This window comes from Nonomuraea sp. NPDC049269 (genome assembly GCF_043197155.1).
In the GTDB taxonomy this organism is placed as follows: domain Bacteria; phylum Actinomycetota; class Actinomycetes; order Streptosporangiales; family Streptosporangiaceae; genus Nonomuraea.
Map to the genome: position 1 here is coordinate 56382 of NZ_JBICSO010000011.1, position 55457 is coordinate 111838.

The window sequence follows — 55457 nt, forward strand, 5'->3', positions numbered from 1 at the left end:
CCGCCTTCAGTTGAGGCCGGATGCTGACTGGGACAAGGTGATCACCAAGCTGCAGGGCCTCCCCGGTGTCGCGATCGTCATCAACAGCAAGTGCATGACTGAGCGGGTCACGCTTCGGACGCACTATGGCATCTCCCTTCTTAAGGGCAAAGTCTGCGGCCCTCCGACGGAGTAGGGCTCTCACGCTGCGCGTGCCCGCACACGTAATGTGGCATCCGAAGGCCGTACCAACCCCCTAGGCCGTCAGGAGGCGAGCTCTAGCCCATGGGAATGATCATGGCCGTGAGCTTCACCCGCTACGGGCGGCTCTACTACCTCGATCCCGGTGGCCACACCCCCAAGGTGGGCGACAAGGTGCTGGTCCCGACCGACTCGGGTCCTGAGGTGGCGGAGTGCGTGTGGGCGCCGCAATATTCGAGTGAAGACATCGACGGAATGCCGGTGTGTGCGGGCATAGCGGGAGAGGAGCACCTCTCCCGCGACGAGACCAACAAGCGCCGCAGGGCCGAGGCCCGCAGCGTGTCCAAGCGGTTGATCAAACGGCACGAGCTGCCGATGAAGGTGGTGGGCGTCGACTACCTCGATCAGGACAATGTCTACACGGTTTACTTCTCCGCTCCGCATCGGGTCGACTTCCGCGCGCTCGTCCGGGACCTGGCCCGCAACCTGCGGGCCCGGGTGGAGCTGCGCCAGATCGGCCCGCGTGACGAGGCACGTTTGCAGGGCGGCATCGGCCCATGTGGCCGCGACCTGTGCTGCGCCACGTTCCTCAAGGACTTCGAGCCGGTCTCCGTACGCATGGCCAAGGACCAGGACCTACCGGTCAATCCTCTGCGTATCGCCGGGGCGTGTGGGCGGCTGATGTGCTGTCTCAAGTACGAGCATCCGCTCTATGTCGAGACCCGTAGCAGAATGCCGCGCACCGGAAGCCGGGTGAGCACGCCGCAGGGAGAGGGAAGTGTCCTCGGGCATAACGTTCCGGCGGACACGGTGACGGTCCGGCTGGACGACGGTGGAAGGCGCTGTGCGTGTCCGTCCGCCTCGGTCTGCTCGCCACGGCAGCAGCACGACAAGATGTACGGAGAGGACGGCGGCCCGCCGGCTCCCGGCGAGTAGCTCCACGACGGACAACGGGTATCTCTACCAGGGGCAACGGGTGAAAGTTCACGGGCGGTGCTCGTGAACTTTCACGCTCGCGGTTGTGCTCGCGAGTTGGCGAAGGCCGGGGATGGCATGGGGGTGGCAAGGCTTGCCTGGCCCAGATGCCGCGCGGAGCGCCCGTCGGTTTGTTGAGGACCGGGTAGTTGGGGGGCCGGGCAGTTGGGAGGTGGGAAGCGCGTAGGATTGCGGAGCGTGTGGTTCCGAGCACTGATCGCTGTCGCCGCGACTGTGTTGTTCGCCTCCGGCTGTGCCTCGACAGAGGAGCCGGCGAGCGGGCTGCGCTGGTCCGACTGCGGGGACGGGTTCGAGTGCGCGAAGCTCTCGGTGCCGCTCGACTACGGCGCCCCGGACGGGGAGCACATCAAGATCGGTGTGGTCCGGCTGCCGGCCACCGGCGACCGGATCGGCTCCTTGGTCGTCAACCCGGGCGGTCCTGGAAGTTCCGGCGTCCGCTATGCGCGGGCCGCCCGATCGATCATGAGCGAGAAGGTACGCGAACGGTTCGACGTCGTGGGGTTCGATCCACGCGGTGTGGGTGAGTCGGCGCCGATCGAGTGTCTGAGCGACGCGCGGCTCGATGCGTTCATCGCCCTGGACGCCACCCCCGACACACCGCAGGAGCGGGCCGCGCTCGAGCAGGGCTCACGCGAGTTCGCGAAGGGCTGCCAGGCCGGGGCCGGCCGCTTGCTGCCGCATGTGGGCACCGTTGACGCCGCCCGGGACATGGACGCGCTGCGCCAGGCACTCGGCGACCAGAAACTGACCTACCTCGGCAAGTCCTATGGCACCTTCCTGGGCGCGGTATATGCGGATATGTTCCCCGGCAAGGTCCGAGCCCTCGTCCTCGACGGCGCTCTAGACCCGGCCGTCTCCCGCCTGAAGCTCAACGCCGACCAGGCCATGGGTTTCGAGCGCGCCCTCCATGCGTACATAGAGTCCTGCCTGACCGAAGGCAACTGCCCGTTCCGCAGCCGTACCGTCGACGGCGTCTTGGCCGAGATCACCGACCTGCTGCACCGCACGGACGCCAGCCCGCTGCCCGGCGAGGGACGGCAGGCCACCGAGGCGCTGGCCACGCTCGGCGCGTTGACCCCGCTCTACGACCGCGGCTCCTGGCCCGAGCTCACCGAAACGTTCCGTCAAGCCCTGAAAGGCGACGGCAAACTGCTCCTCCGCAACGCCGACCAACTCATCGACAGACACAACAACGGCGTCTACTCCAACCAGACCGAGGCCAACATGGCCATCAACTGCGTAGACAGCCCCTATCCCAAGAACGCCGCCGCCTACGCGACCGCGGCGGCGCAGGCCGAACGCGAGGCGCCCAGGTTCGGCGCCTACCTCATGTGGAGCTCGCTCCCGTGCGCCTTCTGGCCCGCCAAACCGACACTGATAAACCGCCCACTCACCGCCAAAGGCGCCGCCCCGATCCTGGTCATCGGCACCGAACGCGACCCGGCCACCCCGTACGAGTGGGCGCAGGCCCTGGCGGACGAACTCGACTCGGGCGTGTTCCTCGGCTACGACGGCGACGGGCACACGGCGTACTTCAACGGCTCGACCTGCGTGGACGACGCCGTGGACCACTACCTGCTGACGGGCACGCCACCCCAGGACGGGACATTCTGTCCGGGCATCGGCTGATCGAAGGGAGCAAGAACCCCTTGGGCTCCTGTAGACTCATTCACGCTGTACGGCACGCCGCCTTAGCTCAGTCGGCCAGAGCACTTCACTCGTAATGAAGGGGTCTCGGGTTCGAATCCCGAAGGCGGCTCCCAGCTAGAAGGCCCCTCGTGATGATCGCGAGGGGCCTTTTGCAATCAGGGGTACCGTGCCGGACCCTTGTATGTCCTATGAGACCCTCTGCCATGCCCGTTACCAATGAATGGCTGGCTGGTCCGTCACCAACCAAGCGCCTGGACAGAGAACTGCTGGAAGAGCGCATCCTGAACCTGCTCTCATCGCAGAACATGTGTGTCCTGGCGACATCCGGGGCTGACGGGCCGCTGGCGACCCCCGTGCGTTACTTCCACCTGGGCTTCGCGCTCATGTTCACGGCGGTGCCCACGTCTCCCAAGATGCGGAACGTAGCCGCGGACCCCAGGGTCTCGATCGGCATATTCGCCCCGCTGGTGGGACAGGCCAGCAGCCGAGGCGCCCAGGTCTTCGGACGAGCCCGCGTTCTCGGGATGGATGATCCGGAGTTCTCGCACTACTGGCCTGCGTTCAGGTGGCAGTCGGATCATGTGGAGCGTTCGCGCCCGCTCGACGAACCGCCGTCCGGCCCGCTGACCGTTGTCGAAGCTGATCGGATTGTCTATACAGAACACTGGCTTCGACGAAGCGGGTATGCACCGCGTCAGTTCTGGAAGCGGCAGGAAGATTGAGGCTGAACGAGAGGTGTGTCTGGTCCCATGAGATGCCTGCCGTTTCTGTGCCACAACATAGGCGACAGGCGATCTCAGTGGCGACGTGGACGTTCGGAGCCGGCCAAAGCGAATGTGAAACCTGAGGTCAGAGCGCCCCGGGGGGGCCAGGTAGGACGATGCCGAAGAAGTTCTGCGCCTTGTACGTGGCGAGCTTCCTGGCTTTACCGGTCCTTACGTTCACCGCATAGGCGGTCATGGCCAGGGACGGCGGGTCGACCACCGCGGGCTCGTCGTCCGGCACTTCGGATGCCGGTCTGCACCGCACGGACGTGGTGAGAGCGGTTACCTCGTCGGCGCTGAGCCAGGTGCGCAGCGAGATCTGGGAGACGTCCGGGGACAGGCCGCTGATGGCGGTCGTCTTCCGCTTCTTGCCGGTGGACGTGTCCATGAGGGCGAGGTCGCCATGACGGCAGGGCTTCTCGGCGGTGCTGCGGTCCTCGATCACCGCGACGGTCTTCCCGTCGGGGGCGAGCGGGCTGAAGTGGTAGTGCTTCGGCAGGATGACCGATGTGGAGTTGCCCGCCGATGAGGACGGCCACAGGTTCGAGATCGTTCGCAGCTGCGAGTTGGGCGAGTATTCCGCGAGCGTGATGGTGGCGCCGTCCTGTGACAGGCCGATGGGGACCCAGCGGTTCGGCAACTGGCGGACGACTCTGTCGCGCATGTCGATGAGCAGCGCGGGGTCTTTGAAGTCCGGGACCTTGCTGAAAGCCACGAACCGGCCGTCGTCCGACAGCATCAGGTGCGAGATGCTGCCCAGCCAGCTCTTCGGCACCTTGTCGGCGGCCGTCGTACGCCGGCCCGAGGCCAGGTCGCGGACCTGGAAGGTCCCTTCCTTGGCGCTGTAGTAGGCGATCTTCCGGCCGTCCCGGCTGATCGCCAGTGGGCTGTCCCGCAGTCCGCTACGCCCAGGGCTGAGGCTGGGCAGCGCCTCGGTGACGTAGTAGGCCTTCCCGCTCCGCGTGACCACGCGCCAGCCCCCGTCCCGGCAGCCCGACGGCGCTTTTCCCCGGTCCGGCTTGCAGAAGGTCTTGTACGCGTGGCTCAGCGGCCCCACTCCGCGCGCCGGCAGGTCGCCTTGGGAAGCGGCCTCCTGCGATCCGTTCGGCAGTAGCCGGACGGCGGCCGTCACACCAAGAGCGGTGATCACAACCATGGCCGCCGCGAGAGACGACATCACGCTACGCCGCCTGCGATCACGCGTCGCGATCGTGCGTTCGGCCAGGTCCACCTGTGGAGATTCGTCGGCCAGGTCGACGAGCACGTTCCGTAGCCAGGTCATCGGTAGGCCTCCTCGGCTTCCAGGTCGGCGAGTTTCGGCGCCAGTTCGGGCGCCAGTTCGCGTAAACGGGCCAGTGCGTAGTGGGCCTGGCTCTTCACCGTCCCGATCGAGCAGTTCAGCAGCTCAGCTGTCTCACGTTCGGTCCGGTCCTCGTAGTAGCGCAGAACGATCACCGCCCGCTGCCGGGGTGGCAATCGCATGAGAGCCCGGCGCATGACGAGCCGCACGATGGTGGAGTCCTCGCTCGAGTACGGCCGGTCGGGCGGGTCTGCGGTCGGCAGCTCGGTCCTGACCCGGTGCCGCCGCCACGAGATGTACTGGTTCAGCAGCGCCTTGCGCACGTACGCCTCGGGGTGCTCGACGCGCGACAGCCTGGACCAGCGTCGGAGCACCTTGAGCAGGGCGCTCTGCAGCAGGTCCTCGGCCTGGTGGGCATCTCCCGTGAGCAGGTACGCGGTGCGCATCAGCGCCTGCTGATGGCCGGCGACGAACTCGCGGAAGCTGTCATTGCGATCCAAGGCGACTCCTCTCGACCGTTACCGACTCCGGTGACGTGTCGAAAGGTTCGGTCCGCCCGGCCAGAACTTCGTGTCGCGTTCTTGCACACCGCCGGCAGCACCGCCGGCACAGCCCGATACCGCTGCTCGGCAACGGACATATCCCACCGGGACTAATCCCAGCCTCCCGACGCGCGATGCCGCACGAAAGGATGACCGACGACAGCACCCGTCACCGATGTCTTGGGATCAGTAGTCCCGCTCGGGCAGCCGCAGCCAGCTGTCGGCCGGGCCGATGATCGGCCGGGCGTCGGCCGGGCGCAGGTTCGCACCGGCGCAGCAGAACGCTACAGGGTGGTTGCGGTAGAGGTGGGCAGCGAGGATCTTGTCGGCCACGGCGTCAGGGGGGACCATGTAGGCGCTGTCCGGCTCCCAGGCTACGACCACGCCGTGTCGGGCGATGTGCCCGAAGATGCCGCCTTTGGGATTGGCGTACATGCTGTAGCAGACCGTGCCCCGTGAGACGCGCTTGACGACGCCGGGCGTGGACGGGGTGAGACCCCAGGGTTGGGTGATGACGCAGCCGCCGGGCACGTCCGTGATGCCGACGATCCTCTCGGCGTCCGGGACGTTCCACCAGGCCTCGTAAAGAACGTCGATGTCCACGTCGTCGGCAGGTGCGGCTTCCAGGCGCGCTGTTGCCTCGGCTGCGCTGACGTCGGCCACGCAGGCCAGGCTCAGGCCGCCGTAAGAGAAGTCTCCCAGCGCGGGGATCAGACGTCTGGCCTCCGCCGCGGCGGAGGCCTCGGCCTCGGACAGGCCGGTCTCCGGTGAGGGGTCGGGGAAGAGGTCGGGGGTGGGGCCGGCCAGGCTGAGGCGGCCGGGGGACCAGCCGTCCATCATGAGGCGCCACGGGTCCGCTCCAGCGGCGAGGAGAGCTCGGGCGTTGTCCACGCGGCCTTCGAAGACGGCCATCCAGAGCGCGGTACGGCCTCGATGTTCGGCGTCGACGTCGTCGACGCGCCTGGCCAGTTCGGCGACCACTTCAGGCGATCCCTGCTCAGCCGCGATGTGGAGCGGCTTTTCAAAGATGCGCACGCCGGAGTTGGGGTCAGCACCCGCGGCGAGCCGGGCGCGGATCAGGTCGAGGTCTGTCCACCCGTCATAGCCGACGACCCACCATCCGACATCGTCGTCGGTAGCAGCCATGGCACTCCTTCAAGAGCGCAGAGGACACGTGAGCTACTGATCATGGCCTGCTGGGCCGACAATTTTGGTGGTCGAGGGCCTTGCGGGTCTCTGGGCCGGCGATCTGGGGGTAGACGTTCATGGTCATCGAGATCTGCGAGTGTCGCGGGATGCGCCTCGCGACCCGAGGGTGAACGTCCGGGGCGGCGAGCATCGAGGCGCGCCGCTCAAGCGCATCGATCAGTCGTGTAGGTGACGCCGCCTGGCGGGGCCGCTACCTGCCGAGGTCTGCCAGCGTATTTCCACAAGCAGGAGCCTGTTGCCCGACTTTCGGGCGTGCCTTTATGGAGTCCCGGGCAGCGTCATCAGTATGAAGGCTGGAAGACGGATAAAGACCATCATATTCACCGGCTCTGCTCTGCTCGTGGCTGCGGCCTGCGGGAGCGCCGACACTCAGTCCAGTGCCGTCAAGGCGGCGCCCGCAGAGGGCGCCGCCGTCGGCCTTACCTCAACGTCGGCGCCATCGGGTGACCCCGCTCAGGGATCCGGCGGTATGGCGAGTCTCGAGAAGGCGATCGCCGCGGCCATGGACGCCGTCAAGGGCTCCACGGTCCTCTCGGTTCAGTCGGAGAACGGCGGCCAGCTCTGGGAGGTCCAGCTGGCCGGATCCGACGGCACCGAGCGGCTACTGGAGGTAGACGCGGCAGGGAAGGTGGTCTCGGGACCCAGGGTCAAAGACACTGGCAAGGGGGAGAAGGCCAGGGTCATGGGCATCATCAAGGATGCCGAGCTCACCTTCAAGGACGCGGTGGAGAAGGTGTCCTCCTCGGTGCACGGCAAGATCAGTCATATGAGCCTGGACAGGTACAACAACAACGATCTCCTCGTCTGGGATGTCGATGTCGCCACCCCGGACGGCACTTGGCAGGGGGTCAAGGTTGACGCCAAGACCGGCACCCTGACCAAGAACGACTAGAGGGTTGGGGATGGTTTGCAGCGTACGGCCGTAGTCTCGCCGCGCAGGGTGCACCATCCGGCCGCGTACGGGACGAGCAGCGTGTCTCCGGCCTTGACCGGGACCGGCGGGCCCTGTTCGCTCGTGATGGTCCCGTCGCCGGAGGTGACTGTGACGACGGAGTACGCCGGTTCCAGCACGCTGACGGGATCGGGGCGCAGCCTCTCGGCCGCGAAGAACTCGTCGGCGAGCTGGGGGAAGAGGCGGCGGACTCCGGGCCGGTCGTCGCCGGACGAGGGGCGGGCTCGGTGTAGCTCGGTCAGCCGTTCCGCGCCCAAGCCGCTTCTGTCGACACAGCCGAGCGCCTGGTCGTAGCCGAGTCCCAGGTGCCCGTTGGCCGGGCCGTCAATGGCGAAGCCCTCCCATTCGAGCAGTACGGAGAAGTCGGTCGGCTCCTGCACCTCGACCAGGAGGATCCCGGCCCCGATGGCGTGCGGCAGACCGGCGGGGCACACGATGGCGTCGCCGGCCCGCACCTGCACGCGGTTCGTGGCGTCGAGCATCTGGTCGATCCGCTGGTCCGCGACCCAGCGGGACAGTTCGTCCGGCTCGACGTCCCGGGCGAAGCCGAGATGTACCGCCGCCTCCGGTTCGGCCGAGACGACCACCCATGCCTCGGTCTTTCCATAGGGCGAGGCCAGATGGGCGGCGGCGAAGCGCCGATCGGGGTGCACGTGCAGCGGTAGCCGTTCCCCCGCGTCCAGCAGCTTCACCAGGATCGCGGGGTCGGCGCCGTGCTCCGCGACGTGCCGTTCCCCCAGCCACCACACGGGATCGTCGGCGATCGCCTTGGCAAGGGACCGGCCGTCGGGCAGCGTGGTCAGTCCCGCGGGCGCCGCCCCGAACCGGCTGGTGGTCGAGGCGACCCAGTCCTCCGGATAATAGGGATCATCGGCGGATGGGATCCCGCGGAACTGGGCGATGCGTCCGGCACCGCGGTAGAACGATCGTGGGGTGTTCGCGGGTAGGGGATAGATGGTCATGCATGTGCTCCCAGGTCAGCGTGCCAGGTTCGGTACCACTCGGCGGGAAGTTCCTTGACCACCTCGTCGAGCGGCCGGGCCGGCGTGTAGGAGCGACCGTACCGGCGCGTCACGGCGTTGAGCTCTTCGAGCCGTGCCCTGGCCGCCCGGATGGCCTGGTCGCGGGCCTCGGCGTCGTGGGTGGACACGGCGTCGCGCCAGATCGAGCGGCCGGCGAGGTAGCCGGCGGCGCCGGCCTGGCACGCGATCTCGACTTGTGTCTTGAAGTCCGCATATTCCACCCCGGCGGACAGGATCACCCACGGCACGCTCACCATCCCGTCCAGCTCCGCACAGGCGGCGGCGGCCTGCGCGCGTCCTTCCGGCGTGTCGACGTAGCCGGGGAACTCCACCTTGAGCATGTCGACGCCGAGTTTGTTGGCGGCCGCGGCGGAGGCGATGATGCCGCGCACCCGGTGGGCCTTCCACTCGGCTGTGGTCGGGTCCTCGTCCGGCAGCGGGTACCAGATCGGCTCGACCACCAGCGGCAGGCTCAGCTCGGCGCACTCGGCGGCGAGGTCGGTCACGAGCTTCCGCTGCTGCTCGGCGACGACTCGATCACCGTCGGGGCGGTAGAACCACAGCAGCTTGCACATGTCGGCGCCGGCCATCTTGATCCGGGTGGCGCTCCAGTTCTCGCGCAGCCGGGTACGGCGTGGGCCCTCCAGATGCCGATAGTCCTCGTCCTCGATGCTCGACATCAGCCCGACGCTCCCCGGCACCGCGCCGGAGGCCACGAGATGGCCGAGGGCGTACAGCGGATCGAGCAGTACGGCCGAGATCGACGGGGCCAGGGCGCGGACCACCGCGTCCTTGGCGGTGACGACATCGGCGAAGGTGACGGTCGCCGGGTCGGGGGCGAGCAGTTCGGCGAAGTCGGACAGGTGATCGAGGGCGCAGATCAGGAAGAATCCGTCGGCGCTGGTGACGCGCTGCAGGCCACGGACCTTGCCAGGATCTATGAGCGGTTTCATGGAATGTCTCCAGGTGATAGGCGGACATAGGGCTTGGGGGGTACGTCAGGGTTGGCGGGCAGGCAGCCGGCGAGCAGTACCCCGGCGACGAATGTGTCGCCGAGGCCGATCGTGGCGGCGGGGCGCGACAGGTACGGCGTCGGCACGCACTCGGCGTGCCAGCCGTCGCCGAGCGGCCTTCCCTCGGGCCGGTCGTCCGTGAACGTCACGGCCGGGTCGAGGCCGAGGTCGGCTGTGGGTCTTCCGTGGCGGGCGCGGGAGGCGGCGAGCAGGTTGCCGATGCGCAGCGCGCCGGCGGCCGGCTCAGGGTCGCCCCTGTGCACGACCAGCGACCAGGCGTCGGCATGCACGAACACCCGGTCGAACCGGTAGTGCTCGGCCAGCTCGCGCGCCGCGGCGGCGGGATCGCCGGCCGGTCGCATGATCGACAGCTCGGCGAGGCTGAGCCCGAGGGTGTGGGCAATCCCGGTGTACGCGGCGCTGACCTCGGCGAGCGCGCCAGGCCGCGGATACTCGGCGAGCTCGAGATGCACCCATGGGAGCCCGGCCGTCCGCCAGCTCGCGGCCAGGTCGCGCAGCCAGGTCCGGGCGGTGTGATCCGCGTCGGGCACGCCGTTGAGCCCGGAGACGAGTCCCGCACCAGCGGTCTCGGCCAGCGCGGGGCCGAGCGCGGCGAACGCCTCGTCCCGCTCGATTCCGTCTTCGGAGAGCCGGACGATGATCCGGCTGGACCGGCGTACGGTGCCCGCGTGCCAGCGGGTGCCTGCCACGTACTCAAGGATGTAGTGGGGCGGTTTGGCCGGGACGCCATGGGCAGCCGTGCCAGCCACGGGCCGCACCGTACCGTCGTCGCACAGGCCGATGGCGGGGTGCAGTACGGCCAATTGCTCGGCGCTGCGGTCGGCGAGGGCGAGCACGCTGGGCGCGTTCAGGACGGCCAGCACCCAGGCGGCCTGGGCGCCCGTCCCGCCGACCTGGCGCGCCGCCGGCGGGCCGAGCAGTTCGTCGAGCGCCGGCCGCAGTTCGGGCGCGGGTACGAACACCTCGCCGTCGCGGCCGTCCAGGATGCGGCGCAGCACCTCGCCCGAGAGGGCGGCGAGCGGCCCGCGGTCGGCGCGCGCCGCCTCGGTCAGCCGGTCGAGTGCCGGGGGATCGAGCCGGTAGACGTGGTCGACGCAGGTGTTGAAGCCGGCGAGCAGTGGGCGGGCGGCGGGGGCGTCGTCCAGGACGGCGGCGGCGACCTGCTCGTACGTGGCGCGCCAGTCGCGGGTCATCAGCCTCTCACCGCCCCTGCGGTCATGCCTTGTCCGATCCGGCGCCGGAAGATCATCAGGAGCACGACGAGCGGTACGGCGACCACGATCGGTGCCGCGGCGACGAGGTCAGCTCGACGCTGCCGGTGCCGCCGCCTGAAGAGGAGCCACAGGCGGACAACAGCGGCACCGTAACCGCAGGGCTGAGGGTGGCGCGCCGACTGAAAGGTCGGGGATTGCTGGATTTCATCGCTTCTCCTCGGGCGCAGGAGCCTGAACGCAGTGGTTCGGGGGGCGACGTGTTGCGTTTGCCTGCTGTTTGCGCTAGGCATGTTCGCCGATATCTGCGAGAATATGCTTGGTTTAACAATGCGGTCAACGGTAATGTCGCAAAATCCGGGAACTAACCGCAACTAGCCGCATTCCTCAGGAGCGGATCATGCAGGATACGGCACTGCCTGGCAGACGTCGCGCCGAACTCGTGAGGCACGTTCGCGAACGCGGTCACGCCACGGTCGCCGAGCTGGCAGAACGCTTCGCCGTGTCGATGGACACCATCCGTCGCGACCTCGACCACCTCGCGGAGCGGCAGCTGATCGCCCGCACCCACGGTGGCGCGATGCACACCGACGAACTGGCCACGGCCGACTCTCCTTTCGACAGCCGCGCGGCCGTGCACCACCCGGCCAAGCAGGCCATCGGCATCGCCACGGCGAAGCTCATCTCCAACGGCGAGACCCTGATCGTCAACGGCGGCACGACCACGCTCGCGGTGGCCCGGGCCCTCACCGGCAAGCGCGACCTCACCGTGGTGACGAACAACCTCCGCCTGCCCGCCGAGATCCCGCAGGAAGCCGTGCGCGACCTCTATGTCATCGGCGGCACCTGCCGCATCCCGTCCAACGTCACCATCGGGCCGGTGGCGTTCGCCGACACCGACGGCATCAGCGCCGACACCGCTGTGATCGGCGTCGGCGGCATCTCGACCGGCGGCGGACTGTCCACCAGCAACCTGCACGAAGCCCAGATGATCCGCCAGATGATCGACGCCGGCACACGGGTCATCATCGTGGCCGACTCGTCGAAGTTCGGCAGAAGCGCATTCGTCCACATCTGCGGCCTCGACCGAGTATCGGTCCTGGTCACCGAAGCCCTGCCGCCCGATGACCTCGCCGTGGCGTTGAAGGACGCCGGGGTGGAACTGGTCATGGTGGGATGAGGTGTCGCCGGTCAGACCGAAGGCCCCGCCAGAGATCTGGCGGGGCCTTCGGTTGACGAGTGCGTACCGGTGTGCGTGTCGCCTCTCGGCGAAAGGCGCAACGCGGCTCCAGCCGGACGGTATTCCGCGAAGGCAATAGGTGAGGCCCGGGGACACTGGGCACACCGGCCACGAATGATGTAACCGCCGTCAGGCGCCGGATGTTCCCGGGGCCAGCAATTCGATGGAGCGTAGCCAGGCTCTCCGGTCGGGGGCCGCGGAGACGACGATCAGCTCGTCGGCCTGGGCCTGCTTGGCGAAGCGGTCGAGGTAGTCCTGCACCTCGTCGGCGGTTCCGATGGCGGAGTACTTGGCCATCTGCAGGAGTTGCTGACCGGCGGGTGAGGCGAGGACGAGGTCGGCCTCCTCCTCGGTGAACGTCTGGCCGCGGCCGAGGAACCGGCTCACCCTGGTGCGCTTCATGGCCAGGAACTGCGCCTCCGCCTCGTCCGTGGTGTCCGCCGCGATGACGTTGACCCCGGCGATGACGTACGGCTGCTCCAACTGCCTGGACGGTTTGAACTCGCGCCGGTAAAGGGCGACGGCGTCCTCCAGCGCGGCTGGGGCGAAGTGGGAGGCGAAGGCGTACGGGAGACCGAGGGCGGCGGCGAGCTTGGCGCCGAACAGGGACGAGCCGAGGATGTAGAGCGGCACGTCGGTGCCCTTGCCCGGGGTCGCGTCCACGCCCGGGATGCGGGACTGGCCGGTCAGGTAGCCCTGCAGTTCCAGGACGTCCTCAGGGAAGGCGTCGGAGGAGGCGGGGTTGCGGCGCATGGCGCGCATGGTCTGCTGGTCGCTGCCCGGCGCCCGGCCGAGGCCGAGGTCGATGCGCCCCGGATGCAGGGTTTCGAGGGTGCCGAACTGTTCGGCGATGGTCAGCGGGGCGTGGTTGGGCAGCATGATGCCGCCGGCCCCGAGGCGGATCGTTTGGGTCTGTGCGGCCACGTGGGCTATGAGGACACTGGTGGCGGAGGAAGCGATGGAGGGCATGTTGTGGTGCTCCGCGTACCAGATCCGCTGGTAGCCCCACTCCTCCGCACGTTGCGCCAGGGTCACGCTGGCACGGAAGCTGTCGCCCGCCGTCTCCCCTTCTCCGATGTGTGCAAGGTCAAGGATGGAGAGCGGAAGAGCCATGAGACGTGCAACCGCGACGCCGCCCTGGTTATTTCAGAAACCGAACCGAGTTCAAGAAACTTACCTCGGCGGCCAGTAGTCCTGCCCCCAAAGCTAGGCGAGCATGAGTCGGCTGAACACGGGGATCCGTTTAGGGGGATCACGAGTGCGCAAGGATGGTTCATTACCCAGCTACCAGCAGCTCTTCGGTGACCTCGACTTCTGGGAGGGCGACGAGGCCCGGTCGGTCTACTCACCGGCCGCCTATCTGGTAGATCTCCTCCGGCTGCTGGAGGGCGCCTTCCGGGATCCGAGCCTGCTGGCGCGGCGTCCTGATCTGGGGAAGATCCCGCTCGACGCCGAGCACACGTTCACCGAGTCGCCCTACCTCGACATCGTCAACGAGGTGCTGGAGACGGTCGTCGGGAGCGAGCCGTACGAGCGGCTGCGGGCGGCCCGCCACCCGTTCGGGCTGCCGTTCTCGCTGGTGGCCGAGCAGTTCACGATGTACCTGCGCCATCTCAAGGTCGCGCCGGACGAGTTCTACCGGCTGTTCGCGCCGGAAGCGGATCCCGACGTGGTCGCGAGGTTGTCTCTCGGGCTCTCGGCCGAGGACGTCGAGGTCGTGACGGCGCGACGCGGAGGAGCTCGCCCTGCTGCAGAACCGGCAGGAGGGCTCGATGCTCGCCCTGACGCGCGGCGTCAAGGAGGCGCAGATCGACGCCGCCACGGAGAGCCTGGCCGAGGTGGAGGCGAGCAGGGACGGCGCGACCGCGCGGGTGCAGCACTACGAGAAGCTGATCGCCGACGGGATCTCGCAGCTCCAGAAGGACCAGCTCGACCGGATGAAGCGGGGCTCCGACGCGCACTTCGTCGCGGGCGGCCTGAAGATCGGCGCGGCGATCGCGCTGGGCGCGCCGCAGGCGCTGCTCGGCCCGTTCATCTTCGGTACGGAGTGGGGCGGCAGCAGGTCGGAGACGCCCTCGACAAGGTGGCGGACGTCTCCTCGACGCTGGCCGAGGGCTTCAGCACGCTCGGCGAGCTGCTCGGCGTGCGGTCGGAGCAGGAGCGCGCGGCGCAGGAGTGGGGTCTCCAGCTCGCCATGGCCAAGAGCGACGTGACCCAGCTCGGCCACCAGGTGGCCGCCGCCCAGCTCCAGGTGACGATCGCCAAGCGCGAACTCGACGTCGTGACACAGGAGATCGCGAACCAGGAGTCGGTCGTCGCGTTCATGACGGACAAGTTCGCGGGCGCCCAGCTCTACCACTGGATGGCCGGGCGGATGGCCGGGCTGTACTTCCAGACGTACAACCTGGCGTACGAGACGGCGCGCTCCGCCGAACGGGCCTTCCAGTTCGAGCGGGGCGTCACCAACGGCGACGGCGGCTACATCCAGCCGAGGTACTGGGAGAGCCTGCGCAACGGCCTGCTCGCCGGCGACAGCCTCGGCTTCGACCTGGAACGGCTGGGCAAGGCGTACGCCGACACCGACGGCCGCGGGATGGAGATCACCAAGAAGGTGTCGCTGCTGGACCTGGACCCGCTCGCCCTGCTGGCCCTGCGGGGTGCGGGCCGCTGCGAGTTCGCGCTGACGGAGGCGCTGTTCGACCGGGACTTCCCCGGCCACTTCGGGCGCCGGATCCGGACGCTGTCCGTGGCGTTCCAGGGCGCGGACGGGCCGCTCGGCGTCTACGCGACGCTGACGCAGCTCGACAGCAAGACCGTCCTGGAAGCCGACCCGAAGGCGGTGAAGTTCCTGCTCGATCCGAAGGGCGCGCCGCCGGACACGCTGCGCGCGGACTGGCGCTCCGGCCAGCAGATCGCGCTGTCGGACATCGAGGAGTACAAGGAGAACAATGGCCTGTTCGAGCTACGCCTGGACGACGAGCGCTACCTGCCGTTCGAGGGCACGGGCGCGATCTCGCGATGGCGGCTGCAGCTCTCCGGCCCGGCGCCGGCCGACCTGAGCGATGTGGTCGTCACCGTCAAGTACACCGCGGACCAGGGCGGGGACGTCTTCGCGAACGCGGTCAAGGGCATGCTCAAGCCGTATCCGACGGCCCGCTACTTCGACGTGGCGCGTGAGTTCCCCGACGAGTGGGCGCGGTTCCAGGAGAGCGAGGACGACCAGCTCGTCCTGTCGTTCACGCAGGACCGGTTCCCCGGCATGAGCGGGCGCCAGATCACCGGCATCTTCCCCAGGTACGAACTGGCCGGGCGCGATTCGGTGCGCTTCCTGCTCAACGGCGACAGGAGGCTCGCGCTCAACGACGGCAAACTCCTGCGTACCGTGGGGCTCAACGTCGGCGGGAACCCGTGGATCCTCGTCCTGGAGGGCGACAAGACGGCCCTCACCGACCTCGGGCTGGTGCTCACCTACCGGGCGAGCGTCCAATGAGGCACGTCATGGCGGTCCTCGCCCTGCTGCTGATCGCCGCCTGCGGGAACTCCCCGCCGGCCGGCGATCCGGTCAACGCCGAGGACGTGATGTTCGTGCAGATGATGGTCCAGCATCACCGCCAGGGCATCGAGATCGCCGGTGTGGCCGACGGGCGGGCGACCACGCCGGAGGTACGGACGCTGGCGGCGGCGATCGCGAGCACGCAGCAGGACGAGGTGGAGATGATGCTGCGCTGGCTGCATGAGTGGGACCAGCCGCTGACCGCCGCGAAGGGAGCGCACGACCACCACGGCGGGATGCCCGAGACCGACCGCAAACAGATCGCCGCTCTGCGGAGGTCGAAGAGCTTCGAGCGGGACTTTCTCAACCTGCTGATCGCCCACCAGGACGACGCCGTGCAGCTGGCCACCGCCGAGGAGACCGGCGGCGTCAGTCCCAAGGTCAAGACGTGGGCCGGTCAGGTGGAGTCGTCCCGGAGGGGTCAGGTGAAACTGATGCTGGACCTGCTCAAGCGCTGAACCTCATGGCGAAGTCGCGCAGTGCCTTCTCGTATCGGGCCCGGTCGGCGTTCCACGATCCGACGTGGCCGCCGCCCTTGGTCCGTACGAGGGTCACCAGGTCGGGCCGTCGCTCGGCGAACTCCAGCGAGGGCCCGATCGGCACCGAGGCGTCGTCGTCGTCCACGTACAGCAGGATCGGCACCTTGAACGCGGCCGCGTGACGTACCTGATCGAGATCGTCCAGGGAGATGCCGGTGCGGCGCTCGACCACGAACTTGCCGACGGAGGCCAGCCAGAGCGGCACGCCCCGCTGCTCGGCGCCCAGGTCGATGGGGCCGTTCCAGTCCATCACCGGGCTGTCCAGGATCATCCCCTTGATCGGCTCGCCGGGCAGGTTCCGCGCGGCCATGGGGACGATGCCGCCGCCCATCGAGAAGCCGTACAGCAGCACGCCCGTGGCGCCCTGGCCGCGCGCGTAGGTGATGGCGGCGGCCACCTCCTTCCACTCGGTGGCGCCGAGGTGGAACTTGCCGTCGGCGGCGGCCGGCGCGCCCGGGTCGTTGCGGTAGCTGATGCCCAGCACCGGCATCCCCAGCTTGTGGAAGACGGGCACGTAGCGCAGCGACTCCGAGGCGGTGGCGTTGCGGCCGTGCACGGTGATCACCCAGGTCTTCGAGCCGCCCTCGGTGCGCCAGGCGGGGAAGTCGCCCAGCTCGCTGCGGACGCTCACCTTCTGGTACGGCAGGCCGAGCGCGGTACGCGGGTCCTCGTGGCCCCACATCCAGCGGTCGAAATAGACGTGGACCCCGGGACGCAGGTCGCCCTTCCGAACCTCGCGCAGCTCGCGCGTGACGGTGCCGGCGCCGGTCGCGACCACCTCGCCCACCGTGGCGTTGCCTTCGGGCCAGGTCAGGCCGTAGGTTCCAGGGGCGGCCAGATCGCCGCCGCCCTTCAGCGTGACCCGGCCGGCCGCGACCGCGGTCACCTCCAAGGGGTACGAATCGCCTCTGGACGGGTCGATCACCAGCCCGGAGTAGTACCACCCGGCACCACCGACGCCGGCCACGGCCAGCACCAGGATGATCGACGTGACCCACGCCAGAATCCGCTTCATGGCCGGAAAAATACTCTCCTCATCAGACGATGGACGGCAGTCGCAACAAGTGATTAGATGACTTGATATGTCCGAGGTAACGCGGCCCAGCCTTTCCGACGCTCTGACCGAGCGCATGCTGGAGCTCATCCGTACAGGTGGGCACCGGCCGGGCGACAGGCTGCCCTCGACCCGGGAGCTCTCCCAGCGTTTCGCCGTCACCACCCCGACGCTGCGTGAAGCGCTGCGCAGGCTCGAGGCCACCGGGGCCATCGAGATGCGGCACGGCTCCGGCATCTATGTCGGCGCCGACATCGAGCGGCTCGTGCTCCCGAACCCGAACATGCGGGAGATGCGCGGCGCCCAGCTCCTTGAGCTCCTCGGCGCGCGCATCGTCATCGAGCCGCCGCTGGCCGCACTGGCCGCGGGGCGCGCGACCGGCGAGGAACTGGCCGCGCTCCAGCGGGTGCTCGTGGACGCCGCCAGGCATCTGCGCGGCCAGGACGCCGAGCTGCACGACGCCAACATGACCTTCCACCGGGCGACCGCCCGGCTGGCCGGCAACCGCGTGCTGCACGAGGTGGTCGACTCGCTGCTGACCGTCCACGGTCCCGAGCAGCGGGAAATACTGCAGATCTTCGACGACCGGCGCCGTGACTACGACGAGCACCTGGCGATCCTGGAGGCCATCGAGGCGCGCGACGCCGCGGCGGCCGAGGAACGCATGCGCGCTCACCTGGTGGACGTCAAGACCGTAATAGAGCAGAGGCTGCAACACCCCCCCAAGTGAAACAAGGAGGCCGGGGCATGATCCGGTCACGCGTTGCCACGCTCGGCGTGGCAGCCCTCTTTCTCGCCGCCTGTGGCGGCAATACCCAAGCGCCGCAGAAGAAGTCCGAACTGTCGCTGTACAACGACAAGGGCGCGTGGAGCAAGTACTTCGACGAGATGGGCGCTCTGTCGAAGCAGCAGATCAGCTTAGGCATGAAGCCGGTCGGCTACACCGATTCGGCCCAGTACCAGGCGTTCATCAAGGCGTCGTTCCGTACGAACGTCAAACCGGACCTGTTCACCTGGCAGACCGGGGGGATGCTGGAAGAGATCGTCAAGCAGAAGCAGGTGGCCGACACCACCTCCATCTGGCAGGAGGCGATCAAGGCCGGCGACCTGTCGCAGGACCTGGCGCCCTATTACACGGTCGGCGGCAAGCAGTACTGCGTGCCGATGAACGTCGCCTACTGGGGCATGTTCTACAACAAGAAGATCTTCGACAAGTACGGCCTGCAGCCGCCCACCACGTGGGACGAGCTGGTCAAGGTGGCCGAGACCCTGAAGAAGAACGACGTCAAGGCCTTCTACCACACCAGTGTGCTGTTCTCCTTCGTCTGGTTCGAGCAGCTCATGGCCGGCATGGACCCCGACCTGTACGACCGCCTCTCCACGGGCAAGGCCAAGTACACCGACCCCGGCGTGGTCCAGGTGATGGAGAAGTGGAAGCAGCTCATCGACGCCGGATATTTCATCAATCCCGGTGACAAGACCGACCCGGGGGATGTGCTGAAGAACGGCAAGGCGGCGATGGTCTCCTTCGGCACCTGGTTCAACACCAGCATGACCCAGCGCGACCTGAAGGCCGGCACCGACTACGGCTTCTTCGCGATCCCGAACGTGAACGCCTCCCTGCCCAAGACCTCGATGATCTTCGAGAGCGGCCCGCTCTGCTCGCTGACCAAGGCGGCCGACCCCGACGCCAGCCAGAAGTACCTCAAGTGGTGGACCACGCAGCCGGCCCAGGACAAGTGGGCCACGACCCGCGGCGACGTCAGCGCCAACCCCAAGGTGACGATCAAGGACGAGGCGCTCGGCCAGGTCACCAAGGACGCGGGCAGCGGCAAGTACCGCCTGGTCAACCGCTACTTCGAGGCCACGCCGCCACCCATTCTGACGGCCGCGCTCGACGGGTTCAGCAAGTTCGTGACCGAGCCCGGCACCTACAAGGAAGTGCTCGGCACCATCCAGAAGGCGGCCGACGACTACTGGAGTACGCATCAGTGATGCGCGCACCTATGCTCGGCCGTTTCAGGCACGGCTATGTCGCTCCTGCTGCCCTGCTTGTCGCCGGGTTGCTCTACGTGCCGTTCATCTGGACGGCGTACCTGAGCTTCACCAACTATGACGGGCTCGCGCCACCCGAGTGGGTCGGCCTGCGTAACTTCGGCAAGCTGCTCCAGGACCCGGCGCTGATCTCCTCGCTGGGCAACACGCTGCTCTGGGTGGTAGGCACGATGGCGCTGCCGGTCGGGCTCGGCCTGCTGGTGGCGGTGCTGTCGTACGACATCAAGGGCGGCGTCTGGTACCGGGTGCCGTTCATGCTGCCCTACGCGCTCAGCGGCGCCGGGCTGGCCATGGTGTGGAGCCCGATCCTGTCGCACGACGGCATCGCGAACCTGCTGCTCGGCGTCGACACCGCGTTCCTGCAGAAGGCGCCGCACAACACGATCGCCATGCTGCTGGTCTGGACCTGGCAGCAGCTCGGCGTCAACACGCTGCTGTTCGTGGTCGGGCTGCAGTCCATCCCCAAGGCGCCGATCGAGGCCGCCCGGATCGACGGGGCCTCGGGGTGGCAGCTGTTCCGGCACGTCATCTGGCCGCTGATGGCGCCGCTCACCGCGGTCGTGGTGGGGCTGGCGCTGGTGGCGAGCCTGAAGACGTTCGACATCGTCTGGGTACTGACCCAGGGTGGCCCCGGACGCAACTCCGAGACGCTCGCGGTGACCATGTACAAGGACACGTTCGTGGCCAGCCAGTACGGTTACGGCGCCTCGGTGGCGGTCGTGCTCACCGTGGTCACGGGGCTGGCGTCCTACCTCTACCTCAGGAGGCAGGTGCGATGATCCGGCGTGCCGTACTGATCGTGCTCGGCCTGATCTGGCTGGGACCGACGTACCTGCTGCTCGTCAACGCCGCGCGGCCCGCGGCGTCGTACGACCCGGCGAAGGCGTGGCAGCCGTCCGGCAGCTTCGCGCTGTTCGACAACTTCGCCCGGGCCCTGGACAGCGCGAACCTGTCCGACAGCCTGGCCAGCACCGCGCTCTACAGCATCGTCTCGCCCATGCTCGGCGTGCTCATCGGGGCGCTGGCCGGGTACACCATCGTGGTGCTCCGGCTGCGACACGGCTTCTGGTGGTTCCTGCTCATCTTCGGCGGCACGATCTTCCCGTCGCAGATGCTGCTCGTGCCGCTGTTCGTGGGCTACAGCGATCTCGGCCTGTACGACACCAGGGGCGGCCTGCTCCTGGTCTACACGGCGATCAACGTGCCGTTGGCGGCTTTCGTGCTGCGGAACTTCTACAGTGGAGTGGCGTTCTCGATCTTCGAGGCGGCCCGCATGGACGGGGCCACCACCTGGCGGATCTTCTGGCGCATCTACCTGCCGCTGTCGGTCAGCGCGCTGGCGGCCGTGTTCATCCTTGAGTTCACCTTCATCTGGAACGACCTGATCTTCGGCCTGACGCTCACGCAGACCGAGGACGTACGGCCGGTGATGACCGCGCTGGCCGGGCTGATGACCGACGTCTACGCGGGCACCCCGGTGCCCGTGGGCCTCGCGGCGGGGCTCGTGGTCTCGCTGCCGACGGTCCTGCTGTTCCTCGCCACCCAGCGGCTGTTCGCCCGTGGCCTGTCTCTAGGGAGTGTCTGATGACCAGCCGGTTGCTGCAGCGGAGCCTCGGCTCGCCCGACTATGACGGGATCAGGCAGGCGCTGCGCAACGACACCTCGACACCGGTGATCGGCGTGCGCGGCGCGGAGGTGCGGGTCGCGGTGCTGCCGCTGTTCACCCATGACGGCCGGCAGGCGGTCCGGGTGTCGAGCACGGTGCCGCTGACGCACGTGCTGGTGGGCGAGGACAGTGCCTCCGGCACCGATGTCACGCTGCTCGTGCCCGAGGTGACCGCGCCCCGCGTGCTGACCCTGGAGTCGCGCGACGACGCCGGGCTCGTCGGCTCCACGGAGATCACGATCACCCCGCAGCGCAAGTGGAGTGTGTTCGTCGTCCATCACTCGCACCTCGACATCGGCTACACCGACCCGCAGGGTACGGTGCTCCGCCACCACCTCGACTACCTCGACGCGGCGCTCCGGCTGGCCGAGGAGACCGCCTCCTGGCCGGACGACGCCAAGTTCAGGTGGACGGTCGAGTCCTCGATGCCAGCGCTGAAGTGGCTCGACGCCCGGCCGGCCGACCAGGTCGAACGGTTCGCCGCGCTGGCCCGCGCCGGCGTCATCGAGGTGACCGCGCTGCCGTTCCAGCTGCACACCGAAGCCTGCTCGACCGAGGAGCTCTACCGGCAGCTCCGCTTCACCACCCAGCTCCAGGAGAAGTACGGCTTCGCCACCAAGTCGGCCATGCACACCGACGTGCCGGGCGCGGTCGTCGGCGTGATCGACGCGCTGAACGCCGCCGGGGTGCGCTACCTCGCCGCGGCGCACAACTGGGCCGGGCGGTCCGTGCCGTACCTGCACGGAGGCGACAAGCTGACCCGGCCGTTCCGGTGGCGGGCGCCGAGCGGCCAGGAGGTGATCGTCTGGTTCACCGACACCCCCCACGGCATGGCGTACATGGAGGGCAACACGGTCGGGCTCACCGACTCCTACGAGCTGGCCGACGACCTGCTGCCGCGCTACCTGTCGGCGCTGGCCTCGCGCGGCTACCCCTACGGTCCCGGCACGTTCGGCTGGCAGGGCCCGGACGCGCCGCGCGAGCCGTACGAGCTGGACGTCCTGCACCTGCGGGTCCAGGGCGCGCACGCCGACAACGCCGGACCGTCGATCGTGCCCGCCGCCATCGCGCGCCGGTGGAACGAGCAGTGGGCCTTCCCCCGGCTGCGGTCCGCGGTCAACAGTGACTTCTTCGAGCACGTCGAAGAGCGCTACCACGACCGCCTGGCCGTGCACGAGGGCGACTGGACCGACTGGTGGGCCGACGGGCTCGGCTCCGGCGCGCGTCCCCTCGGTTACGTACGCCGGGCGCAGTCGGCGCTGCGCGTCGCCGAGACGCTGCACACGATCGCCGGCGCCGACGCGACGGAGCAGATCGACGAGGCCTACGACAAGGTGGCGCTGTTCAACGAGCACACCTGGGGCGCGGCCAACCCCTGGCAGGACGCGGAGGAGGCGGGCGACTCGGGCGGGCTGCAGTGGACCCGCAAGTCGTCGGGCGCCTACGACGCCCAGGACGACGCGGCCGACCTGCTGCACGCCGCCGCCCGCCGGTTCGGCGCCGCGCTCTCCGACCGCGGGGTCGCCGACCCGTCGGCGCTCGCGTCCTTCGCGGTCTTCAACCCCGGGACGGAGAGCAGGACCGACGTCGTACGCGCGTTCCTTCCCCGGGACGTGGTCAGGACGGACGTGCCGATCGCCCTCGTCGACGCGCGCACGGGCGAGACGATCCCGCACCACGAGGAGTTCGTGGACCCGGTCGACTGGCCGACCAGGCCGATCGGGCGGCACCTGCACGCCGTGGTGCCGGAGGTCCCCGGCTACGGGTACGCGCGGATCGACGTCGTCAGGGGCGCGAGCCAGGCGCCCGAGCCGGTCGAGCCCGACCTGGGCGGGGTGATCGAGAACGAGTTCTACCGGGTCACCTACGACGTCCGCGAAGGCGTGATCCGCTCGATCTTCGACAAGGCGGCCGGGCGGGAGCTGGTCAACGACGGCGCCGCGGCCGGTTTCGGTCAGTACGTTTATGATCAATATGCCACCGCCCCGCACTTCAACCACCTGTCCGGGCATGTCGGGGCGCACGACCGCACGCTGCTAGGTGACCGGGCGATCGGCAGGAACGCCACGATCGTCAAGGCGCAGCGGACCGCCGTAGGCGAGAAGCTGGTCGTCGAGCTGCAGGGCAAGGGCGTCGACTGGCTGCGTACCACGATCGAGCTGCACAACGGCGTCCCCCGCCTCGACCTGACCTACCAGCTCGCCAAGCAGGGCACGCCCGCCAAGGAGGCCGTCTTCCTGGCCTTCCCGTTCGCCTCGGGCCCCGCGACGGCCTGGGAGCTGACCGGCGGCGTCGGCGGACCGGACGTGCCGCGGGTGCCGGGCTCGGCCGAGTACATGCTGCCGATCAGGCACTGGATCGCCTTCGAGGACCCCGAGCTGACCGTCGCCTGGGCCACGCTGGAGGCGCCGCTGGTGCAGCTCGGCACCATCCACATGCCGTACGCGCCGTTCCCGCCGACGCTGGACGAGGAGCCGGGCACGGTCTACTCCTGGGCGTTGAACAACATCTGGGACACGAACTTCCCCTCCCAGCAGCAGGGGGAGACCACGTTCCGCTACTCGATCATGTCGTCCCCGGGGATCGAGGGCAGGCGACTGGGCACGCGGGCGGCCGCCGGGCTGACCGACCAGTTCGTCGGCGCCTTGCTCACCAGCTCGCCCGACGCGGTCAAGTCGTTCGTCTCGGTCGACCACCCCGACGTGCTGGTCACCTCGCTCGGGCAGAAGGGTGACAACGAGCTCGTGGTCCGGCTGCAGTCGCTCGCCGCCGAGCCGGTCGAGGTTACGGTCCGGCTGCCAGGGCTCCGCCAGGCATCGGTGAGTGCCGGTTTGGAGCGAGAACTGCGATCATTGGTGGTCTCGGCGGATTCGGTCAAGGTACGGCTGCCCGCGTGCGGTGTGGCCGCTATTTGGGGGACGTGCGAGTGAAGATCGTTGACATTCGGGCCACCACGGTCGCCGTTCCGCTGGAGGCGCCGCTCCGGCACAGCAACGGCGCCCACTGGGGCCGGTTCGTCCGCACGATCGTCGAGGTCGAGGCCGACAACGGGCTGGTCGGCCTGGGGGAGATGGGCGGGGGCGGGGAGAGCGCCGAGGCGGCGTTCAGCGCGCTCCTGCCGTACCTGAGGGGCCACGACCCGTTCCAGTTGGAGGCGCTGCGGTTCAAGATCGCAAATCCGACCGCGTCGCTCTACAACAACCGCACCCAGCTCCTGGCGGCCATCGAGTTCGCCTGCATCGACCTGATCGGGCAGCAGCTCGGCGTCCCCGCCAGTGACCTGCTCGGCGGGCGGCTGCGCGACTCCGTGCCGTTCGCCTCGTACCTGTTCTACCGGTACGCGGCGGAGGGCTACGCCGAGGTGCGCACACCCGACCAGCTCGTCGAGCACACCAGGCAGCTGAAGGCGGCGCACGGGTTCACCGTGCACAAGCTCAAGGGCGGGGTGTTCCCGCCCGACTTCGAGCTGGAGTGCTACCGGGCGCTCGCGGCGGCCTTCCCCGATGACCGGCTCCGCTACGACCCCAACGCGGTGCTGTCGGTGGCCGAGGGACTGCGGTTCGGGCGGGCCATCGAAGAGCTGAACAACGAATACCTGGAGGACCCGGTCTGGGGGCTCGAAGGGCTCAGGGTCATCCGCGAGCAGGTCCGGGTGCCGCTGGCGACCAACACCGTGGTCGTCAACTTCGAGCAGCTCGCCTCCAACGTGCTGCGCCGGGCCGCCGACGTGGTGCTGCTCGACACCACGTTCTGGGGCGGGATCCGGCCGTGCGTCAAGGCGGCCGGGGTGTGCGAGACCTTCCAGCTCGGGGTCGCGGTCCACTCCTCCGGCGAGCTGGGCATCCAGCTGGCGACCATGCTGCATCTCGGCGCGGTCCTGCCCAACCTGACGTACGCGGCCGACGCCCACTACCACCAGCTCCGCGACGACGTGATCGAAGGCGGCAAGCTGGCCTACGCCGACGGAGCCATCGCGGTGCCGACGGGCCCGGGGCTGGGCGTCCGGCTCGACAAGGACCGGGTCGCCCAATACGCCGAGCTCTACCGCGAACTGGGCGGATACCCCTACGACCGGGACCCGGGACGGCCCGGCTGGTACGCCCAGGTGCCGAACGAACGCTTCGCCGACCCCGCCGTGTCCCTGGAGGTCGACACCTAGGTCACTACCCGAGATCGGCGATGAGCTCGTCGAGCTGGCGCAGGGCGGCCTCCCGGCGGCCCGGGACGTCGAAGTAGGGGTCGTCGGGGACGGGCAGGGACGACGCCAGCCCCCAGCCACGGCCCCGCGCCCAGGTGGCGTCGTCGACGTCGAGGGTCGCGCGGAACGCGCCCCGCGCCTCGGCCGGCAGGAACGTCCACGCGGGCATGAGATCGCACGCCGGGTCACCCACGGCCAGCGTCCCGAAGTCGATCACGGCGCTCAACCGGCCGTCCACGACCAGCAGGTTCCCCTGCGCGAGGTCACCGTGGACCCACACCGGCGGACCGTCCCACGCGGGCGCCGCCAGCGCGGCCTCCCACACGGCCGTCACCGCGCCGACGTCGATCATTCCCCGCAACGCCGCGATCTTGGGACGTACGCGGGCCTCGACGGCCACGGAGTCGCGCTCGTCACCCATGGGCACGCCCCGGAACGCGTTGCTCCACTGGGGCCCCGGCCCGCCGGTGGCATCGATCTTCCGCAGCGCCACGATGAACTCGGCCAGCTCCTTGGCCGTTCCGACGGGATCGGCGAGCCCCTCGATGGTCGCGGTCTCGCCGGGCAGCCACCGGTAGACCGACCAGGGAAACGGGTAACCCTCCCCGGGCGTGCCCATGGCGAGCGGCTCGGAGACCGGCAGCGGCAGGTGCGGGGCGAGCCTCGGGAGCCAGTGGTGCTCGCGTTCGACCTGTCCGACCCATCGGGGATAGCGGGGCAGGCGTACGGACAGGTCCTCGCCCAGCCGGTACGTCGCGTTGTCCATGCCGGACACCGGGACGGGCGAAAGGGGCAGCTCCGCCCACTGCGGGAACTGCGCCGCCAGCAACCGGCGCACCAGGGTCTCATCGATGGATACGTCGTCGGCTGACACGCACTCTCCTTGCCATGGGCAACGACGCCTCATCCCACAGCTCGGGGCCACCGCCTGTCCAACGAATTTCTAGCCTCGCGGCCGAGCGAGTCGCTGGGCCGCGCGCACCACACTGGCGCGGCGCCGGGCGTGCTCTGTCTGGTCATCGGCGCCGGTGAGCATGCCGGCGAGATGGGGCACGGAGAACCACCAGGCGGACAGTCCGATGATCATGAACGCCAGGTGATCGGGGTCGACGTCGTCGTCCAGGATGCCGGCGCGCTGGGCGGCCGCGTAGGCCCGCGTCTTGTCCCGGTAGTGGGCGGCGCGGTTCGCCTCGTCGGCCACCGGACCCCCGGCCAGCCCTTCCCACAGCAGCAGGCGGACCAGATGGGGATGCGCCGCGTGGTAGTCGTAGGTGCGGCCGGCGAACTCGCCGATGTTCGCGAAGCCGTCCTCGGGCGGCGGCACCGAGGCGGCGAGCTTCTGGAGCTCGTCGGCGAGCACGGTCTCGAACAGCGCCTGCTTGTCGCCGAAGTACTTGTACAGGCGCTCCTTGTTGATCCCGGCCCGCTCGGCGATGCGGGCCATGGTCGTGCCGTCCGGCCCGCGCTCGGCGAACTCGACGGTCGCCGCTTCCTTGAGCCGCCGCCGCGTCCCCTCGGTGTCCCACGCCATGGCGACACTCTATCGTCAAACCAAATCCAACGTTGCGGTTGGATTTTTCCGGCGCTAGTCTCGAAACAGCAACCGCACCGTTGGAGATGCAGTTCAGAGGAAAGGTACGGATATGTCGGAGAACCTTCCCGGCGGGACCCTCACGCTCGCGGACGACCTCACCATCACCCGCATGGGCTTCGGCGCCATGCAGCTGGCCGGGCCAGGGGTCTTCGGGCCGCCCAAGGATCGCGACCAGGCCCTCGCGGTGCTGCGCGAGGCCGTCGAGCGGGGCATCACCCACATCGACACCAGCGACTTCTACGGGCCCTTCGTCGTCAACGAGCTCATCAAGGAGGCCCTGCACCCCTACCCGGCGGACCTCCGCATCGTCACCAAGGTCGGCGCCCGCCGCGGCTCGGACGGCAGTTGGAACCACGCACTGGAGCCCGAGGACCTCAAGGCCGCGGTCCATGAGAACCTCCAGCGCCTCGCCGTGGACGCCCTCGACGTCGTCAACCTGCGTCTGGCCGAAGGCGGCACCGGCGAGGAGTCGCTCGCGGAGCCGTTCGGCGCCCTGGTGGAGCTGCAGAAGGAGGGCCTGATCCGCCACCTCGGCCTCAGCGCCGTCTCCGCGGCCCAGCTCACCGAGGCGCAGGCCATCGCGCCCGTCGTCACGGTGCAGAACCTCTACAACCTCGCCAACCGGCAGGACGACGCCCTCGTCGACCGGTGCGCGGCCGAGAACATCGCCTTCGCCGCGTTCTTCCCCCTTGGCGGCTTCACCCCGCTCCAGTCCGCGACGCTCACGAACGTGGCCGCCCGCCTGGACGCCTCCCCGCAGCAGGTCGCCCTGGCTTGGCTGCTCCAGCGCTCGGCCACGACCGTGCTCATCCCCGGGACCTCGTCCCTGGCCCACCTCCGCGAGAACATCGCCGCGGCGAGCCTGGCCCTGCCGGCCGACGCGCTCGCCGAACTCGACACCATCGGCGGCTGAGGACTTGCCAGATTTACTCGGCTAAGTTAAAAATTACTTGTGCAAGTAAGGAAGGAAGACTCCGTCACGACCTCCGCCCGGCGGGCGCAGATCGTGGCGGCCACCATCGAGACGATCGCCGACCTGGGCTACCACCAGGCGACCTTCGCCCGCATCGCCGAGAAAGCCGGGCTCAGCAGCACGCGGCTGATCTCCTACCACTTCGACGGCAAGGACGACCTGATCGGCCAGACGATCACCACGATCTACACGGAGATCGGGACGTTCATGGCCGAGCGGGTCGGCGCCCAGACCAGCCCCGGCGCCGCGCTCGACACCTACATCCGCTCGCTGATCGAGTTCATCAGGGACCACCGCCGCGAGATGCGCGCGGCCACCGAGGTCTTCCTGAACTACCGGCCGGAGAAGGGGACCACCGCGCAGGAGGCGGCCATCGACCCGGCCTCGCTCCAGCACATCGAGCGGCTGCTGTCCTGGGGGCAGGAGTCCGGCGAATTCCGCAGGTTCAACACCCGCGTGGTGGCGATGGCCATCCAGCGGGCCCTGGACGGCCTGCCGTTCCTCCTGGAGGGCGACCCCACCGCCGACCTCGACGTCTACACGGAAGAGCTGGTCGAGCTCTTCCGCCTGGCGACCCGGGCCAGGTCATGAGCTCACGGAGCAAGGCACTGCTGCTCGTGCTCATCGACCTGGTCCTGCCCATCGGCCTCTACTACGTGATGCGCGCGGCCGACGTGAGCTATCACCACGCGCTGCTGATCAGCTCCCTGCTGCCGGGCCTGAGCGTCGTCGCCAACCTGGTACGCCTTCGCAAGCCCGACGGGCTCAGCCTGTTCATGACGGCCATGATGGTGGGCAGCGCGGCGATCTCCCTGCTCGTCCACGACGCCCGCTTCCTGCTGGCCAAGGACGGCTGGGTCACCGCCATCTCGGGCCTGTGGTTCCTGGCCAGTGTCAGAGGCCGGCAGCCGCTGGTGTTCGCCTTCACCCGCTTCTTCCTGGAAGGACGTGTCGGCCCCCTGGACGGCGGCGGCTCGCGCCGCCAGTCGTGGGACGTCCTGTGGGACCGGCTGCCCGCCTTCCGCAGGATCTGGCGGGTGGCGACGGTCATCTGGGGCATCGGGCTGCTGGCCGACGCCGCCGTCCGCGTGACCATGGCCTACACCCTGCCGCCCGACGTCGTCCCCGGCCTGGGCGGCCTGCAGTACGGCGTCTTCATGGTGCTGATGCAGGTCGTGATGGCCTGCTACCTCGTCCCCACCGGCCTGTACAACCCCTGGTCGGCGCTCTACTCCCCGCTCAAGGAGACACCCGTGGCTCCTGCCCCGTTGGCGTAATCTGCAATAGTCGTGTCATTGACGCCATGGACGGCCGCTGACCAGCATGGAAGGCATGGACCGCCGCGTCGTCATCGTGATCTTCGAGGGCTTCCAGCTACTCGACATGGCAGGTCCGGCCGACGTGTTCTCGGTGGCGGACCTGCTGGTCAAGGAGGGCGGATACCGGGTCGAGGTGACCGCGGTCAGCGCCGGGCCCGTGGCGGCCGGGCACGGGATCGCCACCCTGGTGCCGACGCCGCTGCACGAGATCGAGGGGCCGATCGACACGCTGCTGGTCGCGGGCGGGTTCGGCACGATGACGGGGCTACGCGACCGCCGGATGATCGAAGGCGTCACCCGCCTGGCCGCGACCGCTCGCCGTACCACGTCGGTCTGCAGCGGAGCACTCATCCTGGCCGAGGCCGGGCTGCTCGACGGCCGGCGGGCCACCACGCACTGGCTGGTCGCCGACCAGATGCGCGAGTGGTACCCACAGGTGGAGGTGGATCCCGACCCGATCTACATCAAGGACGGTGACGTGTGGACCTCGGCGGGGGTCAGCGCTGGCGTGGATCTCGCGCTGGCCCTGGTGGCCGCGGACCACGGGCACGAACTGGCCCGGCAGGTGGCCAGCGGGCTGGTCGTCTACCTGCACCGACCCGGCGGACAGAGCCAGTTCAGCACCTCGATGAGCGCCGTCGCGCCGCGGAGCGAGCCGCTCAGGGAGTTGCAGGCGTACATCGACGCCAACCCGGACGCCGACCTGAGCGTGCCCGCGCTCGCGCGCCGCGCCGGGATGAGCGAGCGCCACTTCTCCCGCGTCTTCACCGAGCAGGTCGGTCTGTCGCCCGGCCGGTACGTGGAGCGCAGCAGGGCCGACGCCGCCCGCCGCCTGCTGGAGATCACCGACCGGCCGCTCGACCGGGTGGCCAGGGACTCGGGGCTGGGCCGGCCGGAGACCCTCTACCGCGTGTTCCGCCGCAATTGGCGGGTTTCGCCCGGCGACTATCGCCGCCGGTTCCAGGCAAAGGAGAGTTGATCATGCATGTCGCGATCCCCTTGTACGACGGCTTCACCGCGCTCGACGCCGTCGGGCCGTACACGACCTTGGCCTACGCGCCCGGTGTCAAGGTCACGTTCGTCGCCGCGGAACGTGGGCCCGTCGACGACGACCGCGGCACCCTGACGATCACGGCGACCGCGACGTACGCGGAGCTGCCGGACCCGGACGTGGTGCTGGTCCCGGGCGGGTTCGGCACGTTCGCCGCGCTGTCGGACCAGGCGCTCGTCGGCTGGATCGCCGCGGCGGCCAGGCAGGCGCGGTGGACGACCTCGGTCTGCAGCGGTTCACTGTTGCTCGGCGCCGCGGGCCTGCTGGAGGGGCGCAAGGCGACCAGCCACTGGGCGGTGCTCGACCAGCTGACCGAGTACGGGGCGGAGCCGGTGAGCGAGCGCGTGGTCGTCGACGGCACGGTGGTGACGGCCGCCGGGGTGTCCGCCGGGATCGACATGGGCCTGACGCTGCTCGCCCGGGCGAGCGACGTGGAGACGGCCGAGGCCGTTCAGCTGCTGATGGAGTACGACCCGGAGCCGCCGTTCAACGCCGGCTCGCTGAAGACGGCTCCCGAGGGCACTCTGGAGCGGGCGATGGCTCTATTCGGGTAGCGCGGCCGGGTTGCGGGCGAGCAGGCCGCCGTCCACCCGGTGCTCGGCGCCCGTGATGAACGACGAGCGCGGCCCGGCCAGGAACGCCACCAGTTCCGCCACCTCCTCCGGCCGGCCCACCCGGCCGAGGGGGTGCGCCCGGCCCCACTCCGCGACCTGCTCCTCCTGCGACAGCTTCCCGCGCCACAGATCGGCCGCCCAGCGCAGCATCGGCGTGTCCACCGAGCCGGGACAGACCACGTTCACCCGGATGCCGTCGGCCGCGTGGTCGAGCGCCATCGCCCTGGTCAGGCCGTTCAGCGCGGACTTGCTGGCGGTGTAGGCGGCCACCTGCGCCTGCGAGGCGAACGCCTGCACCGACGACATCACCACGATCGAGCCGCCGCCGCGCGCCCGCATCCTGGGGATGGCGGCCTTGCAGGCCAGGTAGACGCCCTTGAGGTTGATGTCGAGCACCTCGTCCCAGACGTCCTCCGGCGTGTCCTCGACCGTGCCGTAGCGCTGGACGCCCGCGCACGTCACCACGATGTCGAGCCCGCCGTACCTGGCCACGGCCAGGTCGACCAGGTCCCGCATGTCGCCCGCCCGCCGTACGTCCGCCACCCGCCCGGTCACGTGCTCGCTGTCGAGCACCGCCTCCTTGTCCACCCCGCAGAACACCACGGACGCCCCGCCGTCGGCCAGCCGGTCGACCACCGCCCGCCCGATGCCCATCGAACCGCCCGTCACCAGGGCCACTTTGCCGTCGAACTCACTCACGCCAATACCTCCGCGCGCAACCTCAGCACCTTCGTCTCGTGCGGGCCCAGGGTAAGCGCGGTGCCGTTCGCCACCGCCTCGGCCAGGCCGTTGGTGGGCATGCTGGAGAACGGTTCGAGCCCGACCGTGTAAGCCCGGCCCCACCAGGGATAATCGGTGGTCGCGCCGACCTCCTGCCACATCCACAGATACGGCAGAACGGAGGCATCCCACTCCACCCGCATGCCAACATCACCGGAAATTTCGTACCAGCCTTCGGTAAATCCGGTGAGGTAGACGACGTCGCTCGGCGACCCGCGCTCCGGCACCACGCTGAGATCCGTCTCGCCGCCGCCGTCGGCGGGCACCACGGGCCACGTCCACGGCCCGCCCGCGCTGACCCGGCGGCCGAGCGGGTTGATGGCGCTCTCGTGCGGGATGACCGTCACGCCCTCGGGCAGCCGGATGCGGGCACCCGGCTTCAGGAACGGCCGGCCGTACACGATGTGCTGCCCCCACATGGCGTGCAACTCGACGCCGGACTCGTTGGTCACGCGTCCCTCGATCTCCAGCGCGGCCGACCCCGCCGTCAGCCGGAACGTCTTCTCCACCCGGTACGGCAGGCGCCGGGTGCGCACGCTCAGCCGTACCGCGACCTCCTGCTCGGAGTCGGCCACGATCTCGGCCTGCCACGGCAGCCCGGCGACCTCCCCGTGCTGCGCCAGCCGGGCGCCTCGGTACTCGCTGGGCGCGCCGCCGCTGGGGAAGATCTCCTGCCAGCCGCCCTCGTAGTGGTCGATGAACTGGGCGACGTCGTCCGCGGCACCCTGCAGGTGATCGTGCGGATTGCGCAGCCCCTGCGGGGAGAGCCACACGAAGTCGGTGTCGGTTGGCTTGTGCAGGAATTCGATGACGTCGCCGCCCTTGTCGGGCACGACGGTCACGCGGAGCCGCTCGTTCTCCAACACGACCGCCCGCAGCCCGTCGATCACGACGGGCCGCAGGCGTGCCGCCCAGTTCCGCATGCTCACCCGAACGTCACGTCGATGAAGCGCGGCCGGTAGATCGACGAGTCCCGGTAGTGGTCGGTGTTGACGAAGCTGTTGACGTTGTAGGAGACCACGAGCCCCTTGCCGGACACGTCGGGGTGCGCGTGGGCGTTGTAGGTGAAGATGTTCCCGTTGGTCTCGGGGGTGGTGTAGACGGCCTGCTTGCCGGTGAACGGCCCGAACGGCGAGCACGAGGTGTAGGCCACGATGTGCGAGCTCAGTACCTCGGTCGTGTCATGCGTGATCAGCACGTAGGCGTTGCCGACCTTGGTGACGCTGTACTCGTTGGCCACGCCGCTCATGATCCGGGCCGAGTCGGCCTCGTTCGCCGACCAGGTGCCGTCGGCCTTGAGGTACTGCCACTGGCCGAGCAGGCTCTGGCCGTACACCCTCGCGATGTGCATGTACTTGGGCGAGCCGAGGTCCTCCACCCCGTAAACGTAGGTGTAGCCGCCGTCCTTGAGAATGCCGGAGGCCCACGACACGCCGGCCGACGACGGCAGGTCGGTCACGCTGAGCGGCTGGTCGAGCCGGCTCGGCGCGAACCTGGCCAGCACGTTCCGGTGCCAGCGCCAGTCCCACGCGCCGGTGCCGTACCGCTCGTACTCCTGGTAGGTCACCTCCACGATGCCGCCCGCCACGGTGCCGTCTCCGGCCCAGTACCAGTGGTTCTGGTCGCGCGGCGGCATCACCGCGGTCGGCTGCGCGGTGGTGCCGGCGTGGATCGTGGACAGCTTGCCGGCGCTCTCCACGGCGAAGGAGTTGTTCAGGAAGACGGTGTCGCCGCCCTCCCCGACCACCGGCGGACGGCTGCCGTCGGCGTTGATCCTGCCCAGGAAGGTGTCGGAGAAGATCCACACCTCACGCCCGTTGGGCAGCTTCAACGAGTAGGTGCCGTCGGCACCGGTCCAGTCGTCGACGCGGCTGTTGTCGTTGCCGTACGCGGTGAACAGGCTGGTCAGCCTGGCGTCGACGGACGCGCCCCGCACTGTCGGCGCGCACGCGGCGCGGGTGGTCACCTGCTGCGGCGTGGCGGCGGCGACGGACGGCACCGGTTTGGGCGGTGCGGCCAGCGCCTGCTGGGGCACGGCGGAGAGGCTCAGTAATCCGATGGCGAGGGGGATGAGGGCGGACCGGAATCGCGTCATCACACGTCCTAAGGGAGGGGGGTACGCCTACAGTTCTAGTCATTTGATCACTTGGTGTCCAGAGGCTCACCGTGCACTGATCGGAATGTTGCGGAAGTGACCAGACTGTTGTCGTGGTTTGCGAGGTTTCGCGGCTTCCGATGGCATGAGGCGATGATGATCGGGTAGGCCGGTGCCATGTCCATTGCGCGCTATGAGGGATGGCTCCTGGCCGGGCGCTACCGGTTACTGTCCGAGCTGGGCCGGGGTGCCATGGGCAAGGTCTGGCGGGCCCACGACGAGCTCCTGGATCGCGAGGTCGCGGTCAAAGAGGTCATACTCTCCGGCCCGCGGCACGAAGAACTGGCCGGCCGGACCATGCGGGAGGCCCGCATCGCCGCCCGGCTGAGCCATCCGCACATCGCCGCCATCTACGACGTGGTGCTGGTCGACGAACGCCCCTGGATCGTGCTGCAACTCATCCCCGCCCGCAGCCTCGCCCAGGTGATCGCCGAGCAGGGCCCGCTCCCCGTGGCCACCGTCACCCGCATCGCCCTGGAACTGCTGGACGCCCTGCGCGCCGCCCACGCCGCCGGCGTCCTGCACCGCGACATCAAGCCCGCCAACATCCTGCTCACCGACGACGAGCACGCGGTCCTGACCGACTTCGGCCTGGCCACCACCGTCGACGAGGAGTCCCACGTCACCCGGACGGGCATGGTCGTCGGCACCCCCGCCTACATAGCTCCTGAGCGGGCCAGCGGCGGCCCCTCCACCCCGGCGGCCGATCTGTGGTCGCTGGGCGCCACCTTGTACGCGGCCGCCGAGGGCCGAGCCCCCTTCGACCACAGCACCGAGGCGGCCACGCTGACCGCGGTGCTGACCGGCCCGCCCGCTCCGTACCACCGAGCCGGGCCACTGGCCCCGATCATCGCCGGCCTGCTGGACAAGGACCCCACCCAGCGCAGCGACGCCGACCGCGTCCACGAACAGCTGCTGCGCGTGGCCGCCCTGACCGAGCCACGACCTACCTCACCCGCATACCCCGACGCGTACTGGCACCCCGAGGCCGAGGCGATGGGAAGTCTGAGGGCGGCGCGGCGGCTGACGGCAGTGCGCCGGCTGACCCCGGCGACCCGGCTGAAGGAGGTGGGTCGGTTAAAGGAGGGTCGTGGGTTAAAGGAGGTGCGACCGCCGAAGACCGCGCCTTCGCTGAAGGCGGTACGCCGGCAAGGGAAGGTGCGGCGGCTGAAGGCGGCGCGGCGGCTGATCGCCGTGCGCTGGCGCGAGGCGGCCGTCATCGCCGCCCTGTTCGCCAGCGTCGTCGCCACCGGCTCCTGGTGGAACGCCGCCCCCACCGTCACTCCCATCGCCGACCCCGTCGCACCCACCCAAACCACCCCCGCCAAGGTCGCCGCCCACCCGGCATTCGACCTGACCGGCATCCCGCAGGTCCAGAACGTGTCCCGCAACCGACTCCCCGACACCTCCGACGGACCCGAACAACCCGCCGTCCGCCCGGCCACCTCCTCCGGCAAGGCCGCCGCCGCCCTGAAGAAGGCCCAGAAGGCCGCCGCCAAGAAGGCCGCCAAACTGGCCAAAGCCAAACCGGCCAAGCCCGTCAAGGTCCACGGCAACGGCAAGAAAAGTTAGCCAGGCTGCCGATTCGCCGTGCGAGCGATGCTCCTCATCGGCCACGCCGTGAGTCGGTCTGCTTCGGGTGCCCAGTCCCGGCACGGGTGATCCACAGGGTGCGACTCTCGTCGTCGATCGCGTACCAGACCCGGCGGCCGGGGAACATCATCACCTCGTCCTGCCATCATGACTCGCCAGTCGGACGAGGGACGTCTGGCCCGTCACCGGGGAAGGGGCCCAGGAGCTCGCGGGCGAGTTGCGGATCGCTCCAGACCACGGCAGTGGATCGCCAGGAGGTCAAGGCGCGTCCGAACGGCAGCAACTCCCCCGTGTCCGCTCCCGCGATCAGGTGGTCGAGGAGTTCGCGTACGCATTCACGGCGCTCGGCGTCGGGCAGCCAGGTGACCCAGGGGAGCTCCTCGGTAAGAACCTCCTCGGCGAGGCCGACGTTGCGACGCGCGACGATGGCCAGCGCACGGGCGGCGATGCGAAGGCTGGCCGTCCCCGCCTCGAAACGCTCCGCACGCATCAAGATGAGGTTCTCCTCGTCGCGCCGCTCAAGGATCACGTCGGCGTGGTCGAGTGAGGGGAGGATCTTCGAGGGGCCGCGCAGGAAGGCGCTGTAAGGAAAACTCTTCGTCGCCATGGGAACAGCATATCTGAAGTAGTTCAGACGTTTGGTGAGCGACATCTTTGTGGCGAGCCCAATTCACTGGTTACGAGAAGCCGGGCGTGGAAAAGGAGGTGCCCTTCGGAGTTCTGGATAGGTAGCCTGCCCGGAGGTATGCGAAGGGAATCGCCGTGGCGCACGTCGAAGTGGGACATCTGACATACGTGCTGCCCGATGGGCGGCCGCTGCTCAACGACGTGTCATTCAGGATCGGCGAAGGCGTCAAGGCCGCGCTCGTCGGGCCCAACGGCGCGGGCAAGACCACGCTGATGCGGCTGGTCGCCGGGGATCTGCAGCCGGTCGCGGGCAGTGTGGCGAGTTCCGGCGGGCTGGGGGTGATGCGGCAGTTCATCGGCAGCGTGCGTGACGGGAGCACGGTGCACGACCTGCTGCTCAGCGTCGCGCCGCCGGCCGTGCGGCAGGCGGCCGAGCGGCTGGACCGGGCCGAGTTGATGATGATGGAGCGCGACGACGAGAAGGCGCAGATGCGCTACGCGCAGGCCATCACCGACTACACCGACGCCGGTGGCTATGACATCGAGGTGCTCTGGGACACGTGTACGGTGGCCGCGCTCGGCGCGCCGTACGACAACGTGAAATATCGGGATGTGGCGACGTTGTCCGGCGGCGAGCAGAAGCGGCTCGTGCTCGAAGCGCTGCTCCGCGGGCCGGACCAGACGCTGCTGCTCGACGAGCCCGACAACTACCTCGACGTGCCGGGCAAGGAGTGGCTGGAACAGGCGCTCAGGGAGACGTCCAAGACGGTCCTGCTGGTCAGCCACGACCGGCAGTTGCTGGCCAACGCGGCCGATCGCATTGTCACCGTTGAGTCCGGAAATATCTGGATCCATGGTGGCGGGTTCGCCACGTACGCCGAGGCCCGCAAGACCCGCAACGAGCGCCTCGACGAGCTCCGCCGGCGCTGGGACGAGGAGCACGCCAAGATCAAGGCCCTGGTCATCATGCTGAAGAACAAGGCCAGATACAACGACGGCATGGCCGCCGCGTACCACGCGGCCCAGACGCGGCTGCGTAAGTTCGAGGAGGCGGGCCCGCCCGAGGAGGCCCCCGCCGACCAGAACATCAAGATGCGCCTCAAAGGCGGCCGCACCGGCAAGCGCGCCGTCATCTGCGAGGGACTGGAACTGACCGGCCTGATGCGGCCGTTCGACCTCGAGGTCTGGTACGGCGAGCGCATCGCGGTGCTTGGCTCCAACGGCTCGGGCAAGTCCCACTTCCTGCGGCTGCTCGCGGACGAGCCGATCGGCCACTCCGGCGTCGCCAGGCTCGGCGCCCGCGTGGTCCCGGGCCACTTCGCCCAGACGCATGCCCGGCCCGACCTGCGCGCCCGCACGCCGGTGGAGATCGTCATGACCGAGCACGCCAGGCTGAAGAACGAGGCCATGAAGATCCTGGCCCGCTACGAGCTGGCCGGGCTGATCGCCGAGCAGCGGTTCGACACGCTCTCGGGCGGTCAGCAGGCGCGGTTGCAGATCCTGCTGCTGGAGCTGTCCGGCGCGACGCTCCTGCTGCTCGACGAGCCGACCGACAACCTCGACCTGGCCAGCGCCGAAGCACTCCAGGTGGGCCTGGACGCGTTCGAGGGCACGGTGGTGGCGGTCACGCACGACCGCTGGTTCGCCGCGGATTTCGATCGCTTCCTGGTGTTCGGCGCGGATGGCACCGTTTACGAGTCCGCCGAGCCGGTTTGGGATGAGGCCAGGGTCGTACGCCCTCGTTGAATGCGTTAAAGATTGGTACGGCAGGCGCGTGTCCCGTCTCTGCCGTGCCCATAGACCGGTTATTACGGCAAAGTGATCCCGCGTAGCCGAACCGTCAGCCTCCTCGCACTCGGGGCGATCTGCCTAGCCGGGTGCTCGAGCGAGGAATCGCCAGTACAACAGCTCAAGCCGCTCGCCCTCAAGGAGCAGGTGGCCAACATCGTCAAGTCCTCCGACGGCTACGCCGTGAACTGGGCAGGAGTCCTCAACAACGTCAATCCATGGCACTTCGGCGAACACGTGGTGGCGACGGTCATCGGCCGTGACGCTGCCGGCGCCGAGGTGGTCCGGATGGACCAGTCGCTCGACGCCGTGCCGCCGGGTGGCTCGCTGGCCTTCACCGGCCAGGTCAACGCGGCCCAGAAGCCGGCCAAGGTGACGATCGAGTATCGCCCCGCCCAGTGGCGGCCGGCCGCCCGCATCGCGTCGGCGTTCAAGGAGTTTCCCGTTTCGCGGGTGCAGACGCTCCGACAAAAGGACCATTCTTATCTCATCACCGGCTATGTCGGAAATCCCTATCAGCTTTCCGCCAGCAGTCTCGTGGTCAACGTGTTGCTGCGCGACAAGGCGGGCAAACTGCTCGGCGGCGGCAGTACGTTCGTCGACGACGTGAAGGCGGGCAGCCCGCCGCGTTTCATCCTGACGGTCGGCGGGCTCCCCGCGGGCAGCGAGGTGGCCAAGACCGAGGTGACGGCCCGGACCTGGGGTTCGACCGGCCGTCCCTTCGAGGATCTGGCGCTGGGCGGCGCAGTGCCGGTGCACACGGTCAAGCCGACCACCGAACCGTTCGCCGTGGACCGCGGCAGCCAGGCCATGGCCGAGCACCAGCAGTGAATGGCTCATCAAATATCAATCAAATAAGCTGATAAATCGGGCGGAGCGGCCATTCGACGCAGGCTGGCAGCGCTGAATACGCGGGCTTTCTGGTGAAGTAGCCGACGACAAGCGCTGCCATTCCCGCAGAATCGGTAGAACTACAAGTTACCAATCCATTACCTTCGGTCATATGAATGACCGCGCCCTGGTCGAGTCACTCCGCGCCCGCGCCCCGGGCGCCCTCGCCGCGCTCTACGACGCCTACGCCGAGGGCATCCACAGATACTGCTGGTCCCTTCTCCTCAGCTCCGACGGTGCCCAGGTGGCGCTCCGCGACACGATGATCGCGGCGGAGGCCCACGCCGGCTCCCTGGCGGATCCCGGCCGCCTGCGCCCATGGCTGTACGCCCTGGCCCGCGCCGAATGCCTGCGCCGGCGGATGGCCGAGCCGCCGGGCGCTGACGAGGCACTGGCGCAGGCGCCGCCACTCGACGACGCGGCCGACGCCGACCTGCGGATCATGGCCTGGAACGCGATCCAGAGCCTGCGCCCCGGCGACCGTGAGGTGCTGGAGCTGTCCGCCGCGCACGAGCTGTCCACGCCAGAGCTCGCCGCGGTGCTGGGGACGGCGGCGCGCCACGTCGAGGCGGCGCACGAGGAGGCGCGCGAACGGCTGCGCGACGCGATCACGGCGGAGATCCTGGCCAGGAAGGGCCCCTACGACTGCCCGCGACGGGCCGGCATCCTGACCGGCTTCTCCGGCGAGCTGACCGCAGAGATGCGCGCCCAGTTGATCGGCCACCTCCCGCGCTGCCTGACCTGCTCCCCGCACCGCACCCGCCAGGTGTCGGCGGCCAAGGTGTTCGAGCTGCTGCCCCGCGTCCCGCTGCCGGACTCGCTCGGGGTCAGGGTGATGAGCTGCTTCGCCGACCCGGAGCTGCTGCCCTATCGCCGTTACGTGGCCAGGCGGTCGGGGGCGCTCGACGCCGCCGGATTTCCCGTTGCCACGGCGCGGCACTCTCGGAAGTGGCCTCAGGCGCTGGCTGGCGCGATGGCGGCAGTCGCGACCGTGGTGGCGATAGTGGTGATCTTCCAGCAGTTCGGCCGGGTCGACGGCGGGGTGCCGGGCATCGCGTCCGCCGCCTTCCCCGCGCCGGGCGAGCCGCCCGCCATCAGGCTGCCCTGGCACTCCGCGCCTCGGGACGTACCGATCATCGTCGAGCCCATCCTGGACAGTACGGTCACGGTCCCGCTGGGAACCCTCACCCCGACGACGCCGGCCACCGGCCCCACCTCGCCCGCCCGAAGCACGCCAGAGACCCGAGAGGCCACCGAGACCGCCAAGGACCAGACCAAGCCTCAGCTCACGGGCACCCCCACGCCCGACCACCAGTCCGCCGAGCCCGCGCAAGAGCCGGACAAGCACCCGGACACGCGGCCGGAGCGGCAGCCGGACAAGCGGCCCGGCGACCACCCGGACAAGGGACACCACCCCGGGCGCACGCCCTGCCCCACCGACACCCCGACCCCCGCCGCGCCACCGACCCAGACGCCGGTCGCCACACCGATCGCCACGCCGACCGTCGCACCGGCACAGACGCCGACCGCACCCGCCGTCGTCCCGGCCGGCTGAGCCCTCCCACATGGAGTTGTACCAACTGCGCGAGGACCCCCAACTGGGCTGCCGGGTCTGCCCTCTACCGGTCAGCGAGAACCTGGCCGAGCTGATGGCCAGGAGCCACCACATCGCCTGGCCCACCTGGCTCGACCAGGGCCCCCGCATGCTCCGCGACATCCTCGAACTCTGCCGCCTGCGCACCGCCCGCGGCCTCGCCGTCCTGTCCTGGCTGTCGGGGAGCGAGCCGCCGTCCGGGCCGGCCGCCGAGCTCGGCTGGCTCTGGACCTCACGCCGCCTGACCGGCCAGCGCCAGGAGCGCTTGTACGGCGCCGCGGCCGCGGTGCCGGAGCCCGTGCTCGGCCTGGTGCTCGCCAACTGGACCTGGGCGCTCGGCACCTGCCACGGCGGCCGGGTCGCCGCCCCCTACCTGGCGGGCACCGCCTACCCCGGTGACGGGTCGGTGGCCGCCGCCGCCACGATGACCCTTTACCAGACCTTCGACCGGCACCCGGAGTCGCGCCCGGCCATCGCGGCGGCCTGGGCCGTGGCCCGGGCGGGCGCCGACTGGTGCCGGGCGGCCGAGCTGCACGCCGCCTATGGGACGCAGACGCCGGTGTTCACCTATCCGCGAGGGACGGGCCCGGTCCCGGCGGGTGTCCGGCCGTGGATAGAGCGCCTGTTCCGGTTGCGGGGCTGATGTTACGAAAGAGGTCAGGGTTACACAGAGTGACGGACGGGAACTGTGTGCACTATGCACGCCATAAGAGCCGGACTCATGGTCGTCTGCCTGTTCGTCACCCTGTGCCCGCCGGCCGACGCTGCTCCCGGGCCTTCCCGACGGAAGGTGATACAGGCTCGTCACACCGTACGGGAGCGGACCAAGGAACTGGGGACGGCGAGCGCGCGGCTCGCCGAGGCCGAGTCGCGGCTCGATGACCTGGCGGCGGGGGCGGAGCGGCTGGTGGAGGCGTACAACGGTGAGCTCGTCCACCTCCGGCACGCCCAGCAGGCCCGCGAGCAGGCGCAGGCACGGCTGGAGCTGGCCGACGCCGAGGTGCAGAAGGCCCGCGCGCCCGTGGCGCTGCTGGCGGTGCAGAGCTACAGCGGGCTCGACATGATCAGGCCGATGCTCGGCATGCTGACCGACACCGGAGACAGCGACGGCTTCCTGCACCGGGCGAGCGTCCTGCAGGAGCTCGGCGGCGAGCGCGGCATCGTGCTCGACCGGATGCGTGACGCCCAGGAGGTCTCCGCCATCCTGCGCAGCCAGGCGGCCCACGCGTACGCCGAGCAGGAGGCCGCGTCCGAGCGCGCCAGGCAGGCCAAGATCGCCGCGGAAACGGCCGTCGCCGCGCAGCAGCGGGAGACCAGGGAGCTGAAAACCGAGCAGGCGACGTGGCGGCGGCGGGTCGACGCCGCGCGCACCCACGCGGACCTGCTGGCCAGACGCCGTGCCGCGGCGTTGGCGCAGGCGCGGCTCAGCCGCGGCCTGCACGCGTCCGGGTCGCTCATGGGCGACGTCGCGGCCAACTGGGCGCTGACCCAGCTCGGCAAGCCGTACGTGTGGGCGGCCGACGGCCCGGACAGCTTCGACTGCTCGGGCCTGACCATGCGGGCCTGGGAGCAGGCGGGCGTCGGCCTCGACCACTGGACCGGCACCCAGTGGAGCTCGGGGCCGCACGTGCCGCTCGACCAGTTGCGCCGCGGCGACCTGCTGTTCTTCGGCTACGTCCCCGACGACCCGGACACGATCCACCACGTCGGCATGTACGTGGGGGACGGGCTCATGGTGCACGCGCCGCAGACCGGCGACGTGGTGCGGGTCGCCTCGATGTGGCGGGGGGACCTGGTGGGCGCCACCAGGCCCCAGTGACGATCAGGCCCCAGTGACTGAGCCGCGATCCGCAGGATCGCCATCAGCTCAGTGGGCGTGGCCCTCGTCCTTGGCGCGCTGGAAGGACCGCTTGATCTCGACCTCGGCCTCCATCCGGCCCACCCAGTTGGCGCCCTCGACGGACTTGCCGGGCTCCAGGTCCTTGTAGACCTCGAAGAAGTGCTGGATCTCCAGCCGGTCGAACTCCGGCACGTGATGGATGTCGCGGATGTGCTCCATCCGCGGGTCGGTGGCGGGAACGCAGAGGACCTTGTCGTCTCCGCCCTTCTCATCCGTCATCCGGAACATGCCGACCGCGCGGCAGCTGATGTAACAGCCGGGAAAGGTCGGCTCCTGAAGCAGCACCAGCGCGTCGAGCGGGTCGCCGTCCTCGCCTAGCGTGTTCTCGATGAACCCGTAGTCGGCGGGGTATTGCGTGGAGGTGAACAGCAGCCGGTCAAGCCTGATGCGACCGGTTTCATGGTCCACTTCGTACTTGTTCCGTTGTCCCTTGGGAATCTCAACGACAACGTCGAACTCCACCGCGGTTCCTCCGCTCACGCCGAGTGGGCGTTAATGTCTCGTAGGCGAACACCAGGAGAGAGGTCAGGCGACGTGGCGCGGCACGAGCGGTTGGTGATGCTGACCACACTCGTCATGCTCCAGGTGCTGACCATTGTCATCGGCATCTATGCGATGACCAATGAGTTCAGTCTGGGCGCGTTGACGAGGGGGTCGTCACCGACCGAGCCGACACCGTCTCCCGAAGGGTCTCCCCCCGTCCCCGTGATCACCGCGGGGCCGGTGCTGGCCCAGCTCCAGGTGAGGGCCGGAGACGGACCTCTCGCTGCCAAGCGTACTTTGACCCAGCAGCTCACCGATGCCCTGGGTGACAAAGAGCTGGGGGACCGGGTGGGCGCGGTGGTCATCGACGCCGCCACCGGCCAGCAGATCTTCGCCTCCAACGCCGACACCGGCATCACCCCCGCGTCCACCACCAAGCTGGTCACCTGCACGGCCGCGCTGGCCTCGCTCGGCCCCGACGCGCGTCTGTCGACCCGGGTGACGCAGGGGCAGTCGGCCAACTCGATCGTGCTGGTGGGCGGCGGCGACCCGACGCTCGCCGGGCCGTCGGCCAAGCCCCTGCAGTACCCCAAGCAGGCGTCGCTGGCCACCCTCGCCTCGCGCACCGCCGCCGCGTTGAAGGCCAAGGGCATCACCAAGGTCACGCTCTCCTACGACGCCTCCCTGTTCACCGGCTCCACGCTGGCACCCGGCTGGAAGCCGGGCTACGTGCCCGACGGCGAAGTGGCGCCCGTCTACGCGCTGGCGATCGACGAGGGCCGGCGCGACCCGGCCGCGAGGCAGCCGCGCGTCTCCAACCCGCCCCAGTACGCCGCCGCCGCGTTCGCCAGACTCCTGGGCAAGTACGGCGTGAGCGTCGCCAAGTCCGTACGGCCGGGCAAGGCGCCCGCCGGGGCCGCCGAGCTCGGCAGGGTCGACTCGGCGCCGGTCTACGCCCTGGTCGAGCACACACTGACGTTCAGCGACAACGACCTGGCCGAGGCACTGGCCAGGCACGTCGCCATCAAGGAAGGGCAGCCGGCGTCCTTCCAGGGCGCGACCGGGGCCGTGCTCGCGGTGCTGCAGCGGCTCGGCGCGGCCAAGGGCATCCAGGTCCACGACGGCAGCGGCCTGTCCGCCCGCAACCGCATCAGCGCCGACGGGCTGGCCCGGGTCATCTCGACCGCCTCCGCCGCGGCCCACCCCGACCTGCACGCCATCGCCTCCGGCATGCCGATCGCCGGATTCAGCGGCACGCTCGGCAACGGCCGGCGCTTCACCGGCAGCGACAGCAAGGGCCAGGTCGGCCTCGTACGCGCCAAGACCGGCACACTCAACAACGTCAACACCCTGGCCGGCATGGCCACCACCAAGGAAGGGCGCCTGGTCACCTTCGCCTTCCTGGCGGACCGCGTACCGGCCTCCGCCGAGCCGGTCCTGGACCGCCTCGCCGCCATCGTCGCAAAGTCCTGATGGCGATCCTGCGGATCGCGGCTCAGTCGCTGGGATCCGGCGTCTTCCGATCGTCGTTCAGTCGCTGCGCTCCCTCTCTCCTCACTCCAGACACCGGCGCTCCTTCGCGGGTCGAGCGTGGACCACGTACGGTGGACGGTATGCAGGTGATCGACTGGGATCTGGCCGTCACGACCGGCACGCGCCTGGTGCGCCCCGGTCCTCAGGTGAGCCGGGAGGAGGCCAGGCAGGCCGTCACCGAACTCCGCGCTCTGTCACGCGAGGCCGAGGGGCACGTACGCGAGTTCACCAAGATTCACACTGAGACCGCACCACAGGCGGCGACCATCGTCGACCGCCCCGGCTGGATCAAGGCCAACGTCGAGGGCTTCCGTGTGGTGCTCGAACCGCTCACCCAGCGGGTCGGGGCCGGAGCCAACCCGCCACCGGCGATCGTCACGGCTGTGGGCTCTCGCATCACCGGCGTGGAGGTGGGCGCGGTGCTCGCCTTCCTCGCCTCGCGGGTACTCGGCCAGTACGAGCTGTTCCTGCCGCCCGACCCGACGGGCCGCGAGCCGGCGGGGCGGCTGACGCTCGTCGCGCCCAACATCGTGCACGCCGAGCGCGAGATGAACGTCGACCCGCACGACTTCCGCCTCTGGGTGTGCCTGCACGAGGAGACGCACCGCGTGCAGTTCACCGGCGTGCCGTGGCTGCGCGAATACATCCGCTCGCAGATGACCGAGTTCCTGCTGGCCTCCGACCTCGACCTGGGCACGCTGCTGGAGCGGCTGCGCAGCGCCGCCGACACGGTGGCCGACGTGGTGCGCGGCGGCGAGGGCAACCTCATCGACGCCATCCAGACGCCTGCCCAGAAGGAGATCCTCGACCGGCTCACGGCCGTGATGACCCTGGTCGAAGGGCACGGCGACTACGTCATGGACGCCGTCGGCCCCTCGGTGGTGCCGTCGGTGGCCGACATCCGCGCCAAGTTCGCCCATCGCCGCGAGGGCGGCTCGCGCCTCGACCGCACGGTCCGGCGGCTGCTGGGCATCGAGGTCAAGATGAAGCAGTACGCCGAGGGCTCGGCCTTCGTCCGCGCGGTGGTGGACCAGGCCGGCATGGACGGTTTCAACCGCGTCTGGACCTCGCCCGAGACCCTGCCGACCACCTCCGAGATCACCGACCCCAGCGCCTGGGTACGCCGCGTGACCGGCAGCAACGCCCTGCCCGCCTGACCTGGTCATGGGCCCGCACCCGGCAGTCGCGGACGTCCGCAGGGCCGTCCGCGAGGCGCTGGCCGACCTCGGCGACGGCGAGCTCGTGCTGGTGGCCTGCAGCGGGGGAGCCGACTCCCTCGCGCTGGCCGCCGCGCTCGGCTTTGTCGCGCCGCGCGCGGGCCTGAAGGCCGGGCTGCTCACGGTGGACCACCAGCTCCAGGAAGGCTCCGCCGCACGCGCGGCGACGGTGGCCGCACTGGCCCCGGCCCTGGGCCTCGACCACGCCGACATCCTGACCGTGGACGTCGGTACGACCGGCGGCCCGGAAGCGGCGGCCAGGGACGCCCGCTACGCCGCCCTCGCCGAGGCGGCCGACAAGCTCCAGGCCGCGGCCGTGCTGCTCGGCCACACCAGGAACGACCAGGCAGAAACCGTGCTGCTCGGCCTGGCCAGGGGCAGCGGGCTCAGGTCGCTGTCCGGCATGGCTCCGGTGACCGGCCGCTATCGCAGGCCGCTGCTCTCCCTGTCCCGCGCCACCACGGTCGCCGCGTGTACGGCACTAGGCCTCGATCCCTGGGACGACCCGCACAATGCGGATCTTCGCTACACCCGTGTCCGGGTACGCACCAGGGTCCTCCCGCTGCTGGAGTCGGAACTGGGTCCCGGTGTGTCCGAGGCGCTCGCCAGAACCGCCGATCTCGCCAGGGACGACGCCGACGCCCTCGACGCATGGGCCGAATCGGCCTACCAGGATTGCGCTCTAAGCGATATCGCCGGTTCGGTGACACTGGCCGTACCCGAGCTGGAACGCCTCCCAGGCGCCGTCCGGCGGCGCGTGCTGCGACGGGCGGCCATCGCGGCGGGAGCGCAGTCCGGGGCACTCTCCGCGACCCACGTGCGTGCCGTGGACCGGCTGATCACGGCGTGGCGGGGGCAGAAGGCCGTGGATCTACCCGGGGGGATGGCCGCTGTGCGGCGGTATGACACCCTGATACTCGCCATGAGTCCTATCGCGTAAGGAACCATCAGGTGGATGCTGCCGACATGGGCAAGGACCTCGAGAAAGTCCTGATTCCCGAGGACCAACTCCAGGCCAAGATCAAAGAGCTTGCCGGCCGGATCGACGCCGACTACGCGGGCACGGACATCCTGCTCGTAGGCGTGCTGAAAGGCGCGGTCATGGTGATGGCCGACCTGGCCAGGGCCCTGCACGTGCCTGTTCAGATGGACTGGATGGCGGTGTCGTCCTACGGTGCGGGCACCAAGTCGTCCGGCGTCGTACGGGTGCTGAAGGACCTCGACACCGACATCATGGGCCGCCACGTGCTGATCGTCGAGGACATCATCGACTCGGGCCTGACGCTGCACTGGCTGCTGGAAAACCTCAAGTCGCGCAATCCCGCGTCGCTGGAGATCTGCGCCGCGCTGCGCAAGCCCGACGCGGTGAAGGTGCCGATCGAGGTGAAGTACGTCGGCTTCGACATTCCCAGCGAGTTCGTCATCGGTTATGGGCTCGACTACGCGGAGCGATATCGCAATCTCCCCTTCATCGGGACGCTGGCTCCCCATGTTTACAAGTAGTCGCCGGGAACACCGCGCCACCTGACGTACGTTGGTAGGGCAAGACCGGTGTAGCGGGCGGTCCCTCCGCTCGCTTTGCCGGTGTACCTTCTGACTCCGGGAGGGTGACCAAGCGTCCCCTTCGGGTAGTCAGAAGTCGCGGCGTCGGATGCCGCGGCCCCGGGACACTTCCGGGGTTCCAGGCCATGGTCAGGAAGGGACGGGCCCGCAAGGGGTTCCGCATCGGATGGATCTCAAGCGATTTACACGTGGGCCACTGCTGTGGATCCTGGGCATCGTCGTGCTACTCCTGCTCGTCACCCAGCTCTGGAGCGGCGGCGGCAACTTCAAGCAGGCCGACACGTCCACAGTCCTCCAGCAGATTCGCACCGGCAATGTAAGCAACGCGAAGATTGTCGACAAGGATCAGCGGATCGAGCTGACGCTGATCAAGCCGATCACAGTCAGGCCGGGCGACACGGCGACCAACATGATCCAGTCTGACTGGGTCGCCGGTTACGGGCCGAAGCTGACCGAAGAGCTGCAGGCGCAGGTTCAGGCAGGCACGACCAAGAGCTTCACCACCGAGGTGCCCCAGGAGAACTTCCTGATCAGCATCCTGGTGAGCTTCCTGCCGATCGTCATCATCGTGCTCATCTTCCTGTTCATCATGAACCAGATGCAGGGCGGCGGCTCGCGGGTGATGAGCTTCGGCAAGTCCAAGGCCAAGCTGATCACCAAGGACACACCCAAGACCACCTTCTCCGACGTCGCGGGCGCGGACGAGGCCATCGAGGAGCTCCAGGAGATCAAGGAGTTCCTGCAGGCCCCGGCCAAGTTCCAGGCGATCGGTGCGAAGATTCCCAAGGGCGTGCTGCTGTACGGCCCGCCCGGCACCGGCAAGACGCTGCTCGCCCGCGCGGTCGCCGGTGAGGCCGGCGTGCCGTTCTACTCGATCTCCGGTTCCGACTTCGTCGAGATGTTCGTCGGCGTCGGCGCCTCGCGTGTCCGCGACCTGTTCGAGCAGGCGAAGGCCAACGCACCGGCGATCATCTTCATCGACGAGATCGACGCCGTCGGCCGGCACCGCGGCGCGGGCCTGGGCGGCGGCCACGACGAGCGCGAGCAGACGCTCAACCAGCTGCTCGTCGAGATGGACGGCTTCGACGTCAAGGGCGGCGTGATCCTCATCGCCGCGACCAACCGGCCCGACATCCTCGACCCGGCGCTGCTGCGTCCGGGCCGCTTCGACCGGCAGGTCACCGTCGACCGTCCCGACCTGGAGGGCCGCAAGGGCATCCTCAGGGTCCACGGCCGCGGCAAGCCGTTCGAGCCGAACGTCGACCTCGACGTCATCGCCCGGCGCACTCCCGGGTTCACCGGCGCCGACCTGGCCAACGTGATCAACGAGGCGGCGCTGCTCACCGCGCGCGCCGACAAGAAGCTGATCTCGATGGACATCCTGGAGGAGTCGATCGACCGCGTCATGGCAGGGCCCGAGCGCAAGTCGCGGGTCATGTCCGACAAGGAAAAGAAGATGATCGCCTACCACGAAGGCGGTCACGCGTTGGTGGCGCACGCGCTGCCCAACTCCGACCCGGTCCACAAGATCACGATCCTGTCCCGTGGCCGCGCCCTGGGTTACACCATGACGCTGCCGATGGAGGACAAGTTCCTGGCCACCAGGTCCGAGATGATGGACCAGCTCGCGATGCTGATCGGCGGTCGCGCGGCGGAGGAGCTCGTCTTCCACGAGCCCACCACCGGCGCCTCCAACGACATCGAGAAGGCCACGGCGGTCGCCCGCCGCATGGTGACCGAATACGGCATGAGCGAGCAGCTCGGCGCCCGCAAGTTCGGCTCCGGGCAGGCCGAGGTGTTCCTGGGCCGGGAGATGGGCCACGAGCGCGACTACTCCGAGAAGATCGCTTCGACGATCGACGAGGAGGTCCGCCGGATGATCGAGACGGCGCACGACCAGGCGTGGGACATCCTGGTCGAATACCGCGACGTGCTCGACAACCTGGTGCTGCAGCTCATGGAGAAGGAGACGCTCTCCCGCGACCAGGTGCTGGACATCTTCGCCCCGGTGGTCGTCAAGGAGCACCGCCCGTCCTACGCGGGTTACGGCAAGCGGCTCCCCTCGGACCGCCCGCCGATCCTGACCCCGAAGGAGCTGTCGGCCAACGGCTCGCTCACCGCGAGCCACCAGGACGCGCTGCCCTCTGGAGACGGTGCGTGAAGTCGCACGACGTAGACCTGGGCCGGATCGAGAAGGCCGTCCGCGAGATCCTCTACGCCATCGGCGAGGATCCCGACCGTGACGGCCTCCTCGACACCCCTTCCCGGGTGGCCCGGGCCTACGCCGAGCAGTTCTCCGGCCTCGGACAAACGCCGGAGGACGTGCTCAACAAGGTGTTCGACGTCGACCACGACGAGATGGTGCTCGTCAGGGACATCGAGGTCTACTCCACCTGCGAACACCACCTGGTGCCCTTCCACGGGGTGGCCCACGTGGGCTACATCCCCAACGAGCGCGGCCAGGTGACCGGGCTGTCCAAGCTGGCCCGCCTGGTGGACGTGTTCGCCCGCCGCCCGCAGGTGCAGGAGCGGATGACGTCGCAGATCGCCGACGCCCTGATGCGGGTCCTGGAGCCGCGCGGGGTGATCGTGGTGGTGGAGTGCGAGCACCTGTGCATGACCATGCGCGGGGTCCGCAAGCCGGGCGCCAAGACGGTGACGTCGGCGGTGCGCGGTGACTTCCGTACGAGTGACAAGACCCGCGCCGAGGCGATGGCGCTCATCCTGCACCGATAGAGCATCACCGATAAGAGCGGCACCCGATAAAGCGCCAGATGGCACGGATCGGATTGTTATTTTCGTGTGGGCACCCTCCACAGACCCCACCAACCACGACCGCCTAGGCTTGGGGCATGGTTGTCGGAGCTGAGGCGCGGTGCCTCGTCATGGGCGTGGTCAATGTCACGCCGGACTCGTTCTCCGACGGCGGCCTGTGGTTCGACGAGGGGGTCGCGATCCGGCACGGCCTGGAGCTGGTAGGTGAAGGGGCCGACATCGTCGACGTGGGTGGTGAGTCCACCCGCCCCGGCGCCGCCAGGGTGCCGCTCGACGAGGAGCTGGCCCGCGTCGTGCCCGTGATCAGGGCGCTCAGCGCCGAGGGGGTGACGGTCAGCGTCGACACCATGCGGGCCGAGGTCGCCAAGGCCGCGGTGGAGGCGGGGGCGAGCCTGGTCAACGACGTGAGCGGCGGCCTGGCCGATCCCGCCATGCCCCGCGTGGTGGCCGCCACCGGCGTCGACTACGTGGTGATGCACTGGCGCGGTCACAGCCATGACATGGAGCGCCGGGCCGTCTACACCGACGTCGTGACCGAGGTGCGCGAGGAGCTCGCCAAGCGGGTCGACCTGGTGCTGGCCGAAGGCGTCTCCGAGAAGCAGATCGTGCTCGATCCCGGGCTGGGCTTCGCGAAGAACTCCGAGCACAACTGGGCGCTGCTCGCCGGGATGGGCGAGCTGGCCGAGCTGGGCTATCCGCTGCTGATCGGGGCCTCGCGCAAGCGGTTCCTGGGGCGGCTGCTCGCCGACGCCGACGGCGCGCCGCGTCCGTTCGGCCGCAGTGACGACGCCACGGTGGCCGTGACGGCGCTGGCCGCGCACGCCGGCGCCTGGTGCGTACGAGTGCACGAAGTACGTCCCAATGCCGATGCCGTGCGCGTGGCCGCCGCATGGAAGAGACCCGGAGCCAACACATGAGTGTCGACACCGCCGCGATCGAGACCGTCAACCAGGACTTCTATCTCGCGATCGAGGACGCCAACCTCGACAAGATGACCGAGATCTGGGCGGAGGACTCCGCCGACGAGCAGGTCAGCTGCGTGCATCCGGGCTGGACCCTGCTGTCCGGGCGGTCCGAGGTGCTGCGCTCCTGGGCGCTCATCATGGCCAACACCACCTACATCCAGTTCGTGCTGACCGACGTCAACACCACCGTCCTGGGCGACGTGGCCGTGCTCACCTGCGTCGAGAACATCCTCACCGCGGGCGAGGAGGGCGAGTCCAGCTTCGCCGCCGGCAAGGTGGTGGCCAGTAACGTCTACGTGCGCACGGCGCAGGGCTGGCGGCTGTGGATGCACCACGGTTCGCCGGTGCTCCAAGGTGACGACGACGAGGAGGAAGGCGAGCTTGAGGTCTGATCGCATCGCGCTGAAGGGCCTGCGGGCCCGGGGACGACACGGCGTGCTGGCGGCCGAGCGTGAGCTGGGGCAGGAGTTCGTGGTCGACGCGACGCTGTTCCTCGACACCGCCCCCGCCGCCGCCTCCGACGACCTCACCAAGACGGTCCACTACGGCGAGCTCGCCCAGGCGCTGGTCGGGGTCGTGGAAGGCGAGCCGGTCGAGCTGATCGAGACGCTCGCGCAGCGCCTCGCCGACGTATGCCTGGCCGCCGGCCTGGTGGAGTCGGTCGAGGTGAGTGTGCACAAGCCCGCGGCACCGATCCCGCTGCCGTTCGACGACGTGGTCGTCACCATCCAACGGAGTCGCGAATGAACGTCGTGAGCGAGGGGAGCAGCAGGTGAACGTCGTACTGTCTCTCGGCAGCAATCTCGGGCGGCGCTTCCAGACGTTGCAGGGCGCCATCGACACACTGTTCGACGCACCGGGGCTGTCGTTCGTCGCGGCCTCACCCGTCTACGAGACCGACCCGGTGGGCGGTCCCGCCGGGCAGCGCCCCTTCCTCAACGCGATCGTCATCGCCGAGACCACGCTCCAGCCGCGCGCGCTGCTGGAGCGGGCGCAGAGCGTCGAGAACGCCTTCGGCCGGGAGCGCAAGGAACGCTGGGGCCCGCGTACCCTCGACATCGACCTGATCTCCGTGGGCGGCACGATCTCCGACGACCCGGACCTGACGCTGCCGCATCCGCTCGCGCATGAGCGGGCCTTCGTCCTCGTCCCCTGGTCGGAGGTGGACCCGGCCGGCGTGCTGCCCGGCCAGGGTCAGGTCGCCGACCTGCTCACGGACCTTGACCAGAGCGGCGTACGGCTGCGTGAGGACCTCAAGCTGCAGAGGCCGGATTGAGGCCCACCCGCCCCGGCCTGCTGGTCGGCATCATCGTGATCGTGGCGTTGGTCTCCTGGATGGTGGTCCGGGAGTTCTACGCCGACCTCCCCATCGTGCCGTGGACCGCCATCCCCACCGTCCTGCTGCTGGCCGTCGGTGAGGCCTACAGCGGCTGGGTGACGAAGGCCAGGATCGACCACAAACCTGACACCAAGCCGGTCGAGCCGCTGGCGGTGGCCCGGCTGGCGGCACTGGGCAAGGCGTCTGCCTACGTGGGGGCGGTGTTCGCGGGCTTCTTCGGCGGGTTCGCCCTGCACACGGTCCAGTTGTTCACCAGGGAGACGCCGCGGGCCGAGTTCTTCATCGCGACGGGCTCGCTGCTGGCGTTCGTGGTGCTGATCTGCGCGGCCCTCTTCCTGGAGCACGCCTGCCGCATCCCCAAGGATCCCGAGGATCAGAGGCCCAGGTAGAGCGTGACCGCATGCTCGACCTCGGCCAGCTCGTCGCGGCCCAGGTAGTAGACGGGCTCCCCGTGGATGAAGTTGGCGTCGATCGTGCGGATCTGGTCGACGAGCAGCTTGGTCCGTCGCCCGCCGAACTCCACCTCGGGGCGGAAGACGGTGGCCTGCGCGCTGGTGGAGGCAGGGATCACCGTGACCACGCTCCATGACATGTCCGCCGGGCTGAGCACGAGACCGTGGCGACGGCCCCGCTGCTCGTGCCCCCGCTTCGCGTCGCCCAGATCCACCCGGTAGATGGCGCCGCGGATCACCAGGCGTCCTCTTCCTCGGACAGGTCCTCGTCGGCCAGCCGCGCGGCGTCGGCGCGTGCCCGCGTGAGCCAGGCCGCCCGTGGCTAGCGACCATGTTCAACGTTTGTCAGGCACATGTTCGGCAGAGACTCGCCGGCGGCCGAAGAGGTAGACGACCGGCATGGTGCAGACCAGAGGGCCCAGGATGGCGAGCGGGCGCTCCAGCCACCATCTGAGGTCCGGTGGCACCTCGCCGCCGAGCGTGCCGAAGAACCACCACAGCAGGCCCAGCGCGATCGCCATACCGGTGGTGTGGAAGAGGAACAGCGGCAGGGCATAGCGGTTGATGGTGTCGTTGACCCGGCGCCAGCCGGGCTTCTCCAGGACCCGTTCCATCGACGGCCGCAACACCTCCACCAACCCGATCTGGAAGAGCAGCAGCGCCACGATGACGAAGGTGGGCGGGGCCATGTTCGACCACTTGTCGCCGGGCACCCCGACCATCGAGCCCGGGTAGATGCCGGAGTAGACCAGGCCGAACAGGGCGAACAGCCCGGTCCACAGGATGCCCACGTCATAGCGCCGGGGCAGGATGACGACCCGCTCGTAGAAGAAGCCGGCCTGGTGGGCCAGCCCCCAGACGATGATCATGTTCAGCCAGCCGGCCCACTCGACGCCGTACCGGAAGCGGACCACGTCGACCACCAGGGCGGCGCCGCCCAGCCAGATGAGCACCAGCACGTCGTAGTGGCGGTGCAGCCACAGCGCCACGGGCAGCAGCGCGATCAGTACCAGGTAGACGCCGAGGAACCAGAGCGGGCTGAGCACGAGCAGCACCACCCGCCACATCCACTCGACGTGGAACACCCAGGTCACGACCGCGCCGATGGCGATCCACACGCCCGCAAGCACGAGCGCGGGAGCGGACAACGCGCGGATGCGCCGCCAGACGAACCGGCCGATGCCGACGCCGCGCGCCTGGGCGCGGTTCCACGACAGCAGGTGGACGTGGCCGCCGACGTAGAAGAAGAGCGGCAGCACCTGAAGCAGCCAGGTGAGTATCCACAGCCCCGAGGTGAAGCCGAGCGGGCTGGTCGGCTCGGGCCCATCGGGCTTCCACTGCAGGATGGTGAACGCCCAGTGCCACACCACCACGACGATCAGGCTGAGGGCGCGCAGCCAGTCGACGTATTTGTCCCGCTGCGGAGTCACGACGCCGGTCACTTGTCGATGTCACCCACGACGAAGAACATCGAGCCGAGAATCGCCACCATGTCGGCCACGAGGTGCCCCGGCAGCATCTCCCGGAGCACCTGGATGTTGCTGTAGGAGGCGGAGCGCAGCTTGAGCCGCCATGGGGTCTTGTCTCCCTTGGACACGAGGTAGTAGCCGTTGATGCCGAGCGGGTTCTCGGTCCAGGCGTACGTGTGCCCTTCCGGCACCTTCAGCACCTTGGGCAGCCGCTGGTTGATGGGGCCCGGCGGCAGCGAGCGCAGCCGGTCGACACAGGCGTCGGCCAGCTCCAGCGAGACCTTGAGCTGCTCAAGGAGGATCTCGAAGCGGGCGTGGCAATCGCCCGCGCTACGCGTGACGACCTTCACCGGCAGCTCGGGATAGGCGAGGTACGGCTGGTCGCGGCGCAGGTCGATGTCGACGCCGGAGGCACGGGCGATGGGGCCGCTCACGCCGTACTGCAGGACCTGCTCGCGGGACAGGACGCCGACGCCCTTGGTGCGGGCGAGGAAGATCTCGTTGTTCAGGATGAGATTCTCGATGTCCGGCACGCGGCGCCGGGTCTCGGCGACGGTTTCCGACACCCGGTCGAGCCAGCCGAGCGGCAGGTCCTCCTTCAGCCCGCCGACCCGGTTGAACATGTAGTGCATCCGGCCGCCGGAGATCTCCTCCATCACGGCCTGGATGCGTTCGCGCTCGTTGAAGGCGTAGAAGATCGGCGTGATCGCGCCCAGCTCCAGTGGGTACGAGCCGAGGAACATCAGGTGGCTCAGCACCCGGTTGAGCTCGGCCAGCAGCGTACGGGCCCAGACGGCCCGGACCGGCACCTCCATGCCCAGCATGCGCTCGGCGGCCAGGACCACGCCCAGCTCGTTGGCGAACCCCGCCAGCCAGTCGTGCCGGTTGGCCAGCATGATGATCTGCCGGAAGTCGCGGACCTCGAACAGCTTCTCCGCGCCCCGGTGCATGTAGCCGATGATCGGCTCGGCCGTGGCGATGCGCTCGCCGTCGAGGGTGAGCCGCAGCCTGAGCACGCCGTGCGTCGACGGGTGCTGAGGGCCGATATTGAGGATCATGTCCTCGGTGGCCAGCTCTTTCGCCCCGACGCCGATCCCGACCACGCGTTCCGTCATATGGCAATGCTGCCACCAGCAGTGGTGGTGATCCAGCACAGGACAGGGTCAAGGAACGTTATGCCGGCGCATCCTGCCTACCTGACAGGGGAGGAATACCGGGAACGGGGGGAGTTATACCGTGCAAAGAATTGGCTTTGATCTGGCCGCCCTGATCGCGCGAGTGGCGATCGGTGTGATCTTCGTGACCCACGGGTGGCAGAAGTTGCAGGGCGGGGTGCCGGCCACGGCCGCCGCCTTCGCTCAGATCGGCGTGCCGCTGCCGCAGCTCTCGGCCTTGTTCGCCATCGTCGTGGAGAGCGTCGGAGGGGCGCTGCTGATCATCGGCCTGCTGGTCCGGCTGGCGGCCCTCGGGCTGCTGGTCGACATGCTGGGCGCGATCATGTTCGTCCACGGTGGGCACGGCGTCATGGTGCAGAACGGCGGCTGGGAGCTCGCCGGCGCGCTGGGCGTGGTCTGCCTGCTGCTCGTGGCGCTGGGCGGTGGCCGGATCGGGATCGAC

General features: G+C 69.2%; 56 protein-coding genes, 1 tRNA gene and 1 pseudogene (2 of these 58 cut by a window edge). 40 read left to right on the forward strand and 18 right to left on the reverse strand.

All coding sequences use genetic code 11. From position 1 onward, the window contains the following. The 5 genes from ACGFNP_RS49610 to ACGFNP_RS49630 all read left to right on the forward strand — a co-directional run. A protein-coding gene (locus ACGFNP_RS49610; RefSeq protein ID WP_393330231.1) for a permease-like cell division protein FtsX crosses the window boundary here: on the forward strand, nt 1-175 show its final stretch. Its footprint begins 908 nt before the window's first position; 175 of the gene's 1083 nt are visible here — the last part of the coding sequence; the start codon falls outside the window, past its left edge; its stop codon occupies nt 173-175. 89 nt (nt 176-264) lie between these two features. Continuing rightward, the gene (locus ACGFNP_RS49615) at nt 265-1116 is read left to right on the forward strand and encodes a stage 0 sporulation family protein (protein ID WP_393330233.1); all 852 of its coding nucleotides are present in this window, start codon (nt 265-267) and stop codon (nt 1114-1116) included. Between the two features lie 237 nt (nt 1117-1353). After that, nucleotides 1354-2805, forward strand: a complete 1452-nt coding sequence (locus ACGFNP_RS49620; protein WP_393330235.1) for an alpha/beta hydrolase — start codon at nt 1354-1356, stop codon at nt 2803-2805. Between the two features lie 56 nt (nt 2806-2861). Continuing rightward, a tRNA-Thr gene (locus tag ACGFNP_RS49625) sits at nt 2862-2935 on the forward strand. Between the two features lie 94 nt (nt 2936-3029). Further along, nucleotides 3030-3548: a pyridoxamine 5'-phosphate oxidase family protein gene (locus ACGFNP_RS49630; protein ID WP_393330237.1), complete on the forward strand. Its 519-nt coding sequence runs from the start codon at nt 3030-3032 to the stop codon at nt 3546-3548. A 127-nt stretch (nt 3549-3675) separates the two neighbouring features. Here ACGFNP_RS49630 and ACGFNP_RS49635 read toward each other — a convergent pair whose 3' ends face one another. The 3 genes from ACGFNP_RS49635 to ACGFNP_RS49645 all read right to left on the reverse strand — a co-directional run bounded on the left by ACGFNP_RS49635 (nt 3676) and on the right by ACGFNP_RS49645 (nt 6578). Continuing rightward, a complete protein-coding gene (locus tag ACGFNP_RS49635) occupies nt 3676-4872 on the reverse strand; it encodes a hypothetical protein (RefSeq protein WP_393330240.1) in 1197 nt (398 codons plus the stop codon). Continuing rightward, nucleotides 4869-5390 carry a SigE family RNA polymerase sigma factor gene (locus tag ACGFNP_RS49640; RefSeq protein WP_358320662.1) on the reverse strand — a complete coding sequence of 174 codons (522 nt, stop codon included), beginning with the start codon at nt 5388-5390 and terminating at the stop codon, nt 4869-4871. Before ACGFNP_RS49640 ends, ACGFNP_RS49635 begins: the two co-directional genes overlap by 4 nt. A 228-nt stretch (nt 5391-5618) precedes the next feature. Then, nucleotides 5619-6578 (reverse strand): ankyrin repeat domain-containing protein, encoded by a 960-nt coding sequence (locus ACGFNP_RS49645; protein ID WP_393330243.1) that lies wholly within the window; start codon nt 6576-6578, stop codon nt 5619-5621. A gap of 532 nt (nt 6579-7110) precedes the next feature. Between ACGFNP_RS49645 and ACGFNP_RS49650 the strand changes: the two genes are divergently transcribed. Beyond that, complete coding sequence (locus ACGFNP_RS49650; RefSeq protein ID WP_393330246.1) at nt 7111-7533, forward strand: PepSY domain-containing protein; 423 nt, start codon at nt 7111-7113, stop codon at nt 7531-7533. Here ACGFNP_RS49650 and ACGFNP_RS49655 read toward each other — a convergent pair. The 3 genes from ACGFNP_RS49655 to ACGFNP_RS49665 are packed head-to-tail and all read right to left on the reverse strand — an operon-like array spanning nt 7530 to nt 10842. Then, on the reverse strand, nt 7530-8555 hold the full coding sequence (locus ACGFNP_RS49655; protein ID WP_393330248.1) for a class I mannose-6-phosphate isomerase: 1026 nt from the start codon (nt 8553-8555) through the stop codon (nt 7530-7532). The genes ACGFNP_RS49650 and ACGFNP_RS49655 overlap by 4 nt on opposite strands. Then, entirely contained in the window at nt 8552-9568 is a 1017-nt protein-coding gene (locus ACGFNP_RS49660) for a tagatose 1,6-diphosphate aldolase (protein WP_393330251.1), read from the reverse strand. Before ACGFNP_RS49660 ends, ACGFNP_RS49655 begins: the two co-directional genes overlap by 4 nt. After that, complete coding sequence (locus ACGFNP_RS49665; RefSeq protein WP_393330254.1) at nt 9565-10842, reverse strand: ADP-dependent glucokinase/phosphofructokinase; 1278 nt, start codon at nt 10840-10842, stop codon at nt 9565-9567. The genes ACGFNP_RS49660 and ACGFNP_RS49665 overlap by 4 nt, the downstream gene beginning before the upstream one ends. Nucleotides 10843-10871: 29 nt before the next feature. Here ACGFNP_RS49665 and ACGFNP_RS49670 point away from each other — a divergent pair, with 29 nt between their 5' ends. Together ACGFNP_RS49670 and ACGFNP_RS49675 are read left to right on the forward strand one after the other, a co-directional pair. Further along, complete coding sequence (locus ACGFNP_RS49670) at nt 10872-11228, forward strand: hypothetical protein (protein WP_358320644.1); 357 nt, start codon at nt 10872-10874, stop codon at nt 11226-11228. Between the two features lie 32 nt (nt 11229-11260). Next, nucleotides 11261-12040, forward strand: a complete 780-nt coding sequence (locus ACGFNP_RS49675; protein WP_393330257.1) for a DeoR/GlpR family DNA-binding transcription regulator — start codon at nt 11261-11263, stop codon at nt 12038-12040. Nucleotides 12041-12229: 189 nt separating this feature from the next. Here the strand turns inward: ACGFNP_RS49675 and ACGFNP_RS49680 are convergent, their stop codons facing one another. After that, nucleotides 12230-13213: an LLM class flavin-dependent oxidoreductase gene (locus ACGFNP_RS49680; RefSeq protein ID WP_358320631.1), complete on the reverse strand. Its 984-nt coding sequence runs from the start codon at nt 13211-13213 to the stop codon at nt 12230-12232. 103 nt (nt 13214-13316) lie between these two features. Between ACGFNP_RS49680 and ACGFNP_RS49685 the strand changes: the two are divergent. From ACGFNP_RS49685 to ACGFNP_RS49695, 3 genes and pseudogenes are all read left to right on the forward strand, one after another. Further along, nucleotides 13317-13652, forward strand: a pseudogene (locus ACGFNP_RS49685) (Tc toxin subunit A); the annotation flags it as partial. Nucleotides 13653-14183: 531 nt separating this feature from the next. Further along, nucleotides 14184-15590: a hypothetical protein gene (locus ACGFNP_RS49690; protein WP_393331160.1), complete on the forward strand. Its 1407-nt coding sequence runs from the start codon at nt 14184-14186 to the stop codon at nt 15588-15590. 8 nt (nt 15591-15598) lie between these two features. Continuing rightward, on the forward strand, nt 15599-16111 hold the full coding sequence (locus tag ACGFNP_RS49695; protein WP_393330260.1) for a DUF305 domain-containing protein: 513 nt from the start codon (nt 15599-15601) through the stop codon (nt 16109-16111). Here the strand turns inward: ACGFNP_RS49695 and ACGFNP_RS49700 are convergent. Further along, a complete protein-coding gene (locus ACGFNP_RS49700) occupies nt 16101-17207 on the reverse strand; it encodes a hypothetical protein (protein ID WP_358320622.1) in 1107 nt (368 codons plus the stop codon). The two genes, ACGFNP_RS49695 and ACGFNP_RS49700, sit on opposite strands and share 11 nt — an antisense overlap. Nucleotides 17208-17274: 67 nt before the next feature. Here ACGFNP_RS49700 and ACGFNP_RS49705 point away from each other — a divergent pair, with 67 nt between their 5' ends. From ACGFNP_RS49705 to ACGFNP_RS49730, 6 genes are read left to right on the forward strand one after another with little or no spacing between them, the layout of a single operon-like run. Continuing rightward, a complete protein-coding gene (locus tag ACGFNP_RS49705; RefSeq protein WP_219532939.1) occupies nt 17275-17976 on the forward strand; it encodes a FadR/GntR family transcriptional regulator in 702 nt (233 codons plus the stop codon). Between the two features lie 17 nt (nt 17977-17993). Further along, the gene (locus ACGFNP_RS49710) at nt 17994-19241 is read left to right on the forward strand and encodes an extracellular solute-binding protein (protein ID WP_358320619.1); all 1248 of its coding nucleotides are present in this window, start codon (nt 17994-17996) and stop codon (nt 19239-19241) included. Continuing rightward, a complete protein-coding gene (locus tag ACGFNP_RS49715; RefSeq protein WP_358320616.1) occupies nt 19241-20080 on the forward strand; it encodes a sugar ABC transporter permease in 840 nt (279 codons plus the stop codon). Before ACGFNP_RS49710 ends, ACGFNP_RS49715 begins: the two co-directional genes overlap by 1 nt. Beyond that, nucleotides 20077-20886, forward strand: a complete 810-nt coding sequence (locus ACGFNP_RS49720) for a carbohydrate ABC transporter permease (protein ID WP_358320613.1) — start codon at nt 20077-20079, stop codon at nt 20884-20886. The genes ACGFNP_RS49715 and ACGFNP_RS49720 overlap by 4 nt, the downstream gene beginning before the upstream one ends. Then, complete coding sequence (locus ACGFNP_RS49725; RefSeq protein WP_393330264.1) at nt 20886-23897, forward strand: glycoside hydrolase family 38 C-terminal domain-containing protein; 3012 nt, start codon at nt 20886-20888, stop codon at nt 23895-23897. The genes ACGFNP_RS49720 and ACGFNP_RS49725 overlap by 1 nt, the downstream gene beginning before the upstream one ends. Continuing rightward, nucleotides 23894-25126: an enolase C-terminal domain-like protein gene (locus tag ACGFNP_RS49730; RefSeq protein ID WP_358320607.1), complete on the forward strand. Its 1233-nt coding sequence runs from the start codon at nt 23894-23896 to the stop codon at nt 25124-25126. The genes ACGFNP_RS49725 and ACGFNP_RS49730 overlap by 4 nt, the downstream gene beginning before the upstream one ends. A gap of 4 nt (nt 25127-25130) precedes the next feature. Here the strand turns inward: ACGFNP_RS49730 and ACGFNP_RS49735 are convergent, their stop codons facing one another. Together ACGFNP_RS49735 and ACGFNP_RS49740 are read right to left on the reverse strand one after the other, a co-directional pair. Further along, complete coding sequence (locus ACGFNP_RS49735) at nt 25131-26039, reverse strand: aminoglycoside phosphotransferase family protein (protein WP_358320604.1); 909 nt, start codon at nt 26037-26039, stop codon at nt 25131-25133. Between the two features lie 69 nt (nt 26040-26108). Beyond that, the gene (locus ACGFNP_RS49740) at nt 26109-26696 is read right to left on the reverse strand and encodes a TetR family transcriptional regulator (protein ID WP_393330267.1); all 588 of its coding nucleotides are present in this window, start codon (nt 26694-26696) and stop codon (nt 26109-26111) included. Nucleotides 26697-26808: 112 nt separating this feature from the next. Here ACGFNP_RS49740 and ACGFNP_RS49745 point away from each other — a divergent pair, with 112 nt between their 5' ends. From ACGFNP_RS49745 to ACGFNP_RS49765, 5 genes are read left to right on the forward strand one after another with little or no spacing between them, the layout of a single operon-like run. Beyond that, the gene (locus ACGFNP_RS49745) at nt 26809-27672 is read left to right on the forward strand and encodes an oxidoreductase (protein WP_393330270.1); all 864 of its coding nucleotides are present in this window, start codon (nt 26809-26811) and stop codon (nt 27670-27672) included. Between the two features lie 39 nt (nt 27673-27711). After that, nucleotides 27712-28323, forward strand: a complete 612-nt coding sequence (locus ACGFNP_RS49750; RefSeq protein WP_214641992.1) for a TetR/AcrR family transcriptional regulator — start codon at nt 27712-27714, stop codon at nt 28321-28323. Then, nucleotides 28320-29009 carry a VC0807 family protein gene (locus ACGFNP_RS49755; protein WP_393330273.1) on the forward strand — a complete coding sequence of 230 codons (690 nt, stop codon included), beginning with the start codon at nt 28320-28322 and terminating at the stop codon, nt 29007-29009. The genes ACGFNP_RS49750 and ACGFNP_RS49755 overlap by 4 nt, the downstream gene beginning before the upstream one ends. A gap of 55 nt (nt 29010-29064) precedes the next feature. Continuing rightward, nucleotides 29065-30030 (forward strand): GlxA family transcriptional regulator, encoded by a 966-nt coding sequence (locus ACGFNP_RS49760; RefSeq protein WP_393330276.1) that lies wholly within the window; start codon nt 29065-29067, stop codon nt 30028-30030. Between the two features lie 2 nt (nt 30031-30032). After that, nucleotides 30033-30656 (forward strand): DJ-1/PfpI family protein, encoded by a 624-nt coding sequence (locus tag ACGFNP_RS49765; protein WP_358320590.1) that lies wholly within the window; start codon nt 30033-30035, stop codon nt 30654-30656. Here the strand turns inward: ACGFNP_RS49765 and ACGFNP_RS49770 are convergent. The 3 genes from ACGFNP_RS49770 to ACGFNP_RS49780 are packed head-to-tail and all read right to left on the reverse strand — an operon-like array spanning nt 30645 to nt 33591. After that, on the reverse strand, nt 30645-31415 hold the full coding sequence (locus tag ACGFNP_RS49770) for an SDR family NAD(P)-dependent oxidoreductase (RefSeq protein ID WP_219532950.1): 771 nt from the start codon (nt 31413-31415) through the stop codon (nt 30645-30647). The two genes, ACGFNP_RS49765 and ACGFNP_RS49770, sit on opposite strands and share 12 nt — an antisense overlap. Continuing rightward, complete coding sequence (locus tag ACGFNP_RS49775) at nt 31412-32419, reverse strand: DUF4432 family protein (protein WP_393331163.1); 1008 nt, start codon at nt 32417-32419, stop codon at nt 31412-31414. The genes ACGFNP_RS49770 and ACGFNP_RS49775 overlap by 4 nt, the downstream gene beginning before the upstream one ends. Nucleotides 32420-32421: 2 nt before the next feature. Further along, nucleotides 32422-33591: a DUF4185 domain-containing protein gene (locus ACGFNP_RS49780; RefSeq protein ID WP_358320584.1), complete on the reverse strand. Its 1170-nt coding sequence runs from the start codon at nt 33589-33591 to the stop codon at nt 32422-32424. A gap of 177 nt (nt 33592-33768) precedes the next feature. Here ACGFNP_RS49780 and ACGFNP_RS49785 point away from each other — a divergent pair, with 177 nt between their 5' ends. Further along, the gene (locus tag ACGFNP_RS49785; RefSeq protein WP_393330279.1) at nt 33769-35223 is read left to right on the forward strand and encodes a protein kinase; all 1455 of its coding nucleotides are present in this window, start codon (nt 33769-33771) and stop codon (nt 35221-35223) included. 166 nt (nt 35224-35389) lie between these two features. Here ACGFNP_RS49785 and ACGFNP_RS49790 read toward each other — a convergent pair whose 3' ends face one another. Next, the gene (locus ACGFNP_RS49790; protein WP_358320580.1) at nt 35390-35851 is read right to left on the reverse strand and encodes a hypothetical protein; all 462 of its coding nucleotides are present in this window, start codon (nt 35849-35851) and stop codon (nt 35390-35392) included. Between the two features lie 155 nt (nt 35852-36006). Between ACGFNP_RS49790 and ACGFNP_RS49795 the strand changes: the two genes are divergently transcribed. The 5 genes from ACGFNP_RS49795 to ACGFNP_RS49815 all read left to right on the forward strand — a co-directional run bounded on the left by ACGFNP_RS49795 (nt 36007) and on the right by ACGFNP_RS49815 (nt 41963). After that, nucleotides 36007-37617 (forward strand): ATP-binding cassette domain-containing protein, encoded by a 1611-nt coding sequence (locus tag ACGFNP_RS49795; protein WP_358320577.1) that lies wholly within the window; start codon nt 36007-36009, stop codon nt 37615-37617. A gap of 189 nt (nt 37618-37806) precedes the next feature. Beyond that, nucleotides 37807-38490 carry a hypothetical protein gene (locus tag ACGFNP_RS49800; RefSeq protein WP_358320574.1) on the forward strand — a complete coding sequence of 228 codons (684 nt, stop codon included), beginning with the start codon at nt 37807-37809 and terminating at the stop codon, nt 38488-38490. Nucleotides 38491-38662: 172 nt separating this feature from the next. Further along, entirely contained in the window at nt 38663-40105 is a 1443-nt protein-coding gene (locus ACGFNP_RS49805) for a sigma factor-like helix-turn-helix DNA-binding protein (RefSeq protein WP_393330284.1), read from the forward strand. A 10-nt stretch (nt 40106-40115) separates the two neighbouring features. Beyond that, nucleotides 40116-40787 (forward strand): hypothetical protein, encoded by a 672-nt coding sequence (locus ACGFNP_RS49810; protein ID WP_358320568.1) that lies wholly within the window; start codon nt 40116-40118, stop codon nt 40785-40787. A gap of 54 nt (nt 40788-40841) precedes the next feature. Next, nucleotides 40842-41963, forward strand: a complete 1122-nt coding sequence (locus ACGFNP_RS49815; RefSeq protein WP_393330287.1) for an NlpC/P60 family protein — start codon at nt 40842-40844, stop codon at nt 41961-41963. 48 nt (nt 41964-42011) lie between these two features. Here ACGFNP_RS49815 and ACGFNP_RS49820 read toward each other — a convergent pair whose 3' ends face one another. Continuing rightward, a complete protein-coding gene (locus ACGFNP_RS49820; RefSeq protein WP_214641977.1) occupies nt 42012-42506 on the reverse strand; it encodes an inorganic diphosphatase in 495 nt (164 codons plus the stop codon). Nucleotides 42507-42578: 72 nt separating this feature from the next. On the opposite strand from ACGFNP_RS49820, the gene dacB reads away from it, so the two are divergent. The 11 genes from dacB (at nt 42579) to ACGFNP_RS49875 (ending at nt 52308) form a co-directional block, all read left to right on the forward strand. Then, nucleotides 42579-44000, forward strand: a complete 1422-nt coding sequence (gene dacB, locus ACGFNP_RS49825) for a D-alanyl-D-alanine carboxypeptidase/D-alanyl-D-alanine-endopeptidase (RefSeq protein ID WP_358320562.1) — start codon at nt 42579-42581, stop codon at nt 43998-44000. 140 nt (nt 44001-44140) lie between these two features. Next, the gene (locus ACGFNP_RS49830; RefSeq protein ID WP_358320560.1) at nt 44141-45217 is read left to right on the forward strand and encodes a zinc-dependent metalloprotease; all 1077 of its coding nucleotides are present in this window, start codon (nt 44141-44143) and stop codon (nt 45215-45217) included. Nucleotides 45218-45224: 7 nt separating this feature from the next. Continuing rightward, a complete protein-coding gene (gene tilS, locus ACGFNP_RS49835; protein ID WP_393330292.1) occupies nt 45225-46217 on the forward strand; it encodes a tRNA lysidine(34) synthetase TilS in 993 nt (330 codons plus the stop codon). Between the two features lie 11 nt (nt 46218-46228). Continuing rightward, nucleotides 46229-46780 (forward strand): hypoxanthine phosphoribosyltransferase, encoded by a 552-nt coding sequence (gene hpt, locus ACGFNP_RS49840; protein WP_358320555.1) that lies wholly within the window; start codon nt 46229-46231, stop codon nt 46778-46780. 226 nt (nt 46781-47006) lie between these two features. Next, nucleotides 47007-49001: an ATP-dependent zinc metalloprotease FtsH gene (gene ftsH / locus ACGFNP_RS49845; protein WP_358320553.1), complete on the forward strand. Its 1995-nt coding sequence runs from the start codon at nt 47007-47009 to the stop codon at nt 48999-49001. Beyond that, nucleotides 48998-49576 (forward strand): GTP cyclohydrolase I FolE, encoded by a 579-nt coding sequence (gene folE / locus ACGFNP_RS49850; RefSeq protein WP_214641972.1) that lies wholly within the window; start codon nt 48998-49000, stop codon nt 49574-49576. Before ftsH ends, folE begins: the two co-directional genes overlap by 4 nt. 149 nt (nt 49577-49725) lie before the next feature. After that, nucleotides 49726-50532, forward strand: coding sequence for a dihydropteroate synthase (gene folP, locus ACGFNP_RS49855; protein WP_393331166.1), 807 nt, complete (start codon nt 49726-49728; stop codon nt 50530-50532). Further along, the gene (locus ACGFNP_RS49860) at nt 50529-50972 is read left to right on the forward strand and encodes a nuclear transport factor 2 family protein (RefSeq protein WP_214641971.1); all 444 of its coding nucleotides are present in this window, start codon (nt 50529-50531) and stop codon (nt 50970-50972) included. The genes folP and ACGFNP_RS49860 overlap by 4 nt, the downstream gene beginning before the upstream one ends. After that, complete coding sequence (gene folB, locus ACGFNP_RS49865; protein WP_214641970.1) at nt 50962-51327, forward strand: dihydroneopterin aldolase; 366 nt, start codon at nt 50962-50964, stop codon at nt 51325-51327. The genes ACGFNP_RS49860 and folB overlap by 11 nt, the downstream gene beginning before the upstream one ends. Before the next feature lie 25 nt (nt 51328-51352). Further along, the gene (folK, locus tag ACGFNP_RS49870) at nt 51353-51856 is read left to right on the forward strand and encodes a 2-amino-4-hydroxy-6-hydroxymethyldihydropteridine diphosphokinase (RefSeq protein WP_358320547.1); all 504 of its coding nucleotides are present in this window, start codon (nt 51353-51355) and stop codon (nt 51854-51856) included. Then, nucleotides 51853-52308 (forward strand): DUF3180 domain-containing protein, encoded by a 456-nt coding sequence (locus ACGFNP_RS49875; RefSeq protein WP_358320544.1) that lies wholly within the window; start codon nt 51853-51855, stop codon nt 52306-52308. Before folK ends, ACGFNP_RS49875 begins: the two co-directional genes overlap by 4 nt. Here the strand turns inward: ACGFNP_RS49875 and ACGFNP_RS49880 are convergent. From ACGFNP_RS49880 to ACGFNP_RS49890, 3 genes are all read right to left on the reverse strand, one after another. Beyond that, nucleotides 52293-52610: a type II toxin-antitoxin system PemK/MazF family toxin gene (locus ACGFNP_RS49880; protein ID WP_358320541.1), complete on the reverse strand. Its 318-nt coding sequence runs from the start codon at nt 52608-52610 to the stop codon at nt 52293-52295. The two genes, ACGFNP_RS49875 and ACGFNP_RS49880, sit on opposite strands and share 16 nt — an antisense overlap. Nucleotides 52611-52706: 96 nt before the next feature. After that, entirely contained in the window at nt 52707-53813 is a 1107-nt protein-coding gene (locus tag ACGFNP_RS49885; protein ID WP_393330298.1) for an acyltransferase, read from the reverse strand. Further along, the gene (locus ACGFNP_RS49890; RefSeq protein WP_393330301.1) at nt 53810-54955 is read right to left on the reverse strand and encodes an NADH-quinone oxidoreductase subunit D; all 1146 of its coding nucleotides are present in this window, start codon (nt 54953-54955) and stop codon (nt 53810-53812) included. Before ACGFNP_RS49890 ends, ACGFNP_RS49885 begins: the two co-directional genes overlap by 4 nt. Nucleotides 54956-55076: 121 nt before the next feature. On the opposite strand from ACGFNP_RS49890, the gene ACGFNP_RS49895 reads away from it, so the two are divergent. Further along, on the forward strand, nt 55077-55457 hold the 5' portion of the coding sequence (locus tag ACGFNP_RS49895) for a DoxX family protein (RefSeq protein WP_393330304.1). Its footprint extends 192 nt past the window's final position; 381 of the gene's 573 nt are visible here — the first part of the coding sequence; the start codon lies at nt 55077-55079; its stop codon lies off the right edge, out of view.

Excerpts from the sequence above, each read along its gene's own strand:
- ACGFNP_RS49765 (WP_358320590.1), top strand. The coding sequence starts at position 30,033 with ATGCATGTCGCGATCCCCTTGTACGACGGCTTCACCGCGCTCGACGCC.
- ACGFNP_RS49645 (WP_393330243.1), bottom strand. The coding sequence starts at position 6,578 with ATGGCTGCTACCGACGACGATGTCGGATGGTGGGTCGTCGGCTATGAC.
- ACGFNP_RS49755 (WP_393330273.1), top strand. The coding sequence starts at position 28,320 with ATGAGCTCACGGAGCAAGGCACTGCTGCTCGTGCTCATCGACCTGGTC.
- ACGFNP_RS49810 (WP_358320568.1), top strand. The coding sequence starts at position 40,116 with ATGGAGTTGTACCAACTGCGCGAGGACCCCCAACTGGGCTGCCGGGTC.
- ACGFNP_RS49665 (WP_393330254.1), bottom strand. The coding sequence starts at position 10,842 with ATGACCCGCGACTGGCGCGCCACGTACGAGCAGGTCGCCGCCGCCGTC.
- ACGFNP_RS49815 (WP_393330287.1), top strand. The coding sequence starts at position 40,842 with ATGCACGCCATAAGAGCCGGACTCATGGTCGTCTGCCTGTTCGTCACC.
- ACGFNP_RS49860 (WP_214641971.1), top strand. The coding sequence starts at position 50,529 with ATGAGTGTCGACACCGCCGCGATCGAGACCGTCAACCAGGACTTCTAT.
- ACGFNP_RS49695 (WP_393330260.1), top strand. The coding sequence starts at position 15,599 with ATGGCGGTCCTCGCCCTGCTGCTGATCGCCGCCTGCGGGAACTCCCCG.
- ACGFNP_RS49745 (WP_393330270.1), top strand. The coding sequence starts at position 26,809 with ATGTCGGAGAACCTTCCCGGCGGGACCCTCACGCTCGCGGACGACCTC.
- ACGFNP_RS49630 (WP_393330237.1), top strand. The coding sequence starts at position 3,030 with ATGCCCGTTACCAATGAATGGCTGGCTGGTCCGTCACCAACCAAGCGC.
- ACGFNP_RS49725 (WP_393330264.1), top strand. The coding sequence starts at position 20,886 with ATGACCAGCCGGTTGCTGCAGCGGAGCCTCGGCTCGCCCGACTATGAC.
- ACGFNP_RS49650 (WP_393330246.1), top strand. The coding sequence starts at position 7,111 with ATGGCGAGTCTCGAGAAGGCGATCGCCGCGGCCATGGACGCCGTCAAG.
- ACGFNP_RS49615 (WP_393330233.1), top strand. The coding sequence starts at position 265 with ATGGGAATGATCATGGCCGTGAGCTTCACCCGCTACGGGCGGCTCTAC.
- ACGFNP_RS49775 (WP_393331163.1), bottom strand. The coding sequence starts at position 32,419 with ATGCGGAACTGGGCGGCACGCCTGCGGCCCGTCGTGATCGACGGGCTG.
- ACGFNP_RS49790 (WP_358320580.1), bottom strand. The coding sequence starts at position 35,851 with ATGGCGACGAAGAGTTTTCCTTACAGCGCCTTCCTGCGCGGCCCCTCG.
- ACGFNP_RS49830 (WP_358320560.1), top strand. The coding sequence starts at position 44,141 with ATGCAGGTGATCGACTGGGATCTGGCCGTCACGACCGGCACGCGCCTG.
- ftsH (WP_358320553.1), top strand. The coding sequence starts at position 47,007 with ATGGATCTCAAGCGATTTACACGTGGGCCACTGCTGTGGATCCTGGGC.
- ACGFNP_RS49805 (WP_393330284.1), top strand. The coding sequence starts at position 38,663 with ATGAATGACCGCGCCCTGGTCGAGTCACTCCGCGCCCGCGCCCCGGGC.
- ACGFNP_RS49715 (WP_358320616.1), top strand. The coding sequence starts at position 19,241 with ATGCGCGCACCTATGCTCGGCCGTTTCAGGCACGGCTATGTCGCTCCT.
- ACGFNP_RS49710 (WP_358320619.1), top strand. The coding sequence starts at position 17,994 with ATGATCCGGTCACGCGTTGCCACGCTCGGCGTGGCAGCCCTCTTTCTC.
- ACGFNP_RS49635 (WP_393330240.1), bottom strand. The coding sequence starts at position 4,872 with ATGACCTGGCTACGGAACGTGCTCGTCGACCTGGCCGACGAATCTCCA.
- ACGFNP_RS49720 (WP_358320613.1), top strand. The coding sequence starts at position 20,077 with ATGATCCGGCGTGCCGTACTGATCGTGCTCGGCCTGATCTGGCTGGGA.
- ACGFNP_RS49660 (WP_393330251.1), bottom strand. The coding sequence starts at position 9,568 with ATGAAACCGCTCATAGATCCTGGCAAGGTCCGTGGCCTGCAGCGCGTC.
- ACGFNP_RS49780 (WP_358320584.1), bottom strand. The coding sequence starts at position 33,591 with ATGACGCGATTCCGGTCCGCCCTCATCCCCCTCGCCATCGGATTACTG.
- ACGFNP_RS49890 (WP_393330301.1), bottom strand. The coding sequence starts at position 54,955 with ATGACGGAACGCGTGGTCGGGATCGGCGTCGGGGCGAAAGAGCTGGCC.
- ACGFNP_RS49675 (WP_393330257.1), top strand. The coding sequence starts at position 11,261 with ATGCAGGATACGGCACTGCCTGGCAGACGTCGCGCCGAACTCGTGAGG.
- ACGFNP_RS49680 (WP_358320631.1), bottom strand. The coding sequence starts at position 13,213 with ATGGCTCTTCCGCTCTCCATCCTTGACCTTGCACACATCGGAGAAGGG.
- ACGFNP_RS49740 (WP_393330267.1), bottom strand. The coding sequence starts at position 26,696 with ATGGCGTGGGACACCGAGGGGACGCGGCGGCGGCTCAAGGAAGCGGCG.
- folP (WP_393331166.1), top strand. The coding sequence starts at position 49,726 with ATGGGCGTGGTCAATGTCACGCCGGACTCGTTCTCCGACGGCGGCCTG.
- ACGFNP_RS49785 (WP_393330279.1), top strand. The coding sequence starts at position 33,769 with ATGTCCATTGCGCGCTATGAGGGATGGCTCCTGGCCGGGCGCTACCGG.
- tilS (WP_393330292.1), top strand. The coding sequence starts at position 45,225 with ATGGGCCCGCACCCGGCAGTCGCGGACGTCCGCAGGGCCGTCCGCGAG.
- ACGFNP_RS49705 (WP_219532939.1), top strand. The coding sequence starts at position 17,275 with ATGTCCGAGGTAACGCGGCCCAGCCTTTCCGACGCTCTGACCGAGCGC.
- ACGFNP_RS49655 (WP_393330248.1), bottom strand. The coding sequence starts at position 8,555 with ATGACCATCTATCCCCTACCCGCGAACACCCCACGATCGTTCTACCGC.
- ACGFNP_RS49700 (WP_358320622.1), bottom strand. The coding sequence starts at position 17,207 with ATGAAGCGGATTCTGGCGTGGGTCACGTCGATCATCCTGGTGCTGGCC.
- ACGFNP_RS49760 (WP_393330276.1), top strand. The coding sequence starts at position 29,065 with ATGGACCGCCGCGTCGTCATCGTGATCTTCGAGGGCTTCCAGCTACTC.